General features: G+C 74.5%; 19 protein-coding genes and 1 tRNA gene (2 of these 20 cut by a window edge). 10 read left to right on the top strand and 10 right to left on the bottom strand.

The features are described from left to right. From fabD to ABD299_RS05665, 5 genes are all read left to right on the top strand, one after another. Nucleotides 1-750: the 3' portion of an ACP S-malonyltransferase gene (fabD, locus tag ABD299_RS05685; protein ID WP_344259391.1), read on the top strand. Its footprint begins 117 nt before the window's first position; only the last 750 of its 867 coding nucleotides appear in the window; its start codon lies beyond the left edge, outside the window; its stop codon occupies nt 748-750. Nucleotides 751-822: 72 nt separating this feature from the next. Beyond that, nucleotides 823-13,389, top strand: a complete 12,567-nt coding sequence (locus tag ABD299_RS05680) for an SDR family NAD(P)-dependent oxidoreductase (RefSeq protein WP_344259390.1) — start codon at nt 823-825, stop codon at nt 13,387-13,389. Then, nucleotides 13,386-23,726: an SDR family NAD(P)-dependent oxidoreductase gene (locus tag ABD299_RS05675; protein WP_344259389.1), complete on the top strand. Its 10,341-nt coding sequence runs from the start codon at nt 13,386-13,388 to the stop codon at nt 23,724-23,726. The genes ABD299_RS05680 and ABD299_RS05675 overlap by 4 nt, the downstream gene beginning before the upstream one ends. Next, a complete protein-coding gene (locus ABD299_RS05670; protein WP_344259388.1) occupies nt 23,723-37,924 on the top strand; it encodes an SDR family NAD(P)-dependent oxidoreductase in 14,202 nt (4,733 codons plus the stop codon). The genes ABD299_RS05675 and ABD299_RS05670 overlap by 4 nt, the downstream gene beginning before the upstream one ends. Before the next feature lie 8 nt (nt 37,925-37,932). Further along, nucleotides 37,933-39,051 (top strand): MupA/Atu3671 family FMN-dependent luciferase-like monooxygenase, encoded by a 1,119-nt coding sequence (locus ABD299_RS05665; RefSeq protein ID WP_344259387.1) that lies wholly within the window; start codon nt 37,933-37,935, stop codon nt 39,049-39,051. A gap of 65 nt (nt 39,052-39,116) precedes the next feature. Here ABD299_RS05665 and ABD299_RS05660 read toward each other — a convergent pair whose 3' ends face one another. The 3 genes from ABD299_RS05660 to ABD299_RS05650 form a co-directional block, all read right to left on the bottom strand. Continuing rightward, nucleotides 39,117-39,917: a thioesterase II family protein gene (locus ABD299_RS05660; protein WP_344259385.1), complete on the bottom strand. Its 801-nt coding sequence runs from the start codon at nt 39,915-39,917 to the stop codon at nt 39,117-39,119. Continuing rightward, a complete protein-coding gene (locus ABD299_RS05655; protein ID WP_344259383.1) occupies nt 39,914-40,963 on the bottom strand; it encodes a ketoacyl-ACP synthase III family protein in 1,050 nt (349 codons plus the stop codon). Before ABD299_RS05655 ends, ABD299_RS05660 begins: the two co-directional genes overlap by 4 nt. A 131-nt stretch (nt 40,964-41,094) precedes the next feature. Continuing rightward, nucleotides 41,095-41,170, bottom strand: a tRNA-Arg gene (locus tag ABD299_RS05650). A gap of 130 nt (nt 41,171-41,300) precedes the next feature. On the opposite strand from ABD299_RS05650, the gene ABD299_RS05645 reads away from it, so the two are divergent. The 5 genes from ABD299_RS05645 (at nt 41,301) to ABD299_RS05625 (ending at nt 49,850) form a co-directional block, all read left to right on the top strand. Then, on the top strand, nt 41,301-45,083 hold the full coding sequence (locus ABD299_RS05645; RefSeq protein ID WP_425581258.1) for a dynamin family protein: 3,783 nt from the start codon (nt 41,301-41,303) through the stop codon (nt 45,081-45,083). Nucleotides 45,084-45,419: 336 nt separating this feature from the next. Further along, entirely contained in the window at nt 45,420-46,832 is a 1,413-nt protein-coding gene (locus ABD299_RS05640; RefSeq protein WP_344259381.1) for a Cys-Gln thioester bond-forming surface protein, read from the top strand. 271 nt (nt 46,833-47,103) lie between these two features. Further along, nucleotides 47,104-48,768, top strand: coding sequence for an energy-dependent translational throttle protein EttA (gene ettA, locus ABD299_RS05635; protein ID WP_344259380.1), 1,665 nt, complete (start codon nt 47,104-47,106; stop codon nt 48,766-48,768). A 3-nt stretch (nt 48,769-48,771) separates the two neighbouring features. Further along, a complete protein-coding gene (locus tag ABD299_RS05630; RefSeq protein ID WP_344259379.1) occupies nt 48,772-49,200 on the top strand; it encodes an acyl-CoA thioesterase in 429 nt (142 codons plus the stop codon). Continuing rightward, a complete protein-coding gene (locus ABD299_RS05625; RefSeq protein ID WP_344259378.1) occupies nt 49,197-49,850 on the top strand; it encodes a DUF8185 domain-containing protein in 654 nt (217 codons plus the stop codon). The genes ABD299_RS05630 and ABD299_RS05625 overlap by 4 nt, the downstream gene beginning before the upstream one ends. A gap of 13 nt (nt 49,851-49,863) precedes the next feature. Here ABD299_RS05625 and ABD299_RS05620 read toward each other — a convergent pair whose 3' ends face one another. The 7 genes from ABD299_RS05620 to ABD299_RS05590 form a co-directional block, all read right to left on the bottom strand. Next, entirely contained in the window at nt 49,864-50,268 is a 405-nt protein-coding gene (locus ABD299_RS05620; protein WP_344259377.1) for a globin, read from the bottom strand. A 49-nt stretch (nt 50,269-50,317) separates the two neighbouring features. Next, complete coding sequence (locus ABD299_RS05615) at nt 50,318-51,382, bottom strand: ABC transporter permease (protein ID WP_344259376.1); 1,065 nt, start codon at nt 51,380-51,382, stop codon at nt 50,318-50,320. Then, complete coding sequence (locus tag ABD299_RS05610; RefSeq protein ID WP_344259375.1) at nt 51,382-52,107, bottom strand: ABC transporter ATP-binding protein; 726 nt, start codon at nt 52,105-52,107, stop codon at nt 51,382-51,384. Before ABD299_RS05610 ends, ABD299_RS05615 begins: the two co-directional genes overlap by 1 nt. A gap of 23 nt (nt 52,108-52,130) precedes the next feature. Then, on the bottom strand, nt 52,131-52,997 hold the full coding sequence (locus tag ABD299_RS05605) for an FHA domain-containing protein (RefSeq protein ID WP_344259374.1): 867 nt from the start codon (nt 52,995-52,997) through the stop codon (nt 52,131-52,133). A 116-nt stretch (nt 52,998-53,113) separates the two neighbouring features. Continuing rightward, nucleotides 53,114-54,580, bottom strand: a complete 1,467-nt coding sequence (locus ABD299_RS05600) for a protein phosphatase 2C domain-containing protein (RefSeq protein ID WP_344259805.1) — start codon at nt 54,578-54,580, stop codon at nt 53,114-53,116. 2 nt (nt 54,581-54,582) lie between these two features. After that, nucleotides 54,583-57,018, bottom strand: a complete 2,436-nt coding sequence (locus ABD299_RS05595) for a serine/threonine-protein kinase (RefSeq protein WP_344259373.1) — start codon at nt 57,016-57,018, stop codon at nt 54,583-54,585. Beyond that, nucleotides 57,015-57,671, bottom strand: the 3' portion of a protein-coding gene (locus tag ABD299_RS05590; protein WP_344259372.1) for a coiled-coil domain-containing protein. 636 nt of this gene lie beyond the right edge of the window; only the last 657 of its 1,293 coding nucleotides appear in the window; its start codon lies off the right edge, out of view; the stop codon is at nt 57,015-57,017. Before ABD299_RS05590 ends, ABD299_RS05595 begins: the two co-directional genes overlap by 4 nt.

The following is a 57,671-nucleotide window of genomic DNA, read 5'->3' as shown; positions in this document are numbered from 1 at the left end:
ATCGCCGAACTGTGTCTCACCGGCCCCGCCGAGCGGCTTGCCGACACCCGCTTCACCCAGTGTGCCGTCTACGTCGTGGACGCGCTCTCCTACGTCGACACGGTCCGCACCACGGGCGTCGTTCCGGACGTGGTCGCCGGGCACAGCCTCGGTGAGTACGCGGCACTGTTCGCCGCCGGAGCGTACGATTTCCGCACCGGCCTGGAGATCGTCGCCCGGCGCGCGGCACTGATGGCCGAAGCGGGCCCGGGTGCCATGGCCGCCGTCATGGGCCTGGACGAGGCGGCTCTCCGCCGTCTGATCGCGGCACACGGCGCCGAGGTGGACATCGCCAACATCAACGCCCCCGATCAGATCGTGGTGTCCGGACGCCCGGACGACATCGAGGCAGTCTCGGGCGAGCTGTCCGCGCACGCCTCCGCCGTGGTGCCGCTCAAGGTCAGCGGTGCCTTCCACTCGCGGTACATGCGGCCGGCCGCCGACGAGTACGCCCGGTTCCTCGGCAGGTATGTGTTCGGACGGCTGAGGATCCCCGTGATCGCGAACACGACGGCGCTGCCCTACGGGGACAGCGACGTGGCGAGTGTGCTGTGCCGTCAGCTGACCCAGCCGGTCCGCTGGAGCGAGACCGTCGAATACGTCCTGGCTCTGCCGGACGCGCAGGTGCGGGAGGTCGGCCCGGGGAACGTGCTGACCGGGCTGACGCAGCGCATCCAGGGCGCTCGGCGGCGGGCGGCGGTCTCCGCCTGAGGGCCCGCGCCCCCTGGCCGGTCCGCAGGCGACGGCACTTCGTCCGATTCTCCGGAGAGGAACAAGCGGCGTATGACTTCCATGCCCGTCACCGGCACCCTCGGCATCACCGGGGAAGAGGTCCGGGAGTTCGCAGAGGCGAGCGGGGACACAAGCCCCTTGCACGTGGACGAGAGCTACGCCCGCCGGACCCCCTTCGGCGAGCCCGTCGCTCACGGGGTCCTGTGTGTGCTGAAGGCGCTGGCCGCCGGGCCGGAGCTCGACGGCCTGCGGCTGTCCGGGCTGAAGGCCCGGTTCCCGGGCCCGGTCGTGCCCGGCCAGCAGTACACCTGGACCGCCGAGGGGACCGGCCCGGACCCGGCCCCGGGCGGCACGCCGGTCACCGGGGAGCCCACGACGGCACGGCTGCTCACCGTCCGGATTCTCGACGGCCGGCGGACCCTGGTCGAGGCACGGGTCACCCTGGAGGCGGGGGAGCCGCGGCCGGCACCGGCACGGTCCGCCGCACCCGTGAGGACGGAGAAGGCCGCGGCCTCACCGCTCGCCGGCCTCACCCCCGGACAGGTGATCGGGACCTCCTACCGGCCCGACTGGGCGGCGCTCACCCGCCTGCGGGAAGCCCTGTGTCCGGACGGGCACGCGGTCGACACCGAGCAGCTGGCGGTGCTCGCCTGGGCGAGCCAGCTCGCGGGCATGGAAGCGCCCGGCCGGGCGGCGCTGATCAGCGGCCTGGAGCTGGAGTGCGAGGCGGCGACGGAGCGGGCGGACTTCACGGCGCGCGGAGAGATCGCTGACGTGGACGAGCGCTACCGCACGCTGCGCCTGGAGGGCGAAGCGGCGGCGGGGCTGCTCCGGGCACGGGTGCGGGTCCGGGTCTTCGCGCGGCGGGAGAGCAGGGCGCCTTCCATCGACCGGCTGCGCGAGCTGCTCGACGGCCACGCGCGCGACCTGCCGCTCGGCGGCCGGACCGCCTTCGTCACCGGGGGCAGCCGCGGGCTCGGAGCGGCGGTGTCCGCGGCCCTCGCCCTGGCCGGCTGCACTGTCCATCTGGCGTTCCGGGACAGCAGGGACGAGGCCGACGGACTCGTCACCGCCCTGGGCCCCGACGGCAGCCGCGTCCGCCTGCACCAGGGCGATGCCGGAGACCCCGAGTGGTGCGCACGGACCCGTCGGCTGATCGCGGAGACGGACGGCCCCACCGGACTGCTCGTCCTCAACGCCGGCCCGGCGGCGCGGGCACTCGACCTGCACCCCGCCGCCGTCCGGCGCGCCGGCGCGCACGTCGAGGCCGCGGTGCGGCTGGCGCAGGCCCCGCTCGCCGCCTTCGCGGAGGATCTGGCGGCGTGCGGCGGACAGGTCGTCGCCGTCTCGTCCGCCTACGCGACCGCGCCTCCCCGCGGCATGAGCCATTACAGCGCCGCCAAGCACGCGGTCGAGGGCCTGGTGCGGGCGAGCGTCTCGGAGTTCCCGGAGATCTCGGGCCTGGTGGTACGCCCGCCCCGGCTCGCCACCACCTTCGCCGACGGTGTGACCGGCAGCGAGGAGCCCCTGGCCGTGGAACCGGCGGCCGTGGCCGTGGTCCGCCGGATCATCGCCGGAGGGGAGGCGGGCGGCACAGCGGTGCTGGACGACTTCGGCCCCCTGCCCGCAACGCCGGACCCGGCCGGGCCCGAGGCGCGGCCCGGCACTTGCGCCACGGAGCTCCCCCCGGGCGGCACCGGTACCCTCGCGGTGGCCGGCACGTTCACCACCGACCACCTGGCCAAGGGGCTCGCGCACTGGGCCGAGCGGCTGGGGCTGGACCTGTCGGTGCGGCTTCTGCCGTACGGCCAGGTGTTCCAGTCGCTGCTCGACCCCACGAGTGCGTTCGCCGGCAACACACGTGGCTGCAACACCGTTCTCCTCCGGTTCGAGGACTGGCCCCGTGGTGCGGAGGCACTGCGGACCGCCGACGAGTTCGCCGCTGCGGCCCGGAACGCCGCACAGCGGACCACCGTTCCCCTCCTCGTCGTCCTCTGCCCGCCGTCACCGCGGGCCGCCGGACAGCACGCGGCCGAGTTCGCGGCGCTCGAGGAGCGGCTGCGCTCCGCGGTGGCCGGCGTGCGAGGACTGCACCTGACCGGCACCCGGGACTGGTGCGGCCCGTATCCCGTGGAGCGCCACCACGACGCGGCGCGGGAGGAGCACGCGCACATCCCCTACACCCCGGTGGCCCACACGGTGCTGGCCACCACCGTCGCGCGGAAGGTCCACTCGCTGCTGGCCCCGCCGTTCAAGGTCCTCGTCCTCGACTGCGACAACACGCTGTGGCGCGGGGTCTGCGGCGAGGCCGGGGCCGACGGCATCGAGATCGGCGCCGCGCACCGCCGCCTCCAGGAATGGGCGGTCCAGCGGCACGACGAAGGGGTGCTCCTCTGCCTGAGCAGCAAGAACAGTGAGGAGGACGTCGACGAGGTCTTCCGCCGTCACCCCGGCATGCCCTTGCGGCCCGGACACATAGCGGCCCGCCGTGTCGACTGGAACCCCAAGCCCGGCAACATCGAGGCGCTCGCCCGGGAACTCGGTGTGGGGCTCGACAGCGTCGCCTTCCTCGACGACAACCCGGTGGAGGTCGCGGCGGTGCGGGCCGGCTGTCCCCAGGTTCTCGCCCTCACCCTGCCCCGGGAGGAGAGCCGGTGGCCCGGTTTCCTGGACCGGCTGTGGGCGTTCGACAAGCCGGAGGTGACCCAGGAGGACAGACGGCGGACCGAGATGTACCGGGCCGGCCGGGAACGTGCGGCCCTGCGGGAAACGACAGCGACGCTCGGGCAGTTCATCGAAGGGCTCGACCTGCGGGTCGATGTGCGCGAAGCGGATCCCGGCCGGCTGGCCAGGATCGCGCAGCTGACGCAGCGGACGAACCAGTTCAATCTGCGTCCGGAGCGCAGGACCGAGTCGCAGCTGCGTGCCCTGCTGGACGGGGGAGCACGCTGCTGGGTGGCCGAAGTCCGTGACCGGTTCGGGGACTACGGCCTGGTGGGGGTGGCGGTCGTGAGCGGGGCGGGGGACGCGGAGCCCGGCACCGCGGTGCTCGACACCTTCCTGCTCAGTTGCCGGGTCCTGGGCCGGGGCGTCGAGCACGCGTTCCTCGCCGCTGTGGCCGCCCGGCTGGCCGGGAACGAGGGACGCCGCACGCTGCGGGCCGTGCACCGTCCGACCGGGAAGAACGTCCCGGTCCGCACGTTCTTCGACTCGGTTCTCGGACATGCCGCCACGACGGCGGACGACAGCGGTGACGTCGTCTACCTGGCCCCCCTGGAGGAGACGGCGCGGATCACCTTCCGCCCGGACGCCGCCGCCGACTCCCCTCCGACGGCGTCGTCCTCCTCCTCCGCTCCGCCCCCGCGTCCGGTGGGAGGGCCGGCCCGGCTCGCCCCGCTCGCCGCGCTCGCCTGCGAGCTCACGGACGCGGCCTCGCTGCACCGGGCGGTCACCGGGGAGGCGCCCGAGGCCGCCGGCCACGGCGAAGCCGGACGCCCACCGGCCGCGCGCACCGGCGAGGCGCTGGACAGGCTGCGCGAGGTGCTGGCGGGGCTGGTCCGCCTGCCGCCCGGGGAGCTGCGGTCCGGAACGACGCTGGAGTCGCTGCGGCTGGAGTCCCTGGAGATCGTCGACGCCACGGTGGCGCTCGAGGAACACTTCGGACGGCTGCCCAGGACGCTGTTCTTCGAACACCGCACCCTGGGCGAGGTGGCAGGCGCCCTGGAACGGGCTCACGGCCGTGCCGCCGAGCCTGCCGTACCCTTCCGGGCGGACGCGCCGGCCCGCTCCGGGGCCGGGAAGGGCGCCGCCGCGGACGAGGACATCGCCGTCGTCGGGATCGCCGGCCGGTTCCCCGGAGCCGCCGACACCGGGGAGCTGTGGAAGAACCTGCTGGCCGGCACGGAGTCGCTGGGCGACGCGATGGACCGCTGGGGCCGTCCCGATCTCCTGGACCCCGCCGGCGGCCCCAACCGCACCTACACCTCGGCGGGCGGACTCATCGAGGGCGTCGACGAGTTCGACGCGCTGTTCTTCGGCATCGCGCCCAGCGAGGCCGCGACCATGGACCCGCAGCAGCGGCTCTTCCTGCAGACCGCCTACCACGCGCTGGAGGACGCCGGGCACACCGCCGCGGACCTGGGCAGGAACGTGGGGGTGTACGTGGCCTCGATGGGCCCCGACTACGCGGTGCTGAGCGCCGACGCCGCCCTGGACGGCCGCAGCCGCTACCCGAACAGCGACATCTACCAGATCGCCAACCGCGTCTCCTACTTCCTCGACTTCACCGGGCCGAGCATCGCCGTGGACACGGCGTGTTCCGGCTCCGGCGTCGCCCTCCAGCTCGCCTGCGACGCCATCCGGGCGGGCACCGTCTCCGCGGCGGTCGCCGGCGGCGTCAATGTGATCCTGCATCCCGCGCGCCGCATCCAGTACGCCCAGCAGGGCATGCTCTCCGCCGCCGGCCGCTGCCGGCCGTTCGGTGCCGGGGCCGACGGCATGGTGACCAGCGAAGGCGTGGGGGCGGTACTGCTGCGGCCCCTGCGGGACGCGCTGGAGGACGGAGACCACGTCTACGGCGTGATCAAGGCGGTCGTCACCAACAGCGGCGGACGGACCAGCGGTTTCACCGTGCCGAGCCCCGCGGCGCAGGCGGAGCTGGTCCGGACGGCACTCCGCCGGGCCGGAGCCGGCCCGGCGGCCATCGGATACGTGGAGGCACACGGCACGGGCACGCCGCTCGGCGATCCCATCGAGATGCGCGCGCTGACCGAGGCCTTCGGCGCGCTCCCGCGGGACGTCACGGTCCCCGTCGGCAGCATCAAGGGGAACATCGGCCACACCGAGGCCGCCGCCGCGATGGCGGGGCTCACCAAGGTGCTGCTCCAGCTCCGGAACCGCACGCTCGTGCCGTCGCTGCACGCCGAACAGCTCAACCCGGACATACCGTTCGAGGAGACGCCGTTCCGGGTGCAGAGGAGTGCCGCCCCCTGGCCTCCCGGTCCGCCCGGCGCGCCCCGGCGTGCCTGCCTCAGTTCGTTCGGAGCCGGCGGCGTGAACGTGCACATGGTGGTGGAGGAAGCGCCTCCGGAAGCGCCGGAGCCCGACCGGTCCGGTACCGGACCGGAACTCGTCGTGCTCTCCGCTCGCGACGACGGACAACTGCGTGCCGTCTGCCTCCGGCTCGCCGCCTGGCTGCGCGGCGCGGGCACCGGTGTGCCCCTCGCCGACATCGCCTTCACCCTGCGGTCGGGCCGGGAGCGGTTCGCCAGCCGCCTCGCCGTTCCGGCACGGGATCACCAGCACCTCCTCGCCGTTCTCGACCGGCTGTCGGAACCCGGCCGGGACATGGCCGGGAGCGCACGCGACAGCGGCGACGCCGCCTTCGACCGGGCGGACGGCGGGCGGGACCTCCGGGGCGTGTTCGACGGCGGCCGGGAGGCGACGCTGCTGCTGCGGAGCATGGCCGAGCGCGGAGACCTGCTCACGCTGGGACGGCTGTGGTGCGCCGGGGCGGACATCGACTGGGCTTCCGTGCTGCCCGGGGCCGCCCGGCGCCGGGCTCCGCTGCCGGGGTACCCGTTCGCGCGGGCCCGGCACTGGCTGCCCGGGGTCCGGACGCCGGACGCCCCGCCTCCAGGGCCGTCCGGCCGTTCCTCCGCGGCCCTCACGTACTACGCACCGCGCTGGATCGCCGGGACGGCGCCGGGCCGGCCGCCGGCCGGCCGGGCGGACGTGGTGGTGGCCGGCGACGCCGGGCCGTGGAGTGCCGGAGCCGACCACCGGGTTCCGGATCTCTCCCGCCTGCCGCACGGTGCCGCCCCCGGACGAGGGCTGGTGGTCGTCGACCGGCGCGGCCTCGACAGCCCGCACCTGCCGGTACCGGAGGCCGCGGCACGGGCCGCCGGCGCCGTGGTGGCCTCGGCCCGCCTGGCGGCCGGGGGCCGGGAGGTCGTCCACGTCTGTCTGGGCCCCTCGGACGAAACCGACCCGCACGGTGCCGTGGTGTCCGGGGCCGGGCGGGCACTGGCCCAGGAGATCCCGCGGTTCAGGACGGTACGGATCGAGGTCGCCGCCGGCACGCCCGAGCCGGCGCTCGCCGAGGTGGTGGCCGAGGCCGGAGGGCGCACGAGCGAGATCAGGCTGGGCGGCGGCGAGCGGCAGGTGCGCCGCTGGGAGCCACTGACCGTCCCCGGCGAGGGAGAAACCGCGTTCCGGCGAGGAGGGCACTACCTGATCACCGGGGGGAGGGGCGGCATCGGCACGACGCTGGCAGCCTTCCTCACCGAGCGGTACGGCGCCTCGGTGACGCTGACCGGGCGCTCCGCAGTGGGCAGTGAGGCGGAGGCGGCCCGGGAGAGGGCGCGCGCGTGCGGCGGCGACCTGCTCCACCTGTGCGCCGACGCGACCGACGCCGACGCCGTGGCCTCGTCCATCGCGGTGGCGTGCGAGCGGTTCGGGCCGCTGAACGGCGTCATCCATGCGGCGGGACACCTCCACGACGGCCCGCTCAAGGACATGACGGACGAGGACGTCCGCGGCGTGCTCGCACCGAAGACCACCGGAGCGGTGCTGCTCGACGAGGCCACGGCCTCCTGCGACCTGGACTTCTTCCTGGTGATGTCCTCCTTCGTCGGCACCTTCGGCAACGCGGGGCAGGCGTCCTACTGCGCCGCCAACAGCTTCCTGGACGCCTTCGCGCGACGGCGGGCCGCCCTCGTCGCCCGGGGGCTCCGGCACGGCCGGTCGGTGTCGGCTCTGTGGCCCCTCTGGGAAGAGGGGGGCATGGCCATGCCGCCGGCGGTCCGGCGCCTCACCGAGACGACGGTCGGACTCACCGCGATCCCCTCGGCGGTGGCCTGGGACGCGGTGCGGGACGTCATCGCACTGGGGCACCCCACGGTGCTCGTCGGCTGCGGAGCGCAGGACCGGATCGCCGCCGCGCTGGCCGCGCTCGAACCGGCGGCGCCGACGCCGGGAAGCGGTCACCCGGACACGGACAGGGCGGCCGAAGAGGGACCGGCGCAGGCCGGGCGGGCCGCCCTCACCCTGTCCCGGCTGGGCGAACGGCTTCGTGCCGAGGCCGCCGGCCTCGTCGGCATACCGGCCGACGCGGTGCGCACCGACGCGGAATTCGGGGACTACGGCTTCAACTCCATGCTGTTCACCGACTTCGCCAACCGGATCAACGACCTTTACGGACTCACGCTGACTCCGGTCGTCTTCTTCGAGCACCCGACCCTCGACGCCCTCGGTCCGGCGCTGTACGCACGCCACCGGGAACGTCTGGAGGCGGCCACGCCCCGGGTGGCCGAGCCGCCCTCCCCGGCCGAGCCGCCCTCCCCGGCCGAGCCGCCCTCCCCGGCCGAGCCGCCGCCGTCCGGGGAGCGCGAGGGGCCGGCTGCCGTCCCCGGCCCGCAGAGCGGTGCGGACCGCACACTGCGGCCCCCCGAGGACCGGCGGGCGATGCCCGTGGCAGTGATCGGCATGGCGGCACGACTCCCCGGAGCACCCGATCTCGGCACGTACTGGGAGAACCTCCTCGCCTGCCGGGACCTGGTGGCCCCCGCACCGCCGGGACGCTTCCCCGGTGAGCCGCCGCGCGGCGGATTCCTGGAGGACATCCTCGCCTTCGACGCGGACTTCTTCGGCATTTCCCCCCGGGAAGCCCGCCTGATGGACCCCCAGCAGCGGCTCTTCCTGGAGGCCGGCTGGCAGGCGCTGGAGGACGCCGGCCACAACCCGCGCGCGCTCGGCGGCAGCCGGACGGGCGTGTTCGCCGGGGCGACCCTGTCCGACTACGCCGGGCTGCTGGGCCGGACGGGGGAGGAGGTGGCGGGCCACAGCGTGACGGGCCACGTCCAGAGTGTCATCGCCAACAGGCTCTCCCACCTCCTCGACCTGCGTGGCCCCAGCGAAGTGCTCGACACCGCCTGCTCCAGCTCCCTGACCGCGGTCCACCGCGCGGTGCGGGCTCTGGAGGCTGGAGAGTGCGAGATGGCGGTCGCCGGCGGGGTCAACGCCCTGTTCGACCCGACCTGGTTCGAGTCCCTCGGGAAGGCGGGAATGCTCTCCGGCACCGGCCGGTGCTGGACGTTCGACGAGCGGGCCGACGGCTTCGTCCGGGGGGAGGGCGTGGGAGTCGTCGTCCTCAAACCGCTCGGCCGGGCGATCCGGGACGGCGACACGATCCACGGGGTCATCACGGGCAGTGCCGTCAACCACGGTGGCCGCGCGCACTCCCTGACCGCCCCGAACCCCGAGGCGCAGGCGGACGTGATCGTGGCCGCGCTCCGCAGCGCCGGGGCCGACCCGCGCACCGTCTCCTTCATCGAGACGCACGGCACCGGCACCCGGCTCGGCGACCCGATCGAGGTGGCAGGACTGACCTCGGCGTTCCGCCGACTGGGGGCCGGTGACGGCGGGCCGTGGTGCCATCTCGGCGCGGTGAAGACCAACATCGGCCATCTGGAGTCGGCGGCGGGCATGGCCGGCCTGCTCAAGGTTCTGCTCGCGCTGCGCCACCGGACCCTTCCGCCCAACGCCGCCGGTGAGCGGGCCAACCCGCATCTGCGTCTGGCGAAGGGCCCTTTCCGGGTGCTGCGGGAGGCACGTGAGTGGCTGCCGACGGACGCGGCCGGCCGTCCGGTGCCGCTGCGGGCGGGGGTGAGCGCCTTCGGCTTCGGCGGGGCCAACGCACATGTCGTGGTCGAGGAGCCACCGGCCCGTTCCGCGGCCGGGACCGCGGAGACCGGCGCTCCGTCCGCGCATCTGGTCGTTCTCTCCGCGACCGGCCGGGACCGGTTGCGCGCCTACGCCCACCGGCTGCGTGCGCACGTCACCGGTACCGGGCAGCGCCTTGCCGACATCGCCCACACCTCGCGGGTGGCCAGGCCCGCGCTGCCGGTGCGGATGGCCGTCGTTGCCGCGGACCCGCCGCAGCTGCGGGCCCGGCTCGACAGTTTCCTCGCGGGACAGGACGCGCCCGGCCTCCACACCGCTGACCCGCCCGGGCCCGACGCCGCCGGCCACCCGGCGGACGACGGGACGCTGCGGGAACTCGCGCGGCGCTGGGTCGGCGGAGGTCCCGTCGCCTGGCCGGCCGGCGAGGGCCGGCGGCGGGTGCCCTTTCCCACCTACCCGTTCGACCACTCGACAGCCCACGGGCCCACGGCCGTCCCCGTGCCGTCCCTCCAGCCGGCCCCGGGCGGCCGGGCCGGACCCGGCCCCGTGCCGCCCCCACCGCCGCCCGCGGCGGAGGACGACCACGGCCACGCTCCGCGGTTGCTGGCCCGGAGCTGGCGGCCCGCAGAGGCCCCCGGAGCGTCACCGGCCGGCATCCCGACCTGTCTGCTCGTCGTGGGCCGGGAAGCGGACGTCTCGCTCATGGAGGAGCTGGCCGGCATCGACGACGTGCGCTGGCTCGTCCTGCGGGAGCCGTCCGCCCTTCCCGCGCTCGCCGCCACCGAGTTCGAAGTCCCCTTCGACGACTACGAGGGCGGGCGGCGCGTCGCCGGGACCATCGTCGCGGAGCACGGCCCGCCCGATGCCGTCATCGACCTCGTCGACGCCATGGGCACCGGCGGACCCGCCCCGGAAGCCGCCCGGACAGGGCTCCTCCAGGTGCTCGCCGCCGGCCGGCACTCCGGCGGGCTGCGCCTCGTCCACATCGGCCGGGGCGTGGAGGCCGGCGGCAGCGGGCCCCTGCCGTCGCCCGCGAGCGTACTCACCGGCGCGCGCATGGCCGCACTGGTACGGGCGCTCGGCGCGGAATACTCCGCGCTGCGCACGGTGAGCGTCGAGACCGGTACGGGAGACGGCCGGCAGCCGGAGCCGAGCCCGCTCGCCCTGGCGATGCGGGAGCTGAGCACGGCGGGCGAGGAGCCGGCGGTGCGCTACGAGAACGGGGTCCGGCACGTCGCCAGGCTCACGGACCTGCCCCTCCCGGCACCTGCCGCGGACGGGCACCTCGGTGCCTTCCCGGTCCACCCGCACCGCCCCTACCTGATCACCGGAGGCACGGGCGGACTCGGCCTCGCGGCGGCGGGACTGCTCGTCGCCCGGGGCGCGCGGCGCCTGGTGCTGGCCGGACGCCGTGCCCTGCCGGGCCGCGAGCGCTGGGCACAGGCCCGTCCGGACGACTGGTGGGCCGGTCCCGCGGAGGCGATCGCTCGCCTGGAGGCGGCCGGCGCGCAGGTCATGCTCGCCGACGGCCCGCTCACCGGCGAGGCGGGGACGCCCGGCTGGCCGGCTGCCATGAGGGCGCGCTTCGGCCCGCCGGCCGGCGTCCTGCACTGCGCGGGCTCGCTGTCGGACACGCCCGCCTTCGTGCACAAGACGTACGACGAGATCACCGCGTGCTGGGAACCCAAGGGCTCCGGCCTGCTCGCCCTGGACCGGGCACTGGCGGACGAGGAACCCGACTTCGTCGCGCTCTACTCGTCCGTTTCCGCCGTCGTCCCGGCCCTGGCCACCGGGCTCAGTGACTACGCCGGTGCGAACGCCGCTCTCGACGCGTTCGCCGCGTACGCGACCGAGCGCGGTCGCCTGCGGGGCTCGCGCACCCGCTGGATCGCCATCGGCTGGGGCAGTTGGGCGGACATCGGCATGGGGGAGGTCACCAGCCCCCGCTACCGGGGTCTGGGGCTGTCGGCGATGACACGGGAGCAGGGCCTGGGGCTGCTCGACGCGGCGCTCTCGACGACGGGACACAGCGCTCTCGTCGCCCTGACGGCGAAGCCGGGGGCCACCGGTGCCCTGCTGCCGGAGGGCGGCACCCCTCCGGCCGGGGAGCCGGTCACCGGACGCGATGCCGGCCCGGCCATGACGGAACGGACCGAGCGCTGCGCGGCCCACATCACCGGGATACTGGCGGCCGAGCTCCTGCTCGATCCGGAACGCATCGCGCCCGACACCAGGTTCGGCGACCTCGGCGTCGACTCGATTCTGATCGCCGCGATCGTGACGAAGCTGGAGGCCCTCGCGGGGGCCCCGCTCGAACCGTCCGTGATCCTCGAACACCCCACGGTGCGACGGCTCGCACACCATCTGGCCGAACGCTACCCGGACGGACTCGCCCGCTGGGCGGCTTCCCGTCCGGAGCCGGAACGAGACCCCGGCGACGAGCGTCCGCGCGCACTGCCCGCCGCGGAGCCCCTCCCGCAGCCGGGAGCGCCCCGGCCGGCACCGGACACCTTCCCGCTCGCGGTCATCGGCATGGCGGGCAGATTCCCCGGGGCCCCCACGACCGCCGGCTTCTGGGAACTGCTCAGGAACGGCCGGTCAGGGATCCGTGAGGTGCCGCGCGCCAGGTGGGACGTCGCCTCGCTGTACTCGCCGGAGTACCGGCCCGGCCGGAGCATCAGCAAATGGGGCGGTTTTCTCGACGGAATCGAGGAGTTCGACGCGGAGTACTTCGGCGTCCCCGAGACCGATGCCGCTCACATGGACCCGCTGACGCGGCTGTTCCTGGAAACCGCGGAGCAGACCTTCGCCGACGCGGGGTACCGGGGCGAGGAACTGGAGGGCCGCCGCATCGGTGTGTTCGTCGGCTCGGGCACCAGCACCTATGGTGCGCGGGTCGCGGTGCCGGGCCGGGCCACAGCAACCGGCCTCAACCAGAACTTCATCGGGGCGCAGCTCGCGCACTTCCGCGATCTGCGGGGACCGAACCTGGTGGTCGACACGGCCTGTTCCTCCTCGCTGACCAGCCTCTTCCTCGCTGATCAGTCCCTGCGGCTCGGCGAGTGCGAGATGGCTGTCGTCGGGGGAGCCGATCTCATCCTCGACGAGACGCCCTACCTGTCACTGAGCGCCGCCCGGGCGCTGTCCCCCGACGGGGTCTGCCGCGTGTTCGACGCGGGGGCCAACGGTTTCGTGCCGGGAGAAGGCGTGGGCGCCGTCCTGGTGAAACCGCTGCGGGCCGCTCTGTCGGACGGTGACCGGGTGCTCGCCGTCATCGAGGCCACCGCCGTCAACAACGACGGCCGCACCATGGGCCTGACCACCCCGAATCCCGAGGCCCAGCGGGCGGTCGTCCAGGACGCCCTGCGCAAGGCCGGGGCGGAAGCCGGCAGCGTCTCCTACGTCGAGACCCACGGAACCGGCACCATGATCGGCGACCCGATCGAACTACGCGCTTTGACCGAGGTGTTCGGCGAGCACACCGCGGAACGCGGCTTCTGCGGGGTCGGCAGCGTCAAGTCCAACGTCGGGCACCTGCTGATGGCGGCGGGCATGGCGGGTCTCCACAAGGTCGTCCTGTCCCTGATGCACCGGGCGCTTCCTCCCACGCTGCACTGCGCACACCCGAATCCGCGGTTCGCCTTCGACGCCTCGCCGTTCCGTCTGCAGACGGAACTGGAGCCGTGGCGGCCCCGGCACGGGGTGCGAAGGGCGGGGCTCAGCGCGTTCGGGTTCGGCGGCACGAACTGTCACGTCGTCCTCCGCGGGCTGAGGGACGGCGAGCGCGACCCCCACCCGGTCCGGCGGAGTCCACTGCCCGCCCCGGTCTTTCACCGCAGGCGCCACTGGGCCGGGAACCCGGGCCCGGCCCGCCCCGGGCAGTCGCCGCAGTCCCCCCGTCCCCTGCTCGAGCTGGAGGAAGTGGTTCAGCCATGACGGAGAACCGACACGCGGGACCCGAGGAGAGCGGCGTGGCGCGGCTCGCCGGGCGGCGGATGGCGACCTCGGTCGACGCCGGGGACCCGGCGGTACGCGACCACCTGGTGCACTCGGTGCCCGTTCTGCCCGGGGTGTTCCTTCTCGACCTCGTGCTGCGCCTCGCCCGGCACGCCGGGGTCGATCCGGCCTCGGTCGAACTGCGGCGCATCGTCTTCCTCGCACCGGTGATCGGGACCGACGAGGGCCGGAGGGTCGAAATCGTCGCCGGCGACCCGGATGCCGGGAGCCCGGTGCCGGTCACCGTGCGCAGCCGGCCTCGTGACGGTGCCGCCGAGGGGACCGGCTGGGAGGTCAACTGCACGGCCGAACTCCACCCGGCCTCCGCGGACCCGGAACAGCGGATCGACCTCGGGCCCTGGACGGACCCGGCCCGCGGGACGGTGGACGTGGCAGACCTCTACGCGTTCGTCCGGAACCAGCTGGACATCGACCACCGCGGCTTCATGAAGGCTTCCGGGACCGTGCACACCCGCGGGGGGCAGGCCCTGGCGAGGATGCGGCTCGCCGAGGAGGCGGAGCCGTACCTGGGCCACTTCCACGCCCACCCGGCGGTGCTGGACTTCGCCACCCTGGTGCCGATGCTCCTGTTCCGGGAAGCGGAGCGGGCCGGCGCCCGGCACGCCTTCATCCCCATCTCCATCGACCGCTTCCACGCCACGGCCGGCATCGGCCGCGAGAACCTGGTGCTCGTGCCCGGCCCGGTCGGCGGGCAGCTGGACTCCGAACTGTTCGACGCCGACCTGTGGATGTGCGCACCCGACGGCGCCGTGGTGGCCCGGATGACCGGATTCCGTGCCAAGCGCGTCCGGTCGGCAGAGCTGATCACCCGTCGGCTCCCCGGACGTCATGAGCCCCCCGCCGTACCGGATGACGTGACCGGCGAAGCGACGGCCGGAGGAGCGCCGGCACCGGCCGGAGAGGCGCCGGCACCGGCCGGCCCTCCTCCGTCCGGCGGCACGACACCTCCCGCCGGCGCGCTCGGCGTGGTCGGGGACCTGGTGGCAGCCAAGCTCGGCGGGTCGGCCGGCGCGCCGGACCCCGACCGCGGCTTCTACGACCACGGCCTGACCTCGGTCGACCTGCTGGGCATCGCGTCGGAACTGGAACAGCGCATCGGGAGCCCGCTCTACCCGACGCTGCTGTTCGAGTACCCGACCGTCCGGGCACTCGCCGGGTATCTGCGCGACCGGGGACACGAGGACGCCCTCACCCGCCCGCAGGACACGGCCGCCCGTGACGACGCGCCCGCCGGCGAGGCGGAGCAGGCCGCCGCGCCGCCGGCGCCGTCCCGGCCCGCCGCCCCGGAGGCCCCCCGCAGGGCCCGTACACCCGGGGGAGACGAGCCCGAGGAACCCCTCGCCGTCGTCGGCCTGGCCGGCCGCTACCCCGGCGCGGCCTCCCCCGACGAGCTGTGGGAGGTGCTGCGCGAGGGCCGCGACCGCGTCACGCCGATTCCCGCCGACCGGTGGGACAACCGCCCCTGGTTCGACGCCCGGCGCGGCACGCCCGGCCGTACGTACGCCGAGTGGGGAGCCTTCTGCGACGGCGTGACCGAGTTCGACGCCGGATTCTTCGGGATCACCGCACAGCAGGCCCGGCTGATGGACCCCCACGAGCGGCTCTTCCTGCAGACCGCGTGGGAAGCGCTGGAGGACGGCGGCCACACGCCCGGGAGCCTCGCCGCACAGACCGAGGGCGAGGTGGGGGTGTTCGCGGGGCACATGTGGAACGACTATCAGCTCCACGGCCTGGACCGGGTGCGTGAGGGAGTACCGGAAGTGGCCGGTTCCTGGTCCTCCTCCCTGGCCAACCGCGTCTCGTACACGTTCGACTTCCAGGGCCCCAGTCTGACCGTGGACACGGCCTGCTCGGCGGCGCTCACCGCCCTCCACCTCGCGGTCCGGAGCATCCGCCGCGGCGAGTGCCGGGCGGCGCTGGCCGGAGGCGTCAACCTCTCGCTCCATCCGTACAAGTACCTCCGTCTCGCCGGACTGGGGCTGCTGTCCCCCAGTGGCCGGTGCCGTCCCTTCGCGAAGGACGCCGACGGCTACGTGCCGGGAGAAGGCGTGGGAGCCGTGATCATCAGGCCGCTGGCCGACGCCCTCGCGTCCGGCGATCACATTCACGGCCTCATCCGGGGGTCCGCGCTGCGCCACAGCGGGCGCACCGGGGGGTACTCGGTCCCCAGCCCCGACTCCCAGGCCCGGGTGGTGGCGGACGCACTGGACGACGCGGGTGTCCCGGCCCGCACCATCGGCTGCGTCGAGGCCCAGGCCACGAGCACGCTGCTGGGGGACCAGATCGAGATCGAGGCGCTCAGCTCGGTCTACGCCCGGCACACGGACAGCCGCGGTTTCTGCGCGATCGGGTCGGTGAAGGGAAGCATCGGCCACCTCGAAGCGGCGGCCGGGGTGGCCGGACTGACCAAGCTGCTGCTGGCTCTCCGGCACCGCACCATTCCGGCGGGTCCGGACGTCGGGGAGACCAACCCGGCCCTCCGGCTGGACCGGACGCCGTTCTACCTGCCGCGGACAGCCGAGCCCTGGCCCCGCCCGGTCGACCCGGAGACCGGCCGGGAAGTGCCCCGCCGTGCCGCGCTGAGCGCCTTCGGCGCGGGGGGCGCCAACGTGCACCTGATCGTCGAGGAGTACACACAGCCGCAGCGGGACACGGCACCCGCCGGGCCGTGTGCCGTGCCGGTCTCGGCCCGCACCGAGGAGCAGTTGCGCGCCCAGGCGGAACGTCTCGCGCGGCACCTGCGGGACCGTCCCCGGCTCCGTCTGGCCGATGTCGCGCACACCCTGCGGGACGGGCGCAGGCCGATGGAGCACCGGGCGGCTTTCGTGGTGAGCGACCTGGGCGGACTCGTCGAGGAGCTGGAGGCCCTGGCCGAGGGACGGCCCGTCCCGGCCGGCTCCGGGAGGCAGCCGGTGCGGGCGGCGGGGGAGGAGCCCGAGGCGCTGCTGGCCGAACGCTGGGCGGCGGGCGAGCAGACGGTCTGGCCCAGGAACCCGGAGGCGGTCAGGGTGCCGCTGCCCACGTATCCGTTCGCCCGGGACCGGTACTGGCTGAGCGAGGGCACCGGGCGCCCGCCGCAGCCGGACACCGGACGGCAGGACGGGCCGGATGCCGGTGCCGCGGTCGCGGCCACCGTGCTCCGCGTTCCCCGCTGGCAGGACGCGCCGCTCGGTGTCCCCGCGGACGGCCACGTGCCCTTCGCGGAAGGTGTGGTGGTCGCCTTCGACACCGACGACCGGCGTGTCGCCGAGCTGCGCGGACGTTGCCGGCGGGTGGTGCGGGTCCGGCCGGGCATGTCCTGGGCCAGGACCTCCGCGGACAGCTTCGACATCTCGCCGGGGGAGGAGGAGCACTACCGGTTGCTGGCCGCCGAGCTGCGGGGGGAAGGGGCGGAGCCCGATGCCGTCCTCCACCTGTGGGCGCTGCGGCCGGACCCGGTGGCCGCGACCGCCGAGACGGGCGGCGTCCTCTCGGCCCTGCTGCTGTGCCGTTCGTGGGCACTGGGCCGCACCGGCCCGCTGCCCGTCGTCTACGCCTACTCCGCCGCCGGCGAGAGCCCCGGGCACGCGGCTGTCGGGGGACTGGCCCGCAGCGTGCGGCTCGAACAGCCCAAGCTCGCTCTGAAGACGGTGCGGTTCCCCGCGGAAGGGGCCGACGCCGGCGTTCTCCTGGCGGAGGCGGCCGTCACGACGGCGGCCGGCGGTCCGGGCACCGAGATCCGGTACACCCCGGAAGGCCGTCAGGCCCTGGTCTTCGCCCCTCTCGCACAGCCTGCCGCCCGCCCCGGTGACCAGGCGGTTCCGCTGGCCCGCCCCGGCGGTACCTATCTGATCAGCGGTGGAGCCGGCGCCCTCGGGCTGCACACCGCCCGGCTGCTCGCCCGCCGGGCCTCCGTCTCGATCGTCCTGGTCGGGCGATCCGCTCCGGGGCCGCACACCGACGCGGCCGTGGCGGAACTGGAGGCCCTGGGGGCCCGTGCCGTCTACCTGAGTGCGGACATCACCGACCCTGACGCGGTATCCCGCGCGGTGGCCGCCGCCACCGGGCGGTTCGGCCCGCTGACGGGGGTCGTCCACTGCGCGGGCCTCGTGGAGGACGCCCTCCTGGTCAACAAGACGCGCGAGGCGGCGGAGCGCGTTCTCGCGCCCAAGACGCGCGGCACCGCCGGTCTGGACGCGGCGACCCGGACCGAGAACCTGGACTACTTCCTGCTGTACTCCTCGGTCGCCTCGGTACTGGGGAATCCCGGCGCCACGGACTACAGCGCGGCCAACCGTCACCTCGACTCCTTCGCGGCGTGGCGCGAGGAGCGACGGGCGGCGGGGGAGCGCACCGGCCGGACCGTCGCCGTCAACTGGCCTCTGTGGCGCGAGGGCGGCATGACCATCGACGCCGCGGTGGAGGACCGGGTACTGGCACGTACCGGGTCGCGCCCGCTGGAGACGGCCGAGGCACTGGACGCGCTCGACGCCGCCTTCGCCTGCGGTGAACCTCAGGTCGTCGTCCTCCACGGAGACCGGGAGAAGCTCGAGGGCGCGCTGGACGCGGGGACGTTCCCGGTGGATCCGCCGGAGCACGCCGGTGCGCCGCGGGCCGCCGGCGGGCCGGACCTGCTGCGGCGGACGGAACAGTATCTGAGCGGACTGGTCGGCCGGACGCTCGACGGCCCGGAAACGGCGGCGGGCACGGTCGTCGACCGCGACAGCGGCTTCCTCGAAATGGGCATGACGTCCGTGGACCTCGTCGGGCTGGTCCGCCGGGTCTCCGCGGACCTCGGCATCGAGCTGCCACCGACGGCACTGTTCCGGTACCCCGGCATCGGCGGGCTCGCCGCCCACCTCCTGGACGCGTACGGCTCCGCCGTGACGCGGCGTCTGCCCGCCCGGCCGGGCACCGGCCCCCGGCCGGACGGCCCGAGGCCCGCACTCCCCGGCCCGGCGGTCACCGCGGTGCCGCAGGCCCCCGTGCGCGAGGTCCCCGGGGACCGTCCTGTCGCCGTCATCGGGATGGCAGGACGCTTCCCCGGGTCGCGTGGAACCGAAGGATTCTGGGCGGACCTGCTCGCCGGGCGCGACCTGGTGTCGGAAGTCCCGGCCGACCGGTGGGACCACCGTCTCCACCACGACCCCGCCGGTCTCCGGCCGGACGGCACGGACTGCGGACACGGCGCGTTCCTGGAGGACGTGGACCGGTTCGACGCCGGCTTCTTCCAGGTGCCCCGCGCCGAGGCGGAGGGCATGGACCCCCAGACCCGGCTGCTGCTGGAGGTCCTCTACGAGACCGCCGAGAACGCCGGGGTGGCCGGCCGGCTGCGCGGATCGTCCACCGGGAACTTCGTCGGCCGCTGCTTCGGCGACTACGACCAGGAGATGCTCGTCAGCGGTCGTACTCCGCGGGCGCACGACGTCACCGGTACCTCCGTGTCGATGACGGCCAACCGTTTCTCGTACTTCTTCGACCTCACCGGTCCCAGCCTCGTGGTGGACACCGCCTGTTCGTCCTCGATGTACGCCCTCCACCTGGCCGTGAACTCGGTGCGCCGCGGTGAGTGCGAGATGGCCTTCGCGGCCGGGACCAACCTCATCCTCAGCCCTCAGCACTATCTGCGCAGTTCGGCGCTGGGCGCCCTGTCGCCGTCGGGGCGGTGCCACACCTTCGACGCGCGGGCGGACGGATACGTCCCCGGGGAGGCCGTGGCCGCGGTGCTGGTGAAACCGCTCGACCGGGCGCTGGCCGACGGGGATCCCGTGCACGGTGTCATCAGGGCGACGGCCGTCAACCACGGCGGCCGGGCCGGATCGGCCACCGCCCCCAACCCGGCCCGGCAGGCGGAGCTGCTGCTGAGGGCGTGGGAAGAGGCGGGGATCGACCCGGGCTCGCTCAGCTACCTGGAGGCACACGGCACGGGCACGGCTCTCGGCGATCCGGTCGAGATCGAGGCCGTGGTCACGGCGATGCGCCGGCACACGGCACGGACCGGCTTCTGCGCCGTCGGGTCCGCCAAGGCGCACCTGGGGCACACGGAAGGGGCAGCGGGGCTGGTCGGGGTGGTCAAGACTCTTCTGTCGATGCGGCACGAGGTCATCCCGCCGATGCCGTTCTACGAGGCCCCCAATCCGTTCTGTGCCTTCGACGGAGGGCCCCTGTACGTCAACACGGAGGCGGTTCCCTGGCCGGCCGGCACGGCACGCAGGGCGGGGGTCAGCTCCTTCGGCTTCGGCGGTGCCGGTGCGCACGCCGTACTGGAGGAGCCGCCGCGGCGGACGCTGCCCGAGCCGGTGCCCGGAACCCTGGTCTTTCCCTTCTCCGCGCGTGACGAGGACGCGCTGCGAGAGCTGGTGGGCCGGCACCGGGACTTCCTTCGCGAGCATCCCGGAGCGCGGCCGGACCGGATCGCCGCGACGCTGTGCGCCGGCCGTGAGGCGATGCCGTGCCGGGCGGCGGTGCTCGCCGATTCCCGGTCCGGGCTGCTGGCCGGGCTGGACCAGTGCCTCGACGCCCCGGTGATCGCCGGCCGGCTGAACCCGCCGGACGCGGCGGGCGCCGGAGAAGCCGCCGCGGCGGCCCGGCGCTGGGTCACGGGGGAGTCGGACGACCTGCCGGCGCCGCCGCCGGACCTTCCGCGGCTCTCCCTGCCGGCGTACCCCTTCTCCGGTGAGCGGTACTGGTTCGAGGAGGCCGGGTCGCGGGCGCCGGTGGAAGCGAACCCGGCGGCGTCCGCCGGGGTGCCACCGGAGGCTGACGCCCAGCAGGCGGTCCGGGAGGCGCAGCTCTACGTCTCGCGCAGTGGCTTCTCCGGGCGGCACGCCGCCGCGGGCATGAACCGCCTCGACGAACTGCTCCGGCGCTGGTGCCGCCATCTGCTCGGTGGCGGGCCGGAAGCCGGCCTCCCCACGGCGGCCGCCCTGCGGCGGCGGCTCGCGGACGAGGAGCGGTACGGCAAGCTGGCCGACGCTCTCGCCGCGATGATCGCCGCGGCACCGGCGGACCCGGGCCGCCGGTGGGGCGGGCCGGAGGAGGAAGGACGGCTGGCCGCCGAGCTGGCGTCCCTCACCACCGATCATCCCGAACTGTCGCCCTGGGCCGATCTGGTGAAAGCCTGCGTGCCCAGGCTGCCGGAGTTCCTCGCGGGGGAGGCGGAGGCCCTGGAGGTCTTCTTCTCGCCCGACAACCCCGACCTGCTGCTGCGCATCTACCACGGCAACGAGGTCGCCGACCACCACAACGAGATCGTCGCCCGGCTGGTGGCCGCCCAGGTGCGGGCGGTGCGGGCGAGGCGGCCGGACGAGCCGGTCCGGCTGCTGGAGATCGGCGGGGGCACGGGCGGCACCACACGGCGTCTGCTGGGGGCGCTCGGCGAGCACAGGGACGCCGTGCACTACCTGTTCACCGATGTCTCCCCCGCCTTCCTGCCGGCGGCGCGGGCGGCCTTCTCGCAGACCCCGGTCCGGTTCGAGTGCCGGGTGCTCGACCTGGACGACGAGCCCGAGCGGCAGGGCTTCTCCCCGTCGAGCGCGGACGTGGTGATCGCCGCCAACTCGGTGCACGCCACCAGGAGCATGGCGGACAGCCTCGGCCGCATCCGCCGTCTTCTCGCTCCGGCCGGTGTCCTGGTCCTGGAGGAGCTGGTGCGCAATCACGACTGCATGACGGCGATGATCGGCCCGTTGCCCGGCTACTGGTCGAGTGTGGATCCCGAGGTCCGGCTGCCCCACTCGCCGTTCCTCGACGTGCCCCGCTGGCGCGCCGCCCTGGAGGAACAGGGCTTCGCGCGGACCTGGGCGCTGGGCGCCCGTGACATGGACGAAACCGAGTTCGACAACGCGGTCCTGGTGAGCCAGGTGCCGTCGGACCTCCCGGTCGCCGCCCATGCCGCCCCTGCCGCCGGGACACGGCCCGTCCCCGCGGAGCCCGTCCCCGCGGAGCCGGTTCCCGCGGAGCCCGCTGCCGGGGCCACGGCCGTCGCCGCCGAAGGCGCGGAGCCCCCGGCCGCCGGTGCGGAGGAAGTCTCCGAGCGGCTGCGCACGGTCTTCGCCCGGTTCTTCGGCCGGCCCGCCGAGACCCTGGACGCGGACGGCTCCTTCAGCGACTACGGCATGGACTCGCTCAGCGCCATCCAGCTGGTCCGCACTCTGGAGCCCGAGTTCGGCAAGCTCCCGAAGGTCCTGCTGTACGAGCACGACTCCATCGCCTCGCTGGCACGGTATCTCGTCGCTCACGCTCCCGTGCCCTCCCGGCTGCCTCCTCCCGCTGCGCCGCCCCGGCCCTCCACCGCCGGGCGGAAGGCGCGGGCCGCGCACCCGGCCCCGGACCGCTTCGGGGACGACCCCGTCGCGATCGTCGGCATGTCCGGGCGGTTCGCCCGGTCGCCCGATCTGACCACCTGGTGGCGGCACCTGCGGGACGGCGTCCACCTGGTCGAGGAGATCCCCGCGGAACGCTTCGACTGGCGGGAGGTCTACGGCGACCCCCACCGGACGCCCGGCAAGGTGAACAGCCGCTGGGGCTCCTTCATCCAGGGAGTCGACCGCTTCGACGCGGACTTCTTCGGCATGACCCCCCTGGAGGCCGAGCTCATGGACCCCCAGCAGCGGATCATGCTGGAAACCGCCTGGAGGGCCGTCGAGGACGCGGGCCACCGGCCCGCCGGGCTGCGCGGCAGCCGCACCGGCGTCTTCATCGGAGCCACCTCCCGCGACTACGACTGGCAGCTGCACCGCGCCGGGCGGCACCGTGAGGGCCACGTCGTCAGCGGCAACGGGCACTGCCTCATCGCCAACCGGGTGTCCTACCAGCTCGACCTGCGCGGCCCCAGCGAAGCGGTGGACACCGCCTGTTCCAGCTCGCTGACCGCCGTGCACCGTGCCGTCCGCGCCGTGCGCGGCGGGGAGTGCGACGCGGCCCTGGTCGGCGGCGTGCATCTGTTCCTCACCGCGGATCTGTTCGTCGCGCTCGGCCAGCTCGGCATCATGTCCCCCGACGGCCGGTGCGCGGCGTTCGACCGGCGGGCCAACGGCATGGTGCGGGGCGAGGCGTCGGTGGCGGTCCTGCTCAAGCCGCTCTCCCGGGCGCTCGCCGAGGGCGACACGGTGTACGCCCTGGTGCGCGGCAGCGGGGTCTCGCACGGCGGCGGCGGGCGCATGGACTCGCTGATGATGCCGAACCCCTCGGCCCAGGCCGAACTGATCGCCTCCGTCCACCGGGACGCCGGGGTGGACCCGCGGACGATCGGCTACGTCGAGGCGCACGGCACCGGCACCGAAGTGGGGGACCCGATCGAGGTCAGAGGCCTGCGCACGGCATTCGGGGAGCTGAGCGGCGGGACCGGCCGGGAGCCGGAGGAGCCGTGGTGCGGGCTGGGCACCGTCAAGTCGAACGTCGGGCACACCGAAGCCGCGGCGGGCCTGACGGGCCTGGTCAAGACCGTGCTCGCGATGCGCCACGGCATGATTCCGCCCACCCTCCACTACACCGAGGCGAACCCGCTGCTCGACCTCGAGGGCAGCCCCTTCTACGTCGTCGACCGGCTCACACCGTGGCAGGCGCCCGGCTCGGGCCCGCGCCGGGCCGGGGTGAGTGCCTTCGGCCTCGGCGGGACGAACGCCCATGTGCTGCTGGAGGAGTACCCGCGCCCGGAAGGGGCCGGTGGCGACCGGCCGCCGGGGCCGCAGGTGCTGCCGCTCTCGGCCCGGACACCGGAGCGGCTCCGGGCCCAGGCCGAAGAGCTGCACGACTTCCTGGCCGGACGGCACGCCGACGGCGAGGAAGTTCCGCCCCTCGCCGACATCGCCCGCACCCTGTGGGCGGGCCGCGACGAGATGGAGCACCGTCTGGCGGTGGTGGCCGCGGACACCGACGGCCTGGTGAGGTCGCTGCGCGGATACCTCGACGGTGCCGCCTCCGCGGATGTCGTCCTCGGACGCGCCCACCGTTCCCCGGCCGCCGGCGACGGCCGGGGAACGGCTGCCCGCGACCCCCGGACGGCGGCCCGGGAGTGGATCGCCGGCGGCACACCGTGGCTGCCCCCGCAGGGCTGGGGAGGAGCCCGCCGGGTGTCGTTGCCGGCGTATCCGTTCGCAGGGGAACGGCACTGGGCGAGGCCACCGGCGGAACCCGCCGGAACGCCACCGCCGGCCGTCACCCCCGCGGAAGGGGACGGGGACGGCGGTGAGCGGCTGGCCGGACTGCTCGCCGCGGTCGGGGAGGGCCGGATGTCGGTCGACGAAGCCGAACAGCTGATGGAGGGTGTGCTGTGAACCCGTACGGGACCAGACGCGGTGTTCTCGAACGGCTGCGGCGCGGCGAGCTGACCGTCGCCGAGGCGAAGGCGCTGATCGAGGCCGGCCGGCGGCCGGGTGAGCAGCCGGACGGGGCGGTGGAGGGCGCAGACCTGGTCTGCTTCCGCCCCGGCTGGGAACAGCGGGACATCGCGGGGGCCGGGACGGTCCCTCCGGACACGTCCTCCTCCCCGGTCCTCCTCGTGCTCGACCCCGCTGCCGCCCAGCACCGGGGCGCCGAGAACTGGAGGCCGTCCGGGGCCGTTCTCGTGCGCGCCGGGGGCGGGTCCGGGTTCCGGCGCACCGGCCCCGCCGACTACCGGATCGGTCTCGCCGAGGACGCGGACTGGACGCGGCTGTGGCGGGACCTCGCGGAGCGGGACGCGACCCCGGAGCGAGTGGTGCTCGTCACCGGCGCAGGGCCCGAGAACTGCCTCGACGCCGTGTATCCGCTGCTGCGCGCGGCCATCCGCAGGCAGGGCGGTGAGCCGCTCCGCCTGGCGTGCGCCGCGGTCGGCCCGGAGAGCGAGCAGTCCGCCGACACGCTCGGCGGCTTCTGCTCGGTCGCCGCGCAGGAGGACAGCCGGCTGCGCCCAGTCGCCCTCGCCGTGGGCGGCGACAGCGACCCTGTTCCGCCGGCCCTCGCCGAACTCGAGCGGGACGACCAGCCCTTGGACGAAGTGGCCTACGAGGGCCCGGTGCGCCGGGTCCGGGTCCTGCTCCCGGAAGAACTGCCGGCACGACCGCTCCCCGGCCTCCCCGAGCAGGGCGTGTATCTGATGGCCGGCGGCGCGGGAGGCATCGGCCTGCGGCTCGCGGTGCTGCTCGCCCAGCGCTCCCGGGCCCGGCTCGTCCTGCTGGGACGCTCGGAGCCGGGCCCCGCGCTCCGGGAGGCCACGGCGCGGATCGAGAACGCCGGAGGACGGGTCGGATACGTCCGGGGCGACGTCACCCGGCCGGCGGACGTGCGGGCCGCCGTGGACTTCGCCCGTGCCGAGTTCGGCCCGGTGACCGGTGTCCTGCACCTGGCCGGGGTCAACGAGGACGCCTACATCGTCAACAAGCCCCCCGGTGCGCACGCCCGGGTGCTCGCGCCCAAGCTGCGCGGCGCCCGCGTCCTGGACGAGGCCACCCGGGACGAGCCGCTCGGCTTCTTCGTCCTCTTCTCCTCCATGGCCGGTTACCTCGGACACGCCGGGCAGAGCGACTACGCGGCGGCGGGGCGCTCTCTCGGCGGGTTCGCCGCACACCGGGCCGCGCGGGTGGCCCGGGGGGAGCGCCGGGGCACCACCGTGTCCATCGGGTGGCCCCTGTGGTCGGGCGGGGGCATGCGGCTGAGCGAAGCGGACCGGCGGGCCGTGGAGTCCCTGCAGGGCATGGTGGAGATGCCGCCGGAAACCGGGCTTCTGGCGATGACGGCTGCCCTTCGCACGGGTGCCCCGGAGCTGGTCGTCGTCCACGGGGACGCCGGCCGCATCGGCGCGTTCGCCGGCCGGCGCCTGGCGCCCGGCCGGCCGGACGGCCGGGCCGAGCAGGTGCCCGCCGGGCCGGCCGGCCCGGTTCCCGGAGACCTCCGGGAAGCCGCGCAGACGTATCTGCTCGGCCTGGTCTCCGAGATGGCCCGGCTGCGGCCCGGGCAACTGGGAGCCGACCAGGAGTTCTCCACGCTCGGCATCGACTCGGTCATGATCAGAAGACTGTCCGTGGCCCTGGAGGACGGGCTCGGCCCCCTCCCCGCCACCCTGATGTTCGAACACCGCACGGTGCGCGACCTGGCACGTCACCTCGCCGGCCAGCACGCCGAGCCGCTGCGGGCCCTGCTGGGGGCCGGGCCGGACCCGGCGCCGGCCGCCCCGGAGCCGGTGAGGGACGCACCCGCCGCCGGTTCCGCCTCGAAGCGGCGTGAGCTCTCTCCGGACCCGGCGCCGCCGTACGAGCCGCCTCGGGACGCCATCGCGATCGTCGGCGTCGCCGGGCGCTACCCGGGAGCCGCGGACGTCGACGAACTGTGGACCATGCTGGCCGAGGGCAAGGACGCCATCCGCGAGATACCGGCCGGCCGCTGGGACAAGGACCGCTGGACCGACACCGGCGACTCCCGTCCGGGTACCAGTTACGGCCGCTGGGGCGGCTTCCTCGACGACGTCTCCCGCTTCGACTCGCTGTTCTTCGCCGTGGCGCCGCGCGAGGCCCGCAGGATGGACCCGGCCGAGCGCCTGTTCCTGGAAGTCGCCTGGTCCGCCATCGAGAACGCCGGGTACTCCCGCGCGCGCCTCCACCACCTCACCCGTACGGAGGACGGACACTCGGTGGGGGTGTTCGTCGGTACCACGGGCATGGCCTACGGTCTGGTCGGCGCCGAGGAGTGGGGGAAGGGCAATCCGGTCCCGGCCTACTCCATGGAGTTCTCGCTGGCCAACCGTCTGTCGTACCTCCTCGACGTGCACGGTCCGAGCATGGCGGTGGACACGGCCTGCTCCGCGTCACTGACCGCGCTCCATCTGGCCTGTGAGAGCCTGCGGCACGGCGAATGCCGCATGGCCGTCGCCGGCGGCGCCTATCTGAACCTGCATCCCATGAAGTTCGCGATGCTCGCCGAGCAGCGCATGATGTCCCCCGACGGGGTCTGCCGGGCCTTCGGCGAGGGCGGGGACGGCTTCGTCCCCGGCGAGGGGGTCGGCGCCGTCGTCCTCAAGCCGCTCGGCGCCGCCCTCGCCGACGGCGACCACGTGCACGCGGTGATCCGCTCCACCGCCGTCCGGCACGGAGGCAGGACCAACGGGTACACCGTGCCCTCGCCGCGAGGCCACGCCTCCGTGATCGGTGCCGCGCTGCGCGGCTCCGGGATCGATCCGCGCACCATCGGATACGTCGAGGCCCACGGCACCGGCACCGAGCTCGGCGACCCCATCGAGATCGACGGCCTGTCGCGGGCGTTCGCCGGGCACACCGCCGAGCGGCAGTTCTGCTCCCTGGGCTCGGTGAAGCCCAACATCGGTCACGCCGAGGCCGCTGCCGGGATCGCCGGCCTGACCAAGATCCTGCTCCAGCTGCGTCACCGGACGCTCGCTCCCACACTGAACAGTGACCCGCCCAACCCGAAGATCGACTTTCCCTCCACCCCGTTCCGGCTCCAGCGGACGGCCGAACCCTGGGAGCCGGGCCCGGGCGGCCTGCCCCGACGGGCGGCGCTCAGCTCCTTCGGCGCCGGGGGTGCCAACTCCCACGCGATCATCGAGGAGTTCGTCCCGGCGAAGCCGCCGCCCGCCCCCGGCGGGACGGACCGGGAGCACCTCATCCTGCTGTCCGCCCGCACCCCGGACCGGCTGACCGCGGTGGCGGAGCGCCTCGCACGGCACCTGTCGGCACCCGGTTCGCCCGGCTCGCTCGCGGACATCGCCCACACCCTGCAGGTGGGCAGGGAAGCCCTCGAACACCGGCTGGCCTTCGTCGTCCGCTCCCTGGAAGAGCTCCGGGAAGCCCTGGCCCGCTTCGTGTCCGAGGGCACCGCCCCCTTCACCGGCCGTGCCGACCCGTCCAGGACCGCAGGGAATCCGGCCCGGCTGGGCGAGCTGATCGCCGGGCAGCGCCGGCACGAGGCCGCGGAGCTGTGGGTCCGGGGCGCGGACGCCGACTGGCCCGCGGCGCTTCACGGCCGTGCTTCCGAAGGCCGCGTCCCCGGCATCGTGCCCCTCCCGTCCTACCCCTTCGCCGGTCCCTCGCACTGGCCGGACACCAGCGCTCCGCCGGACCGGGACCGGCAGGCACCACCGGACGACACGGTTCGCGCGCCGCTGACACCGGGCCCGCCCCTCGCGGGTGGCGCGCGGTACACCGTGGAGCTGCGGCCCACGGAGCCGGTGGCCGCCGATCACCTGGTCGCCGGGCATCCGGTGCTCGCGGGGGTGGCACACATGGAACTGGTCCGTGCCGCCGCCCGGCAGCTGACCGGCCGTCATCCCGTCGCCCTGTCCGAGGTCCGCCTGCGGTCCCCGCTCGTCCTCGGCGAAGCGGCCCCCGAGGTCCGGGTGACCGGGAAGGGCGAAACCGTCAGCGCGGAGCTGGTCACCGACGGCCCGGACGGCCCCGTCGTGCACTCCGCGGCGAGAGTCCATCTCGCTGCGGAACCCCCCGCTGCCGGCGCGGCCCCCGACGGCCTACCCGGTACCGCCGGTGAACGGCTCGACCTGGCCGCGATCCGTGCCCGCTGCCCCCGGCGGTCGTCCGGCACGGAACTCTACGAGCGGGCGGAGGCCGCCGGCCTGCGCTTCGGACCCTCCTACCGCCTCGTCGAGAGCCTGTGGTCCGGTGACGGCGAAGCGCTGGCCGAGCTCGGCGCACCGCCCGCCGCGGCCCGGACCGGATGGTGGCTGGAGCCCGGAGTGACCGATGCCGCCCTCCACACCGTGCACGGTGCTCTCCCCTCATGGAGGGAACCCGCCACCAGGCCGGTGTCGGTGGACCGGGTCGAGTTCATGTCCCCTTCGGGACGGGCCCGCCTCGCGTACGCGCGGGTCGTCACGGCCGATCCCGACCGGGGCACCGCACGCTGCGACATCACGCTGTGCGACACGGACGGGCGGGTCGTGACGCGTTTCACGGGGCTGGGGGTCATCCGGCCCGAGCAGCCGCCCGAGGTCCCGTACTTCCGGCCCGTGTGGCGCGTGGAACCGCCGGCCGCCCCGGCGCCCCCGGCCGCCCCCGGGCCGGTCCTGGTGCTCACCGCCGGGCACGACTACGGGCTCGGTGCCGCCCTCGTGGCGCACCACGGCCCCCGGGCCCGCCTCGTCGACCTCGCCGGCCTGCGCACGCCCGAGGACCACGCCGCGCTGCTGGCCGGGCAGGAGGGCCCCCTCACCCTCCACTTCCTCGGCGGTGTGGAGGACCGGCGGTACTCACCCACCGACCTCGGTCATCTGGAGACCTCCCAGCGGCACGGCTGCCTGGCGCTGTTCCACCTGGCCAAGGCGCTCGCCGCCACCCGCCCGCCCGGTACCCGGCTGACGGTCCTGACCGGCGACAGCCAGCAGATCGACGAGCTGGTTCCGGCGGTCAATCCGTTCGCCGCCTCGCTGCACGGCATGGCCCGGACCGTCGCACGCGAGCTGACGTTCCTCGACACGGTCCTCCTCGACCTGTCCGCCGGCGAGCTGGAGCGCTGCGGTGCGTCGGGCGACTGGGCGTCTCTGCTCGGCCGTATCGACGCCGAGCGAGCCGGTGTCCCGTTCGCCGAGGCGGCGTGGCGCGACGGGACGCGGTTCGTCAAGCGTCTTGAGGCCGCCCGGCTTTCCGGCCCCCGCCCCGGGGACCTGCCCCTGCGGAAAGGGGGCCGCTACCTGATCGTCGGAGGTGCCGGCGGACTCGGCCGGGTCATCGGCGAGCACCTGGCCGGCGAGTACGGCGCCCGGATGCTGCTGGTGGGACGCCGTCCGGAGCGGGAACTCGACAGCTCCGTCCTCACGCGCCTAGGCCGTGCGGGAGGCGAAGTCGCCTACCTGCGCGGGGACGTGACGGATCCCGCGGCGATGCGGTCGGCCGTGGCGCGGATGCGTGAGCTGTTCGGCGGGGTCGACGGCGTCATCCACACGGCGTTCGTCCTGGCCGACCGGACCATCGCGGGCGCCGACGACGCGACCTTCAGGGCCGCCTTCGACCCCAAGGTCCGTGGCACTGTCGCGCTGTGCGACGCGCTGAGCACCGAACCCCTCGACTTCCTGGCCCTGTTCTCCTCGGCCATCGCCCACACCGGAAATCCGGGACAGTCGAACTACGCGGCGGGCTCGACGTTCATGGACGCCTACGGCCGCCACCTGGCGAGCCGGCTGCACTGGCCGGTCACCGTCTTCGACTGGGGCTACTGGGGCGACCAGGGAGCGGTGGCCACCGACGAGTACCGCGAGCGGCTCGCCGGGTGGGGGGTGTCGCCGCTGTCCGCCGCCGAGGGTGTCCACGCGTTCCGGCAGGCCCTCGCCGGCGGTGCCGGTCATGTGGTGCCCCTCAAGGTGTCCTCCGCCCTCGCCGAGGTCACCGCGGTGGGAAGCGGCCCGGTTCACCTGGCCGAGCCCGGCTCCCGCCCCTCCGTGCTCCCGGCGGTCGCCGCGGCGCTGCGCGCGGAGCAGGCCCGCCGCGGCGAACCGTACAGCGGCGACTACCTGGACGCCGTGGACGCCTACGGCCGCCGTGCCGTCCTGGACGCCGTCGCCTCGATGCCGCCGGGCCTGGGCGGACCCGGGGAGACCCGCACCCTGCCGGACCTGGTGGCACGGTACGGCGTCACGCCGTCACAGCGGCCGCTGTTCGAGGCGCTCGTGACCGCTCTGGTGAACGGCGGCTACCTCCACAGGGACGGCGACCGCCTGGAGACCCTGGCCGCGGCGGGGACCGCGGGCGACAGCGGTGAGCGGGCGGCGCACCGGGCCCGGCTGCTGCGCCGCTTCCCCCATCTCGGTCCGCTGCTCGGCCTCCTCGACGACTGTGCCGCCGCGCTGCCCGGCGTACTCACCGGAGCACGGCGGGGACTGGACGTCCTCTTCCCGGGCGGGTCCAGCCGTCGGGTGGCCGGGCTCTACCACGACGATCCGCGCACCCGGCACTTCAACGCCCTGTGCGCCTCGGCCGTGGAGACCGCCGTCCGGGAGTGGCAGGCGGGCTCCCCGGGGCTTCCCACCGCCCCCCGCCTGCGCATCCTGGAGATCGGCGCCGGAACCGGCGGAACCACCCAGCCGGTCCTGGAGGTGCTCGACGGCTTCGCGGACCGGGTGGCCTACGACGTCACCGACATCTCGCCCGCCCTGACCGGCAGCGCCCGGGAGCGACTGGGGACCGGGCGCCCGTACGCCGGGTTCCGGGTGCTCGACATCGAGGGGGACATGGCCGGCCAGGGGTTCGGCGAGGACCGGTACGACGTCGTCCTCGCGACGAACGTCCTGCACGCGACGGGCGACATCCGGCGCACCCTGAAGAACGTGGCCTCGCTGATGCGGCCGGGGGCCCTGCTCGTGGTGAACGAGGCGACACGGGTCCTGGACGCCGTCACCCCGGTCTTCGGCCTCACCGACGGCTGGTGGTCGGCGCGGGACCCGCACCTGAGGCTGCCGCACTCCCCGCTCCTCGGCCCCGGGACCTGGTCGGCACTGCTGATCGACGCCGGCCTGCGCGGGGTGTGCCGCTTCGCGGCCGAGGGGATTCCCGACGACCGGGCCGGGCAGCATCTTCTGGTCGCCGAACGCGGCGCCTGGCGGGAGCTTCCGGACCGTGACACGCCTGCCGGGCGGACGCCCCGCACCGCCGCACCGCCGCCCGGGACGGCCGGCGCGGACGGCTCCCGGACCGGGGACGGCCCCCGGCCGGACCGGACTCCCGACGACGTTGTGCGGCTCACCCGCACGGTGGAGCACCTGACGACGCTGTACACCGAGTTGCTCCGGCTCGACGACGGTGAACTCGACCCGGACACGCCACTGGAGATGTACGGCGCGGACTCCCTGACGGCCATGGAGGCCGTCGAGCGCCTGGAGCGCGACTTCGGCCCGGTGCCGAAGGACCTGCTGCTGAAGCGGGAGTCCGTCCGGGCGCTCGCCGCGGCACTGGCCGGGCAGGCGCACCCGGCAACGGACCGGCACCGGGCGGACGTCTCCGCCACGCCGTCCCCGGAGTCCGGGCCGCCGGAACCCGTGCCGGGGCCGGAGCGGGATGCCGGGGAACCCGGTGGCACCGCCCCGGCCCCGGTGGGCCGGACGTCCGGGACGGGGGCCGTCGCGGCGGCCGAGCCGATCGCGATCGTCGGCGTGGCCGGCCGCTACCCGATGGCCGACGACCTCGACAGCCTGTGGCACAACCTGCTGACGGGGCACTGTGCCATCACCGAGGTGCCGCCGAGCCGCTGGGACCTCGCCGACCACGACGACCCCACCGGGAGCGAGGCGGGACGCAGCTACCACCGCTGGGGCGGCTTCCTCGCCGGCGTCGACCGCTTCGACCCCCTCCTCTTCCGCATCTCGCCCAGGGAAGCGCACGGCATGGATCCGGCCGAGCGGCTGTTCCTGGAGGTCGCCTGGGAGGCGCTCGAGGACGCGGCCATGCCGCCGTCCCGGCTGCGCGCGCGCACGCCCTCCGGAAGGCCGCGCGTCGGGGTCTTCGCCGGCGTGATGCACCACGGGTACCAGCTGGTCGCGGCCGAGCAGTGGGGACGCGGACACCGCGCCCTCCCCGCCGCGTCGGCCTGGTCCGTCGCGAACCGCGTCTCGCACAGCTTCGGATTCACCGGACCCAGCATGGCGGTGGACTCCGCGTGCTCCTCGGCCCTGACCGCACTGCATCTCGCCTCGGCGAGCCTGCGTCAGGGGGAGTGCACGGAAGCCGTCGTCGGCGGGGTGAACGTCATCCTCCATCCGAGCCACCATCTCGGCCTCTGCGCGGCCGGGATGCTCTCCACCGACGGGCGCAGCAGAGCGTTCGACACCGCGTCCGACGGCATGGTGACGGGTGAGGGGGCCGGGGCCGTCGTCCTCAAGCGGCTGTCCGACGCCCTGCGGGACGGCGACCGGATCCACGCCTGTGTCATCGGGTCCGCCGTGAACGCGGACGGACCGACCGAGGGATACACCGTCCCCGGGGCCGAGGCACAGACCGACGTGATCCGGGAGGCCCTGCGGGTGGCGGGCGCCGACCCGGGCTCCATCCAGTACGTCGAGGCCCAGGCCACCGGCTCCCCGGTCGGCGACCCGGTGGAACTGGCCGCCCTGCGCCGCGCGTACGGGCTCGGTGAGGGGAAGCGGCTCCGGGTCGGCTCGGTCAAGCCGAACACGGGACACCTGGAGGCCGCCTCGGGAATGGTGCAGCTGACCAAGGTCCTGCTGCAGATGCGGCACGGAACGCTGGCCCCCACCCTCGGTGCCGACGGCGCACCGGCCCCCGACGGCTTCCAGGTGACCGGGCAGCCCGTTCCCTGGCCGGGCGGGGAGGGCGAGCCGCGGCGGGCCGCCGTGAGTTCCTTCGGGGCGGGCGGTGCCAACGCCCATGTGATCATCGAGGAGCCGCCGGTGCCGTCCGCCCGGCCCGGGCGGGCGGACGACGGCGAGCCGATGCTCCTGCTGCTCTCGGCCCGCCGCCCCGACCGGCTGCGCGCCCACGCCCGGCGGCTGAGCGACTACCTGTCCGGGCCGGGAGCACACCTGCGTCTCGCCGATGTCGTCCGCACGCTCCGCATCGGGCGGGAAGCCCTGCCCGTGCGGCTGGCGGCCGTGGTGCGCAGCGTCCGTGAGGCGGCCGACGTCCTCGGCGCCCACGCCGCGCAGCTCCCGCACGAAAGGCTGATGACCGGCCGGCGGCGAGCGGCGCACGGGCATGACGAGGCGCCCCGGTCCCTCCCGGCCTCGGCCACCGAGGCCGGACTGGCGGAAGCGGGCCGCGCGTGGACCGAGGGCGCGCCCATCGACTGGCGGGCCCTGGACGAGCAGGGCGGGAGCGTCGTCTCGCTGCCGCACTACCCGTTCGCCCGCGACCGTTACTGGCTCGACCTGCCCGCAGAGGGCGAGCGGACGGCAACCGAGAAGGCACAGATGTCCCCCAGTGATGACGAGGAGTCCTCCGTGAGCGACACCCTTCCGGCCGCGGAGACCGAGGCCGGGCACCGCGCCGACGGCGAGGAAGCCCACCAGGCGTCCGCGGCGGTGCGGGATCTGGTGGTCGAGGTGATCTGCGACCTGCTCGCCGTCTCCGCGTCCGACATCGACACCGGCGACCATCTGAGCGATTTCGGGTTCGACTCGATCACCATGGTGCAGCTCGCCGACCGGCTCTCCACTCGGCTCGACATCGAGCTGAGTCCGACGGTCCTCTACGGCTTCCGGGACCTGGCGGCCCTGCTGGCGCATCTGACCGCCGCGCGCGCCGCCCAGGGGGAATCCGCCGGGAAGCCGGTGCCGCGGGCCGTCCGCACGGACGGAACGGCAACGGAGCGGGCGGCCTCCCCGGAGCCTGACGCGCCGCCCCCGCCCGCCCGTGCGGCGGCGGGCCCCGCTGGGGCGCGGTCCGCGCCGCCGGAGTCGTCCGTCCGGGCCGGTCGCCCCCGGGCCCCCGAGGACGAGCCGGTCGCCGTCGTGGGAATGGCGGGTGTCTTTCCCGGCTCGCCGGACACCGATGCCTTCTGGGACCACCTGGTGGCCGGGCACGACCTCGTCGGCCGCCCTCCGGCCGGCCGCTTCGACGACCACGAGGAGATGGGTGAGCACTGGGGCGGATTCCTGGACGGCGTCGACCGCTTCGACGCCGGGTTCTTCCGGATCACGCCCCGGGAGGCCCGTGTCATGGACCCCCAGCACCGGCTCTTCCTGCAGACCGTGTGGGCGGCCGTGGAGGAGGCCGGCTACGACCCGGCCGACCTGGCGGGCTCCGCGTGCGGACTGTACGTCGGCGTCGCCTCCTCCGAGTACGGTCAGCTCGCCCGGGAACGCGGCGCGGACATCGACGGTCAGCTCATCACCGGGAACGACCACAGCGTGCTGGCGAACCGGGTCTCCTTCCTGCTCGACCTGCGCGGCCCCAGCGAACCCGTGGACACCGCCTGCTCCAGTTCGCTGGTCGCCGTCCACCGTGCCGTCTCGGCCATCCGCGGTGGTGAGTGCGACATGGCCATAGCGGGTGGCGTCAACGTCATCGTGAGCGCGACCGGCTTCGACGCCTTCAGCCGCTCGGGCATGCTGGCCCCCGACGGCCGCTGCAAGACCTTCGACCACAGGGCGGACGGCTACGTCCGCGGCGAGGGAGTGGGAGCCGTCCTGCTCAAGCCGCTCAGCAGGGCGCGGGCCGACGGCGACCACATCCACGGTCTGATCACCGGCACGGCGACCAACCACGGTGGCCGCGCCGCCTCCCTCACCGCCCCCACACCGGCCGCCCAGGCCGAGGTCATCACCCGTGCCCAGCAGCGGGCCGGTGTGCTCCCGCAGACGATCGGCTACGTCGAGGCGCACGGTACCGGTACCGCGCTGGGAGACCCCATCGAGGTCGAGGGTCTGCGGACCGCCTTCGGGGCGGGCGGGCCGGCGGCCGACGGGGCCGGGCAGTACTGCGCACTGGGGACCGTCAAGACCAACGTCGGTCACCTGGAGACCGCGGCCGGCATGGCGGGACTGGTGAAGGTGCTGCTCTCCCTGCGGCACCGCATGCTGGCGCCGTCCCTCCATCTCGAGCGGCTCAATCCGCTGATCGAGCTGGCGGATTCGCCCTTCCATCTGGTCACGTCGCCGCGCCCGTGGCAGCCTCTGAGCGACCCGGCCACCGGGGAGGTACTGCCCCTCCGGGCCGGTCTCAGCTCCTTCGGGTTCGGCGGGACGAACGCGCACCTGATCGTCGAAGAGGCGCCGGCCGTGCCGCGGCCGGAGGCGGACGACACCCCCGGGCCGCACGTCTTCGTTCTCAGCGCCCGGGACCCCGCCCGGCTCCGTGTCTGCGCCGAGCGCCTGCTCACCCACCTCGGCCGGCTGGAGACCGGCGGCCGGCTCCACCACGCGTCGGCCGCGGACACCGCCTACACCCTCCAGCTCGGGCGCCGGCCGTTCCCGGCCCGGCTGGCGGTGGTCGCCGGGACACTCCAGGAACTCGCCCGGGTGCTGCGTCTCCATCTTGACGGCGGCAGCGACGACCGGGTGTTCTCCAGCGCTTCCGGCACCACAGCCTCCTCGGGCGCGGACCCCGGGGCCGAGGAGCTCGCCCACGCCCTCGCCCGGGCACGGAACGGAGACGTCCGCAGGCTCGCCGCCCTGTGGGCGGACGGCGCCGAGGTGGACTGGCGGAGCCTGCATCCGGAGGGCGGCCGTACCCGCGTGACGCTTCCGGCCTACCCCTTCGCACCGGAGAGCCACTGGCTGCCCGCCGGGCGGCCCGGCCCCCGGGCCGGGGCCGGCCCCGCCCTCGTGGCCGAGGACCGCAGGGCCGGGTCACCGCAGCCGGTGCCACCGGCCGGCACCGGGCAGCGGGCGCGCCCGCCCGCGCCGCCCGCCGCGCCGCCCGCTCCGGCCCACCGGGAGACCGCTCCCGCACCGGCAGCCCCTCCCGCGGCGTCGCACGGCAGCGAGGACCGCCTCGCCCGCCTGCGCCGGCACGTGCGGGACGCCATCGCCGACGGGGTCGGTATCACCGCCGACGCGATCGACCCGGCGCGGGAGTTCGCCGCCTACGGGGTGGACTCCCTCGGGGCGATGCGCATCATGCAGACCATCCAGGCCCGGTACGGCGACCACATCCCGATGGCCGCCATCCTGGAACATCCCAGCGTGGACCGGCTGGTGGCCCATCTGCACCAGTCCTACGTGCTGCCCGACGCCGTGCCCGCGCCCGAGGGGACCCCGGACCGGGCCCGTGCGACGGCACCTCCGGGTGCGGAACCGCACCCGGAGGTGAAGGTGGTCCCGTTCGCCGACGCCCCCGAGGGGACGCCCGCCTACTGCCTCTTCGGCGAGACCGGCGAACTGAGCTGGGTGATGAACCTGTGCGGACACCTTGCCCAGGAAGGGCCGGTGATCGGTCTCGAAGCACCGGGCTTCGACACCGGAACGGCACCGTCCGGAGACATCGGGCACCTGGCCCGGCAGTGCGCCGACGCCATCATGGAGCGGCACACCGAGGGCGCCTGCCGCGTTGTCGGCCAAGGGGTCGCCGGGTACGTCGCCGCGGAGACGGCCAGGCTGCTCCAGGACCGTGGCTTCGAGATCTCCGAGCTGCTGCTGCTGGGGACCCCCGAGCCGGGGGAAGGCCCTCCTCATGAAACGCCGGCCGCCTCGGTGGCGGAGGTCGCCGCGTCGTTCGCAGCGGTATGGGGGGCGCCGGACAGGCCGTTCGGGGCCGACGAGCCGGAGGACCGGGGCGTCGGTGACCGGGTGGCGGAGGCCGCTGCCCGGCTGGGATCCCACGCGCCCATGGACGGGCCCACTCTGCGCCGGTGGCTGGAGACCGCCGCGCGCTGGCGCAGCACGCTCGTCCGGTCCGCGCGGACCTACCACGCCCGCCCGCTCAGCGGTACGGGGGCCGTGTGCGTGGTCCGTGCCGCGAGCCGGGCCCGGAGCACTCCGGGCAGCGGCTACGACCGCTGGATCGCGCCGCCGCCGGTGATCCACGATCTGGACCTCGAACCCTGGCAACTGCCCTCGCCCGCGGGGGCGCGGGACACGGCCCGCTCGCGGGCTGCCCGTCCTGCTCTCGCCGTCTCCCAGGAGGAGCAGCCGTCACCGGTGGTGGCGATCAACCGGCACGGAGACGACAAGCGGTCCGTCTGGGCGCACAACCTGTACGGCGAGGTGAGCTACGCCATCTACCTCTCACGCCATCTGGGTCCGCGCACACCCGTCATCGGCCTGGAGCAGACCGGAATGGCGGCTCCGGTCCTCCGGCCCCGGGAGTATGCCTCCGTCGAAGAGATGGCCGCGCACTACGCCGGGGAGCTGCGTGCGCAGTTCCCCGGAGAATCCTTCCTGCTCGGCGGCTGCTCCTTCGGCGGCGTCCTCGCCTACGAGATGGCCCGGAAGCTCCAGCAGGAGGGAGAGGAGGTCTCCCACCTGATCGCCATCGACCCGATCATGCCGGCCACCGAAGCCTGGGACAGCGTGGACTGGGGCACGGTGACCGCAGTGGAGGCCGAGGCGTTCTCCGTCGTCATGCTGGGCAACGCCATGTGCCAGCGCTGGGGGGTCGCCGAGCGCGTCCCGCTCGCGTCGCTGTCCGGCCTGGCGCTCGACGGGCAACTCGACGTGGTCGCACGCCACATACACGACCGGTCCCCGGCCCGCCCCGACCCGGAACTGATCAGACAGCAGATCCTGGTGCGGCACGAGGTGATGCTCCGCAACGGCGACCTCCTGCAGGCATACCGCCCGAAGCCGCTGGAGCGTTCCGTACCCACCACCTTGTTCCACGCCACTCAGGGATTCCTGGCACCGGACAACGACAACGAGCTGCCCGCCGTTCCCCGCACGAGCGACGACAAGTCCAACGGGTTCGCCGCCTTCGTCGGTGACCGGCTGACGATCCACGAGATGGCGGCCGACCATCACACCATCGCGCACAACGAGAACCTGGCCCTGATCTCGGCCGTGCTGGCGCCGCTGCTCCGCCGGGACGGCTCCCCGGGCGGCCTCTTCCCCGCTTCGCTCTCCCCGGACAGCCCTCAAGGCAGCAGGTGAGGAACACCATGGACTTCAGCGTGTACTTCTTCTCCGCCAACGACCGCAACGATTTCGGCGCGCGGTACCGCTTCATCCTCGATGTCGCCCGGTTCGCCGACAGCCACGGCTTCACCGCGATCTGGACCCCGGAGCGGCACTTCCAGGAGTTCGGCGGCAGCTTCCCCAACCCGGCCGTGCTGTCCGCCGCGCTCGCCGCGACCACCGAGAATCTGGGCATCCGGGCCGGCAGCGTCGTCCTGCCGCACCACCATCCCGTGCGGGTGGTGGAGGAGTGGTCGCTGGTGGACCAGCTGTCCGGAGGCCGGACCGGCATCTGTGTGGCAACGGGCTGGCACCGGGGCGACTTCGTGTTCTATCCGGAGCACTACGAGACGCGCAGGGAGCACACCTTCGGGCACATCGACACGCTGCGCTCCCTGTGGCGAGGGGAAGCCGCCCGCTTCCCGGGCCCCGGAGGCCAGGAACTGGAGGTGCGCACCTTCCCCCGCCCCCGGCAGCCCGAACTGCCCTTGTGGCTCGTGCACACCTCCAATCCCCGGACCTGGACCGAGGCGGGACGGCGCGGCCTCAATGTCCTTTCCCTCCTGACCAGCTGGGAGAAGCTGGAGGAGGACATCGCCGGCTACCGCGCGGCCCGTGAGCGGGCGGGCCACGATCCGGAGAGCGGGATCGTCACCATCGGCATGCACACCTTCATCGGGGAGGAGGAGGAAGCGGTCCGGGCCCTCGTCCACGAACCCGTCAAGAGCTATCTCGCGTCCTTCATGACGCAGAAGCGCAGCGACGACCGGGTGAGCGGCACCTCACGGGACACGGACACCGCGGAACAGGACAGGCTCGCGGACCTGATGGCCGAGGACTACTACCAGCGCCGTTCGCTCCTGGGGACGCCGGACAAGTGCGCGGCGACCGTCGGGCGTCTGCGCGCCGCGGGGGTGGACGAGGTCGCCTGTCTCGTCGACTTCGGCCTGCCGTTCGACACCGTGCTGGCGGCGATGCCGGCGCTGGACGCGCTGCGCCGCCGCTGCGCGGGGGAGGACCGCGCCACGCCCGCGACAGCCGCCCCGGCCGCCGGCACGCACACGTCCTCCGGCCCGCTGGGCTGGTACTACGACCGGGGGTGAGACGAGGGTCGTCCCGTGCCCCGTCGACGCGGATCACGGGACGGCCCTCGCCTCACCGTCACCGGTCACGGCACCAGCGTGCGGAGCAGTTCCTCTCCGAGGTGACCGAGCAGGCGACGGCGCTGCTGCTGAAGGAAGAAGTGCCCGCCGGGCAGCAGCGTCGTCGTGCACCCGGCTGAGGTCAGGTCTCCCCATTGCGACAAGGAGGAGTGTGTGGTTTCCGGGTCCTCGGTGCCGCCGTAGGCCAGGACGGGGCAGGACAGCGAGAGGCCCGGAACATACCGGTAGGTCTCGAGCATGGCCGTATCGGCGCGCAGGATCGGCAGGTAGAGGGCGCGCATCTGCGCGTCCTCCCGGATCATCGGCGGGATGGCGCCGTACCGCCTGTCCATCACGTCCAGGTACTCCTCGTCGTCCAGCCGGTGAACGGTGCCCGTGTACGTCCGCTGCTGGGGCGCGTTCCGTGCCGATACCGCCAGGAGCGACGGCTCCATGCCCCAGGTGTCGCGCAGGGCCCGCGCCGTCTCGAACGCCAGGAAGGCACCCAGGCTGTGACCGAAGAGTGCGTAGGGCGGAGTGAGCGTGGCGGCCAGCGCCTCGGCTGCTTCGCGCGCCACCTCCACCAGGCTGGTGGGCAGCGGTTCGTGAAGCCGGGCGTCGCGGCCCGGCAACCGCAGTGCCCACGGTTCCACGGCCGGGGGAAGTTCCCGGGACCAGCCGTGGAACACCGCGGCGCTGCCGCCGGCGTAGGGGACGCAGACCAGCCGCAACAGCGGCCTTGCCGGTCCTTCACTTCCCGTTCCGGCCCCGGCCGGGCGCAGCACCCAGCGCTCGGCCGCGGCCTCCCGCAGGGAGGGGACGGTCATACGGGTGCTCCGGGCGTCCCGGCAGGAGGCGGCTCCAGGATCTCGACGACCGCGCACGAGAAGGCGATGCCCGCCCCGGCGCCGAGCAGCATGACCCGGTCCCCCGGCCGTACCTGCCCCGTGGAGACGAGATGGAACAGGCCGCTGGTCTGGTCGTTGGCCCCCGTGTGGCCCATGGACCGTCCGAAATCCCACACTCCCCGGGAGACGGCGTCCTCGCCGAACGGCTCCAGCAGCCGCCGCAGCACCTGTTCGTCGCCCACGAACTGGTGGGCGATCCGGCTGATGTCGCCGGGCTCCAGGCCCGCCTCCTCCAGAGTCCGTGTGATCAGGCGGCGTTGGGTCTCGCCCATCAGCCGGCCGGCCTGCACCAGGTCCTGACTGCCCTTGTAGGTGGCCGCCCGTTCGCGCAGATCCACCCGGACGCCTGTGGTGCAGCCGGGCGGGAACAGTGGTTCCCCGCCGCGGTTCAGTTCCTCCAGCTCGGGGAGGGAGGTGGCGCACACATTGACCAGGCGGGCGAAGCCGGAACGGCGCGAGAGGACGACAGCCGTCGCCGCGTCACCGAAGAGACCGCCGGGCGTGGCCCGCCAGCGGTCGACCAGCGGGTCCCCCCAGTTGTCGGCCGAGGTCACCAGCGCCGCCGGACGCTGTGGGGCCGCGGCCAGATAGTTGCCCGCCAGTTCCATGGCCGCCAGGAAACCGTTGCACCCCTGGCGGATCTCGACGGCCGGGATCGTACCCCCCACGGTGTGCCGGAGAATGTAGTGCTGGGGGGACCACATGTCCGGGCCCTGGTGATTGCACGAGGCGTGCATCAGCACCGCCACATCGGCCGCCGGATGACCGGACTGTGCCAGCGCCTCGTTCGCTGCCCGCACCGCCATGTCGGGTGCGGGAAGGTCTCCGGCCACCGCGACGGACACCCACTCCAGGTGTTCCGCCTCCGCAGCGTCGTACCACCCCTCCGCCACGGCCCGTTGCGTGGAGACCCGCTCGGGTAGGTACGCCGCCAGGCCGGCGATGTACAGATCGTCGAACATCATGACCAGAATTCCTCTCCGCCGGTGACGAAGAGCATCTCCGAGGAGCGGGCGCCCGGCCCCGGGGGATCCCCCAGCACCCACCCCAGTCCTCGCGGCGCCGCGCGCTCCGCGGCCCAGGCCCCCGGGCGGTGTGGTGCCCCCGGCAGGACTCGAACCTGCGGCCAAGTGCTTAGAAGGCACCTGCTCTATCCGCTGAGCTACGGGGGCGGGTCTCCGCATGGTGGCGCGCGCAGCGACGGCCCCAGTGACCTTGCCGGGCACAGGATAGGGCTTCCGGGGGCCGCCCTCATTGCTTCACGGCAACGCCGCCGTGTGGAGATCCGGTGAAGCAGCCCCGATGATCGCAGGCCCAGGCGAGCGGCGCAGCGTTTTCTCCGCCCTCGGGCGGCGGTGTTGTGCAGTCGTTATCACCGGTGCGGGGGACGCTCGGGGCGGCGGTCGGGGGACTTCGGTCCCGATTTCGCGGTATGTGCTTGGGGAACTTCCCAAAAGCGGGCATTCTGCGCATGTGGCGATCTTGGAGGCACAGCCGGACCTGCTGAACGCGCTCACCGCACTGCGGGAGCGCGTCGCCGCCGCGCGCTTCCCGCTGGAGCTGCCGGGGGCCGCGCGGGCACGGCGCTCACGCGCGGAACTGCTCGCCCAGCTCGACGGCTATCTGCTGCCGCGGCTGCGACGGCCGGACGCCCCGTTGCTCGCCGTGATCGGCGGTTCCACCGGTGCGGGGAAGTCCACACTGCTCAACTCGCTGGTCGGCCGCCGGATCAGCGAGGCCGGCGTGCTGCGGCCCACCACCCGCACCCCGGTGCTGGTCTGTCACCCCGACGACCACGACTGGTTCGCCGACCAGCGGGTGCTGCCCCAGCTGGGCAGGCTGCGGCTGCCCCGCCAGGACGGGGACCGGCCGGTGCCGCGCGGACTCCCCGCGATGGGCCTCGCCACCGATCCCGCCGTCCCCGCCGGGCTCGCCCTGCTGGACGCCCCGGACATCGACTCCCTGGTGGCCCGCAACCGGGACATGGCCGCCGACCTCATCTGCGCGGCCGACATCTGGGTGCTGGTCACCACCGCCGCCCGGTACGCCGACGCCGTGCCCTGGTACCTGCTGCGCAGCGCGCAGGAGTACGACGTGACCCTGGTGACCGTGCTGGACCGGGTGCCGCACCAGATCGCCCCGGAGATCTCCCGGCACTACGCCGGCCAGCTGGAGCGGGCCGGGCTCGGCGACGTCCCCCTGTTCACCGTCCCCGAGCTCCCGGAGTCCGCCGGCGGGTCCGGGCTGCTCCCGGCCACCGCGGTGGCCGGGCTGCGCGAGTGGCTCGCCCACCAGGCACGGGATCCGGCGGCCCGCACGGTCGCCCTCTCCCGCACGGCCAACGGGACGCTGGCCTCGCTGCGCGGGCGGGTGGCGTCACTGGCCGGGGCGTGCGCCGCGCAGTACGCGCTGGCGGCCCGTCTTGAGCAGCAGCTGACCGACGCCTACGCGGAGGCCCGGCAGCGGGTGCGGGCCACGCTGCTCTCCGGCGGGCTGCTGACCGGCCAGGCGCTGACCCACTGGCTGGCCTACCCGGACGACACCGACGCCGGGGAGCTGCTGGACTCCCTCACCCGGGCGCTGTCCGACCTGCTGGCCGAGGCGGTCTGCGCGGCGGACGAGGCCACCACGGCGGCCTGGCGCCGCGAGACGGGCGCCCCGGCGGCGGAACCGGAGCGGCCCGGCGCGGCAGCCGAGCGCGTGGGAGTGCTGGTGCGCCGGCTGCGCCGCTGCCTGGAGGAGCTCGCCGAGGAGGTCGCCCGGGCGGCCCAGGCCCCCGGGCCGGCCGACCCGGACGACACCGCGGCGATGCTCGTCACCGGGCTGCTGGGCGGNGGGGGCCCCGCCCGCCGGCCTGGCGGCCGAGACGCTCCACGGCACGCTGGGGCCCGACATGGCGGCCGGTCTGCGGGAACGGGCGGCCCGGCTGCTGGAGGAGTGCGTCGGCCGGGTGCTGGCCGCCGAACGCGAACGCCGCGGGGCCGGTCTGCGCCGGCTGGCCGTCACCGCGGACGAACAGGTGGGCCTGATGGCCGCCCTGTCCACCCTGACAGCCACCGGAGAGGGGTGAGCCACGTGCCGGAGAACACTGCCACGGCCCACGGGCAGCAAGAGGCAGCGCACCGCCCGCGATCCGCGGAGCAGGAGGCGGCGCAGGCGCCGCGCGACGCCCCCGCGGCCGGACCCCGCGAGCACGCCCACGCCGCCGGCGAGGCACCGGCCGGCCAGGAGCACCCGGAGCACGCCGGTCACGGTCACCCGGGTGCCGCGGCGGACGGGGAGCCGGCGGGGCGGGAGCCGGGCTGCTGGGACGACGGGCTGATCGCGCGCCGCGCGCGACCCCGGCCCGAGCCCGGGGACACCGCCCCGGACGGCGGGCGCGTCCCGCTCCAGATCCCGCTGCCCGCCCCCGGCACCGAGCAGGAGTCCGCCCTGCGCTGCCGCCTGATGGCCCTGCGCGAACTGGTGGGCCTCTCCCGCACCCGGCTGGACGGCAGCGTGCTGGCCGAGGCCGGCCGGGTGCTGGACGAGGCCGCGGCGCGCGAGCGGCTGCCGAAGACCTACACCACCGTGGCCGTGGCAGGCGCCACCGGCAGCGGGAAGTCCACCCTGTTCAACGCCCTTGCCGGGGCGCAGCTCTCCGAGACCGGAATCCGCCGCCCCACCACCGCCGCCACCATCTCCTGCACCTGGAGCACCGGCGACGGACCGGGGCCCGACGGGCTGCTGGAGCGGCTGGGCATCCCGGCCCGGTCCCGGCGCCGGGCGCACGTCGTCGACCCCGCGCTGCACGGCCTGGTGCTTCTCGACCTGCCCGACCACGACTCCGCCGCCCCCGGCCACCGCGAACAGGTGGACCGTCTGCTGTCACTGGTGGACGCGGTGATCTGGGTGGTGGACCCGGAGAAGTACGCCGACGCGATGCTGCACGAGCGCTACCTGGCGGCCTTCGCCGACCACGCCGAGGTCAGCGTCATCGTGCTGAACCAGATCGACCGGCTGCCCGGCGAGGCGGCCGACGCGGTCCTGCACGACCTGCGGCGGCTGCTGGACGAGCGCGGCATCGCCCTGGGCGAGCACGGCGAGCCGGGAGCCGGGGTCCTGGGCGTCTCCGCGCTGACCGGCGAGGGCATCACGGAACTGCGGCAGGTGGTGGGCGGACTGGTGGCTGGTCACCAGGCGCCGGCCCGGAGGCTGGTCGCCGACGTGGACGGCGCCACCCGCAGGCTCCGCCCGGTCTACGTGGCGGACACGGTGCAGGCGCCGTCCGGGCTGACGGCGCGGGCCCCCGAGGAGTTCGAGGAACGGGTGGCCGCCGCGGTGGGCGCGCAGGCGGCCGGTCAGGCAGCCGAGCGCGGCTGGCGGCGCCGGGCGGAGGAGGCGTGCGGGACCCCGTGGTCGCAGCTCGCCCGCCGGCTCGCGGCCCGCCGCGCGGCGCGCCGCGGGGAGCCCGCGGCGCTGGCCGAGCGGCGCCACCGGACCGGGCAGTCCCCGGAGGTCTCCCGCCCGGCGCTGCGGTACGCGGTGCGCCAGCTGGCCGAGGACGCCGCGGACGGTCTCCCGCAGCCATGGGCCAAGGCGGTGCGCGAGGCGGCCTGGCGCGGCGCCGAACAGCTTCCGGGGGCCCTGGAGAGCGTGCTGGCCTCCGAGCGGGACGGGGAGCCGGCCGGTCCGGCCGCCTCGCCCGGCAGGCCGTTCCGGCCGCGCTGGTGGACAGCCGCGGCGGTCGGCCAGGCGGTGCTGCTTGCCGCGCAGTTGCTGGGCCTGTGCTGGCTGGTCCTGGCGGTGGCGGGGCAGCCGGCGGCGAGCGCCTGGCTCCCGGTGGGCCTCCTGGCGGGCGGGGCGGTGGCCGCTCCGCTGCTCGCCTGGTCGTGCCGGGTGGCCTCGCGCGGCCCGGCCCGTGACTGGGGCCGGAGGGAGGAGTGGCGGCTGCGCCGGCTGGCGGCGGACTGCGGGCGCTCGCACGTACTGGAGCCGGTCGCGGCGGAGTTGCTCCGCTACCGGGAGGTGCGCGAGCAGTACGTGATCGCGGCCGGCACGGCGGCGCTGGCCGGCGGTCCGGACGGCGGCACGGCCGGGCGATAGGCGCCGGCCCGGACCCGTCGCGGTGACGGGCCCGGGCGGTGGCGCGGGGGCGCCGGGGGTGTCACCGGGTCCGGGACCGTGCCGTGGGCATATCCCGGCCGCGCGGGCCCCCGGACGGCTCCCGCGAAGGTCGGCCGGCTGTCAACTCTCTGTCCCTTAAAACCTTTTCCTGGGGGTTCCCCGGTAACAATTCTGCGACGGTGCGCGTAAAGACGGGGGCCGGTGGGGACGGCGGGGCGCCCGGTCCATACGATCCCGGCGTACCCACGGGGATGTTTGATGACGCCGACGAGCGGTGTGGCGGACCGGCCTGCGCTCGTCATGGAGGGGACACACATGACATTCGTACGCAAGCGGGGACTCACCCGCTTCGCGGCCACGGCGGCGGCCACCGGCCTGCTCGCGGCCGGCGCGATCGCCACCGCAGCCCCCGCGACCGCCGACGAGAACCCGCGCAACGGCGGCGCGACGGCCACGCTCGAGGGCCTGAAGATCGCCGACCTGGTCGACGTCGAGAAGGACGGCAAGACCCACACCTACGGTGCCGGCCTGTTCGTCCTGAACGTCGAGGACGGCGGCACGCTGCACACGTACTGCATCGATTTCGGCACTGCGGCGAAGAACGACTCCCTGTACAAGGAGACCGGCTGGGAGTCCACCAAGCTGCACGGCAACCCCAACGCCGGCAAGATCCACTGGATCCTGCAGAACTCCTACCCCGCGGTCGACGACCTCAACGCGCTGGCCGAGAAGGTCGGTGCCGGCTCGCTGACCCAGAAGCAGGCGGCCGCCGGCACCCAGGCGGCGATCTGGGGCTTCTCCGACGGTGTGGATGCCACGCCGAAGAACGGGAACGCCAAGAAGCTGGCCGAGTGGCTGACCAAGAACGCCGGTACTGTCGAGGAGCCCGGCGCCTCCCTGGAACTGGACCCCGTCCAGGTCTCCGGCAAGCCCGGCCAGAAGCTCGGCCCGGTCACCGTGCGCACCGGCTCCGGCTCCGCCGTGATCACCCCGGACCCGGCCGCCGCCGAGTCCGGCGTGACCGTTGTTGACGCCGAGGGCCAGCTGGTCACCGAGTCCACCCCGGTCGCCGACGGCGCCCAGCTGTTCTTCGACGTGCCCGAGGGCGCGGCGGACGGCAGCGCCTCGCTGACCGCCTCCGTCACCTCCCAGGTTCCGGTCGGCCGTGCCCTCACCGGCATCGACGTCGAGACCCAGACGATGATCCTGGCCGGCTCCTCCGACTCCTCGGTGAGCGTGAACGCGACCGCCAGCTGGGCGAGCGAGGGCCCGTCCCCGGCGGTCACCGCCAAGGAGACGTGCGTCGAGGGCGGCGTGGAGGTCACCGTCACCAACGACGGTGACGAGCCGTTCACCTTCACCCTGGCCGGCGAGGAGCGTCAGGTCGCTCCCGGCGGCAGCGAGAGCATCGTCGTGCCCGTCGAGGAGGGCCAGGCCTACGAGATCACCGTGACGGGTCCGGAAGACGGCGAGGACTGGGTCTTCACCGGCGTGCTGGAGTGCGAGACCGGTGGCGACGGCGGCAAGGAAGAGGTCACCGAGAACGACCCGACGCCGGACGGCGGCACCGAGGAAGAGGTCGAGGAGGACGAGGGCCCGAACCTCGCCGAGACCGGCAGCAGCGGCAGCCCGATGCTGATCGGCGGCATCGCCCTGGTGCTCGTGCTCGGCGGCGCCGGCGCGGTCTTCATGCTCCGCAAGAAGGCGGCCGCCACGGCCGGCGAGTGACACCGGCCGGCAACGGCGGTCACGAGTGACACCGTGCGCTAACCCGTTCCCCTCCCGTCCGCCAGGGGCGTGACGGAAGGGGAACGGCGCAGGGGGCGGATCCGGAAGGGTCCGCCCCCTGACGCATGCCCGCGCTCCCTTCGTGCCCGCGCACCGCCGTGCGGCGCACGCCCGCGGACGCGGTACCCGCCGGTTTCCGCCCGGGGCCGGGGATGCGGCAGGATGGGGGACGTCTGCCCGCACCCTTTCACTGACTGCCGGACGGTTTCTCTTGGCTGAGTACATCTACACCATGCGCAAGGCGCGCAAGGCGCACGGCGACAAGGTGATCCTGGACGACGTCACCTTGGCCTTCCTGCCCGGCGCGAAGATCGGTGTCGTGGGTCCCAACGGCGCCGGCAAGTCCACCGTGCTGAAGATCATGGCCGGTCTGGAGCAGCCCTCCAACGGTGACGCCTTCCTCTCGCCCGGCTACACCGTCGGCATCCTGCTGCAGGAGCCGCCGCTGGACGAGTCCCGCACGGTGCTGGAGAACGTCCAGGACGGCGTCGCGGAGACCAAGGGCAAGCTCGACCGGTTCAACGAGATCGCCGAGCAGATGGCCACCGACTACTCCGACGCGCTGCTGGAGGAGATGGGCAAGCTGCAGGAGCAGCTGGACCACGCGAACGCCTGGGACCTGGACGCCCAGCTGGAGCAGGCCATGGACGCGCTGGGCTGCCCGCCCGGCGACTGGCCCGTCACCAACCTCTCCGGCGGTGAGAAGCGCCGCGTCGCGCTGTGCAAGCTGCTGCTGGAGCAGCCCGACCTGCTGCTGCTGGACGAGCCCACCAACCACCTGGACGCCGAGTCCGTGCAGTGGCTGGAGCAGCACCTGGCCAAGTACCCGGGCACCGTCGTGGCCATCACGCACGACCGGTACTTCCTGGACAACGTGGCCGAGTGGATCATGGAGCTGGACCGCGGCCGCGCCCACGGCTACGAGGGCAACTACTCCAAGTACCTGGAGACCAAGCAGGCCCGGCTGAAGGTCGAGGGTCAGAAGGACGCCAAGCGGCAGAAGCGGCTGAAGGAAGAGCTGGAGTGGGTCCGCTCCAACGCCAAGGGCCGGCAGGCCAAGTCCCGTGCGCGGCTGGCCCGCTACGAGGAGATGGCGGCCGAGGCGGAGAAGACCCGGAAGCTGGACTTCGAGGAGATCCAGATCCCGCCGGGCCCCCGGCTGGGCAACGTGGTGGTCGAGGTGGAGAACCTCGCCAAGTCCTTCGGCGACAAGGTCCTCTTCGACGGACTGTCGTTCTCGCTGCCGCGCAACGGCATCGTCGGCGTGATCGGCCCCAACGGCGCCGGCAAGACAACGCTGTTCAAGATGCTCCAGCACCTGGAGGAGCCGGACGCCGGCACCATCAAGATCGGCGAGACCGTCAAGATCTCCTACGTCGACCAGAACCGTGCCAACATCGACCCCAAGAAGACGCTGTGGGCCGTCGTCTCCGACGAACTGGACTACATCAACGTCGGGCAGGTCGAGATGCCCTCCCGGGCGTACGTCAGCGCCTTCGGCTTCAAGGGCCCCGACCAGCAGAAGCCGGCCGGGGTGCTCTCCGGCGGCGAGCGGAACCGCCTGAACCTGGCGCTCACCCTCAAGCAGGGCGGCAACCTGCTGCTGCTGGACGAGCCGACCAACGACCTCGACGTCGAGACGCTGTCCTCGCTGGAGAACGCGCTGCTGGAGTTCCCCGGCTGCGCCGTGGTCATCTCCCACGACCGCTGGTTCCTGGACCGCGTCGCCACCCACATCCTCGCCTACGAGGGCGAGTCCCGGTGGTTCTGGTTCGAGGGCAACTTCGAGGCGTACGAGAAGAACAAGATCGAGCGCCTCGGGCCGGACGCGGCACGCCCGCACCGGGCCACCTACAAGAAGCTGACCCGGGGCTGACCGATGCGCCATGTGTTCAAGTGCCCGCTGCGCTGGTCGGACATGGACTCCTTCGGGCACGTCAACAACGTCGTGTTCCTCCGCTACCTGGAGGAGGCCCGGATCGACTTCATGTGGCGGCTGGCGCGCGAGGCCGCCTCGGGGGCCTTCACGGGCGGCTCCGTGGTGGCCCGGCACGAGATCGACTACCTGAGGCCGCTGGTCCACCGGCACGAGCCGGTGGACATCGAGCTGTGGGTGGCGAAGATCTCCAGCGCGTCGGCGACCTTCGCCTACGAGGTGCGCGACGAGGAGGAACTGTACGTGCGGGCCTCCACCGTCATCGTGCCGTTCGACCTGGAGGCGCAGCGCATCCGGCGGCTGACGGGGGAGGAGAAGACCTTCCTGGAGAAGTACTTCGACGACCGGGCCACCGGCAGCGGCACGGTATGACCCGGCTGTCCTTCGCCGGTCCGGGGGACGCCGCGGGGCTCGCGGCGTTCCTCGGCCGGCAGTTGCGCTGGGACAAGGCGGCGGCGGTCCGGCTCCAGGCCGGGGACGGCGTGGCGGCACTGTTCACCCGCCCGGCCCGCTTCGAGGTGCTGGCCGTCCTTCCCGTCGCACTGCGCGAGGGGGTGCCGGAGCCCCTGGACCGCACGGTCTCGGCCGGTGAACTGCTGCACGGCATCGACGAGCAGGACGGCTCGGTGCTGCTGCCCGGGCCCGTCACCGGCCCGCCGTGGGCAGGTCTGCTGCCGCCGCGCGGCGGCTGGGAGCAGCGCGCCGAGATGCCCGCCTCCCGTTTGCGCGAGGCCGCCGCCGCGGTGGTGGCCGAGTTCAAGGAGCGCACCGAGGCGCTGCCGGCCGACGGCCGCACCCGCTCGGCGGTGGACGCCCTCGCCGAGGAGATCTGGTCACGCCCGCTGCCCGGCACACAGCTGCCGTCGCGGGCGGTGCACGCCGCACACGCGCTCGGGTTCCTCCGCACCCAGGAGCCGGGGCTGATTCTGTCGGCCGGTTCGTGGCTGCGGCTGCGCACCGCGCCGGGCTCGGTCGCGGTGCGGCGCGGCGGCGGGCCCTCCCTCGGCGTCATGCCGCTGTAGCCGGTGGGGTGGGTCAGTCCGGGGTGTTGATCATGGTGGCGGCGGCGTACTGGAGATAGCGCCACAGCTGCTTCTCGTGCTCGGCCGACAGCTCCAGGCTGTCCACCGCGTCCCGCATGTGCCGCAGCCAGGCGTCGTGCGCGGCCCGGTCCACGGTGAACGGCGCGTGCCGCATCCGCAGCCGCGGATGCCCGCGCCGGTCGCTGTAGGTGCGCGGGCCGCCCCAGTACTGCATGAGGAAGAGCGCGAGCCGTTCCTCGGCCGGGCCCAGGTCCTCCTCCGGGTACATGGGCCGCAGCAGCGGGTCCTCCGCCACTCCTTCGTAGAACCGCTTCGCGAGCTTCCGGAACGTCTCCTCACCACCGACCTGTTCGTAGAAGGTGGTGCTCTGCAGGCTGCCGCGGGGAATCTCCATCACCCCCTCATGGTCTCAAACCGCGAGGCCCTCCCGCACCGGTTGCCCGGTTTCACGCGTCGTCCCAGCGGAACATCCGGGCCGCGATCACCGTGAGCACCGCGGCGAACGCCAGCAGGATGCCCATGGCAGGCAGCGCGTCCCCCCAGCCGCCGCCCCGCGACAGGACGTCCATCATCGCCTCGTTGAGGTGCCGCAGCGGCAGAACCCGGGAGACCTGCTGCAGCCAGCCGGGCATGCCGTCGACGGGGAAGAACGAGCCGGACAGGAACGCCATCGGCAGGATGACGACCTGCAGCACGCCGTTGGCTGCCTCCTCCGACTTCGACCAGGCACCGATCACCAGGCCGATCGCCATGAAAGCCATCGTGCCGCAGGCCACCAGCGGCAGCGCCAGCCACCACTGCCCGGTCAGGCTGAGCCCGTAGAACGGGATCGTCGCCACCCCGAGGAAGATCGCCGTCTGGGCGAACGCCAGCCCCAGACTCACCCCGATCCGCGCGCCGATCACCGTCCCCGGACCGACCGGGGAAAGCCACAGCCGCCGCAGGATCCGCTTCTTGCGCCAGTTCACCAGCGTCAGGGCGGACATGAACGAGGCGCCCATGGCCACGGCCCACCCCAGCAGCCCCGGAGTGAGGAACTGGATGGCCTCGGTCGACTCGTCCGCCACCTGCTCGATGTTGAGGCGGTAGGCCGGCGGCCGGCCGGTGGCCGCCAGGTTCGCCTGCTGCACGACGCCGTCGACCAGGGCGCGCGCACTGCCGGCCCGCACCTGGTCGGCGGCCGAGTAGCGCAGCTGGATCTCGCCGTCCTCCTCCCAGACGGCGGCGTCGGTGTCGCCGGCCCGCACGCTCTCCAGCGCCTCCTGCAGGTCGCCGGTGCGCTCGATGGTCAGCACGGTCTGGAGCTGTTCCAGCTCCGGGCCGCCGATGCTGTCCAGCACCTCGACCCCGCCGACCTGGGCGAGACGGACCTGCGAGGTGGCGTCGCCCCGGAACAGCGCGCCGAACAGCAGCAGGAACATCAGCGGGAAGAGCAGCATGAAGAAGACCGCGGTCTTGTCCCGCACCAGGCCCTTCACCATGGCGGCGGACAGGCTCAGGAAGGCTCCCATCAGCGGTACTCCCTCCCGGTGAGCTGGAGGAAGACGTCCTCCAGGTTCGCCACGCCCAGCTCCCGGATCAGCTCGGCGGGCGGGCCGATCCGCAGGATCCGGCCGCGGTCCATCACCGCCACCCTGTCGCACAGCGTTTGTGCCTCGTCCATGTAGTGGGTGGTCAGCACCACCGTCCGGCCGGCCGAGTTGATCTCGCGCAGCATGTCCCACAGATTGCGCCTCGCCTGCGGGTCCAGGCCGGTGGTCGGCTCGTCCAGGAAGACCAGTTCGGGGTCGTGCACCAGCGCGCAGGCGATCGACAGCCGCTGGGCCTGCCCGCCGGACAGCTTGTTCTCCCCGACGTCCGCCTTGTCGGTCAGCCCGACCGTCTCCAGCATCTCGTCGGCGCGCTGCGCGCTCACCCCGTAGAGCGAGGCGAAGGTCCGAATCTGCTCGCGGGCGGTCAGCTTCTCGAAGAACGCGGAGGACTGCAGCTGGACCCCGATGCGCGACAGCAGCGCGGGGTTGCGCGGCCAGGACGGCTCGCCCAGCAGCCGGGCACTGCCCTCGTCGGGCTCGCGCAGGCCTTCGACGAGTTCGAGTGTGGTGGTCTTGCCTGCGCCGTTGGGCCCGAGGATGCCGTAGAACTCGCCGGTGGCCACTTCGAGGCTGACCCCGTCGACCGCCTGGACGTCCCCGTACCTCTTGCGCAGCCCTTCCACGATGATCGCTGCCGTCGCCATGGGCCGGTTTCTCCGTTCGGTGGTCAGGTCCGGTAGATCCGCAGTGTCGTCCAGGCGCCCACGTGCACGTGGTCGCCGTCGTGCAGTGGAACCGGCACGAAGGGCTGGATGGGCTCCTCCGAGCCGTTCACCGTGGTGCCGTTGGTCGAGTCCTGGTCCACCACGGCCCAGCTGCCGTCCGGCTGCTGCACCAGCACGGCGTGCTGGTGGGAGACGCCGGGATCCTCCGCCGGCCGGGACAGGTCGATGTCCGGGGACTCGCCGGTGGAGGGCCGCCGTCGGCCGATGGTGACCTGCGGCCCGTTCAGCGTCACCTGCTGCTCGGGCACGTTCTCCGGCATGGCCAGCCGCGCGGCCTCCGGGCCCGACCGGCGCATCATGGCGCCGAAGTACTCCCGGTCGGGGCCGATGGTCACCATCCAGGTGCCCGCGCCGCCGTGGCCGGGATAGCCGCCCTGCCCGGGGCCGCCCTGTGCCCCGTAGCCAGCGGGCGGCGGGCCCGGCGGCGGGGGAGCCGGCCAGCCCGGGCCCTGCCCGGTCTGCGGATTCCCGTAGGCCGGGGGCGCGGGCGGCGGGGCCGCCGGGTACGCACCGTGCTGCGCCTGCGCCGGCTCCTGCCGGCCCGGGGGCACCGGCGGGAGGTAGGCGGTGGGGGAGTTGGTGGGGGAGTTGGTCAGGAAGTTGTACTGGCACTGCGGGCAGAACGGGGCCGGTGACTCCCGCGGCGTACGGCACTGCGGGCACGCCTGGGTGCGGCCGTCGCCGGGACCGAACCCGCCGCCGGGCGGCGGGGGCGGAGGCACCGCACCCGCGGGCGCGGGCATGCGGTGACCGCACGTGTCGCACCATTCCTCGGCCATCGAATGGTGGCCGTTCGGGCAAGTCGCCATGTGACTGCCTCCCCCTCGGGTCACTTCCTCACCCGGACCGTTCCGCGGTCCGGGCCTCCAGCGTCGCGACGGCGTCGTCGACAGTCGTACCGAGCCGAAGAGTACCGTCCGCCCCGTCAGGGCTGTCCATCACCGGCCCCGCTCGCGGCCGGGCCGGCAGGGGCTCCGGCGGCGAGGGGCCACGGGACGACCGCGACCGTCACGTTGTCGTGACCGCCGCTGTGCAGGGCGTACCGGACCAGTTCCCGGGCGCCGGACAGCGGCGCGGTGCGGGAGTCCGCCGGGACCACGCGGGCCATCTCCGCGGCGGACTCCGCGTAGTTCCACAGCCCGTCCGTGCACACCACCACCACGCCGGGCCGGTCCGGCGCGAAGGACTGGGTGTGCGGCTCGACGTCCTGGGCATCCGCCCCGAGCCACGCGGTGATGGCGTGCGCGCGGCGGTCGGCCATGGCCTCCGCCTCGTTCATCAGGCCGGCGGCGACCATCTGCGCGGCCCAGGAGTCGTCCTCGGTGAGCCGCGCGGCCGCGGCGTCGCCGGCGTCCAGCGGCACCCAGTAGGCACGGCTGTCCCCGACCCACCCGACGGTGAGTACCCCGCCGGCCGCGACGGCGCTCACCACGGTGCACGCCGGAGCGTTCTTGCCCGGCGTCCTCGGGCCGCCGGCCAGGTCGTTCACCGCCCGCGCGGCGTCCATCAGTGCCTCGTGCATCGCCTCCTTGCCCCCGGTCCCGCGCGGGAGCGAGCCCAGCAGCGACCGGGACGCGGCCCGGGCCGCCGCGGCGGACGCCTCGTGCGGCCGGTCGGAGGAGGAGACGCCGTCGCACACCACGGCGATCACGGCGGGCGAGCCGTCGGGCAGCGCGGTGGCCGAGATGGCGAACGCGTCCTCGTTGCGGTGGTGCCGGGACCCGACGTCGCTCACCGCGGCCAGCCCCTCCAGCGCCTGCTCCGCGTGATCCGGGGTCCCGGAGCCGGCCGGAGCGCAGCCCGGGCAGGCGCCGTCGGGGCCGGGAACCCCCGTGCCGCACGCGGCGCAGAGCGCGGGCGAGGCGGGTGCTGCCGGTGCGGCCTCGGGGCGGGCGGCCTCGGGCGGTGCGGTACGGGGGTCCGGTGGCCCGTCGGCCGCACCGGCCCGCGCGGACTTCCCGGCCGCCGGAGCGGAGGGCCCCGCCGCGGCCGGGGGGTGTCCCCGGTCCGGGGTCCGCGGCTGTGCGGAGGACTGATCGGGAGCCCGGGTGTGTGCCGGGGCCTGTGGCAGGACCGGCGCCGGGGCGGGCGCCGGGGACTCGGGGCGGGAGCGGGCCGGTGTCCCAGGAGGCGTTGCGGGCCGGGGGTCCGCCCGGTGGTGCCGGGCCGGGGCAGGATCTGGGGAGGGATCCCGGGGGGAGGCGGCGGCCATGGGCCGGGGGTCGGGGGGCTGCAGCCGGAAGTCGGGCTCCGTGGGTGTCCGCACAGCGGTACGGCCGCCGTCCGCACGCGCGGCCTCCAGGTCGGCACCGCACCTCCCGCAGACGCGGGAACGGTCGTTCAGCGGCTCACCGCAGCCGGGGCAGGCGGAGAGTTGGTCGAGCTGCGGCATGGTCACACCCAAGTCCTGGGGCGGAAGCGGTTGGCCGCCTCCACCAGATCGATCCGTTCTTTCTTGCTCGGAGTGAGCCGGGCCAGCCGGCGGAAGGAGCGTTCCAGTCCCAGCCTGATCCCCTCCTCGTCCAGCCGGTGGCCCAGCAGATGCTCCCGGGCCGGTCCCCCGGGAGGCGGCGGGTGCGTCTGCCCGGCCCGTCCGGCAAGTACCCAGTCCAGCGCGGCACCCAGCACCTCACAGGACAGTTGTTCCCCGGGCGCCGGTTCCAGACCGTCCGCCCTGAGCTCCTCGACCTGGCGCGCGGCGGCCCGCAGGACGGGCAGCAGCGGGTCGGTCGCCGGCCGCTGCCGCAGCCGGGCCCGCACCGCGGCGATCCGGGCCGCCGCGCAGTGCGCGGAGGTGCGCGGCACCGATTCCAGCGCGGCGACGGCCCCTTCCCGGTCGCCGGCCGCCAGCCGGACCCGGGCCAGCCCGAACCCGGCACCGACCTGCCCGGGGTCGGTGGCCCACACGATCGCGTAGTAGCGGGCTGCCTCCTCCAGCCGGCCCTCCACCTCCGCGCACACGCCCAGTGCCAGCTTCGGCGCCACCTCGCCGGGCAGCGCGTCATGGACGGCGTCGAAGGAGGCGGCCGCCGCCTCCGCGAACCCGCGCGCCAGCGAGACCAGCCCCTGGTGCCAGACCACCCGCCAGTCCTCCCGGTGGTGCTCCTCCAGTTCCTCCAGCGCATCCAGGGCCCGGTGCACGCGCTGCTCCGGAGCCTCCAGCAGGGCCCGCAGCCGGCGCAGCCGCAGTTCGAGGGAGTCCGCCGGAGCGGCCTTCAGCGCGGCGAGCACGGTCCCGGGGGCGGCTCCGGTCAGGCCGGCGAGGAACGCGGCGTTCGGATCGTCCGGATCGGGGAGGGGCACCGGCAGTGCCACCGCCGACCGCCGGGCGTCGAGCCGGACCGTGCGCGGCGCGGCCGGCGGTACCAGGGCGGAGGCCGGGCGGGGGCGGGCCGCCGCGCGCCGTGAGCCGGCCCGGGCCCCGAGCACCGACACGTCCCGGCCCGCCCGGGGCAGTACGCCGGTGTCCACCACGGTCCGTTCCGGCCCGAACAGCCGGGACAGCGCGGGCTGGGCGATCCCGGTCCGCAGCGCGACGACCTCCCGCAGCACCCCGGTCAGCTGCTCGGCCATCTCCTCGGCGGAGGAGAACCGCCGGGCCGGCTCCGGGTCGGTGGCCCGCACCAGGAGCCGGTAGAAGGACTCGTGGGCGCGGAACACCTCCACCGTCTCCGGGTCCGGGAGACTGTCGGCGTACACCGTGGTGAAGCCCTGGAAGTCGAAGGTCAGCAGCGCCAGGGTGCGGGCCACCGTGTACAGGTCCGAGGCGACGGACGGGCCGTCCTCGGGCACCTCGGGGGCCTGGTAGCCGGCCGTCCCGTAGACCGCGGAGACCTCGTCGTCCATGCGCCGCACCGCGCCCATGTCGATCAGCTTGAGCCGGTCGCCCTGCTGGATCGCGTTGTCCGCCTTGAAGTCGCAGTACAGCAGGTGCCGGCTGTGCAGGTGGCCGAGCGCGTCCAGGATCTCCAGGCCGTAGGCGCACGCCTGGTCCACCGGCAGCGGGTCGCGGTGCCCACCCGGCGCGTGCCGCGCGTTGGCGATCTCCCGCAGCGATCTGCCGCCGACGTACTCCATGACGATGTAGCCGTCCAGGGAGCCGGTGCGCGGGTCCGGGTGCTCGACGAAGTTGTAGATCCGCACGATGGTCGGGTGCTCGATCTCCGCGAGGAAGCGCCGCTCGGAGATCGCCGCCAGCATGGCATCCTCGTCGCCGGTGTCCAGCAGGCCCTTGAGCACCACCCAGCGGTCGGCGACGGCCCTGTCCACGGCGAGGTAGACCCAGCCCATCCCGCCATGGGCCAGGCAGCCGGCGATCTCGTACTGCCCGTGCACCAGGTCCCCGGGGGCCAGCTTGGGCAGGAAGGAATACGGGTGGCCGCAGCGCTCGCACCTGCCCTCGGCGGAGCCCGGCCGCCCCTCGCGGCGGCGGCCCACCGGCGCGGCACACCCGCTGTTGCCGCAGAACCTCTTGCGTTCGGGGACCTCGGGCCGCTCCATCACCGCGGCCAGCGGGTCGGGCCGCGGCACCGGTGGCACCGTCACCAGCCCGGCCCCCAGCCGGGACCGGGACGAACCGGCGGCCGAGCGGGAACGGCCCAGCGGCGCGCGCCGGTATGCCGCGGGGACGGAGTGGCCGGGTCCGGGCCGCGGGGACGGCGGCAGGCCCGGGCGTGTCACCTCGGTGGCGACCGGTCCGAGTACGCCCCGCCGGGACAGCGCCGGTGCCGCGCCGCAGGTGTCGCAGAACAGCCGGTCCCCGCCGTCGTCCCGGTACCGGCCGGTGCAGCCGCGCCGCCGGCACGGACCCGAGGACTCCGCCCCGCTCACGTGCTCCTCCTGTCGCCGCCTTCGCGGGCGGCCGGGGGACCGGCCGCCTGATGAGGGACCAGGACCTCTGCCGCCGCCTGCCGGTAGCGCAGCACCGCCCGCTCCGCCGCCCGCAGGTCGCACGGCGCGCTCCACAGCAGACGGCGGGCGGCCGCGTACCGCTCCGCCAGCAGCGGCTCGCCGTCCCGGCCCAGCCGGGCGACCCGGGCGCGGCAGGCGTCCAGCCGGCCGCGCAGCTCCGCCCGGACGGCCAGCGGTGTGGTGACCGCCGACAGCGAGGCCCGGGCGCGTTCCAGCTCCTCCTCGGCCCGCACCTCCAGGGATTCCAGCAGCGGACTCAGCCGGTGCCACTGGGCGCGGCGCCGGTACTCGGCCGCCGCGGTCAGCTGTTCCTGGAGCTCCCCGGGAGGTCCGCCGACCGCCGGCACCTCCGAGGCGGCGATCTTGGCCAGCACCTCCCCGCGGGCCAGCCGGGCCTCGGCGAGGGTGCGGTCGGCCCGCGACAGCAGATCGCGCAGCCGCATCAGCCGCTCCTCGGCGTCCCTGCGGACCCCGAGCACGGCCTCCACCTCGCGCCGGATGTCGTCCAGGGCACGGGCCGCCCGGTCGTAGCGCGTCGTGTCGGGCCGTCCGCCGCCGGGTGCGCTGCTGCC

The organism is Streptomyces sodiiphilus (assembly GCF_039529215.1).
Lineage (GTDB): Bacteria > Actinomycetota > Actinomycetes > Streptomycetales > Streptomycetaceae > Streptomyces > Streptomyces sodiiphilus.
The sequence above is the reverse complement of the archived record's forward strand: the minus strand, read 5'-3'. Positions and strand labels throughout refer to the sequence as shown.

Bases quoted from the DNA above. Each gene is read 5' to 3' on its own strand.
- ABD299_RS05680 (WP_344259390.1), top strand. From the start codon at position 823: ATGACTTCCATGCCCGTCACCGGCACCCTCGGCATCACCGGGGAAGAG.
- ABD299_RS05675 (WP_344259389.1), top strand. From the start codon at position 13,386: ATGACGGAGAACCGACACGCGGGACCCGAGGAGAGCGGCGTGGCGCGG.
- ABD299_RS05665 (WP_344259387.1), top strand. From the start codon at position 37,933: ATGGACTTCAGCGTGTACTTCTTCTCCGCCAACGACCGCAACGATTTC.
- ABD299_RS05660 (WP_344259385.1), bottom strand. From the start codon at position 39,917: ATGACCGTCCCCTCCCTGCGGGAGGCCGCGGCCGAGCGCTGGGTGCTG.
- ABD299_RS05655 (WP_344259383.1), bottom strand. From the start codon at position 40,963: ATGATGTTCGACGATCTGTACATCGCCGGCCTGGCGGCGTACCTACCC.
- ABD299_RS05640 (WP_344259381.1), top strand. From the start codon at position 45,420: ATGACATTCGTACGCAAGCGGGGACTCACCCGCTTCGCGGCCACGGCG.
- ABD299_RS05630 (WP_344259379.1), top strand. From the start codon at position 48,772: ATGCGCCATGTGTTCAAGTGCCCGCTGCGCTGGTCGGACATGGACTCC.
- ABD299_RS05625 (WP_344259378.1), top strand. From the start codon at position 49,197: ATGACCCGGCTGTCCTTCGCCGGTCCGGGGGACGCCGCGGGGCTCGCG.
- ABD299_RS05615 (WP_344259376.1), bottom strand. From the start codon at position 51,382: ATGGGAGCCTTCCTGAGCCTGTCCGCCGCCATGGTGAAGGGCCTGGTG.
- ABD299_RS05610 (WP_344259375.1), bottom strand. From the start codon at position 52,107: ATGGCGACGGCAGCGATCATCGTGGAAGGGCTGCGCAAGAGGTACGGG.
- ABD299_RS05605 (WP_344259374.1), bottom strand. From the start codon at position 52,997: ATGGCGACTTGCCCGAACGGCCACCATTCGATGGCCGAGGAATGGTGC.
- ABD299_RS05600 (WP_344259805.1), bottom strand. From the start codon at position 54,580: ATGCCGCAGCTCGACCAACTCTCCGCCTGCCCCGGCTGCGGTGAGCCG.